Raw genomic sequence first — 57671 nt, 5'->3', positions numbered from 1 at the left:
CTTTAAATCTTTTTTTATAATCGATCTTTTCTTTATTTTTATGATTGATACAAGCAGAACAGATATTTTTGCCTTCTGCATCTTTAAAAAATTTAATACCTGGTCTTGTATTTGGCATTACACAATGATCACAATAAATCATAATATTCCTTGATTTTATTTAAAAAATATAATCATAGAATAAATGAGTTAATAGGGGAGAGAATCGTTAATAAAACGATATTTTAAAAATTTTTCACTCTTAGAATTTTGACAAAAATACTCATATTGTGGCACATTAAAAATAATTCCACCTATATAAAAATAAGAATCCACTATAGAAAATTTTTGCTTATAATTAAAAAGCGTATCATCATCTTTAACACCACCTCCTAGTATGCAAAATTTCGAACCTTTTTTATTTGCATATTCAAAGAAAAAATCCAAAAGCGCGGCATTGGCATTAGCCTTTAAAGAATTAGCACTTAAATGATAATAAGAAAAATCCTTACAAAGAAAAAAAGAAGCGAAAGCTAAAACCTCTTCATTTAAACTTGCTTTTAAAACTATATATTCTTTAAAATTATATAATTTATTAAAATATTTTTTATCAAAAAAATAAAAATTTTCTGCGTCATTTCTTTGCATTGTTTTTTCATAAAGTATTTTAAAATCTTTATTTTCATCTATTTTAATAAAATCTATTTTTAAATTTTCTCTTGCTTTTTTCACATAAGCTTTAATACGAGGATTGTAATTTTTACGTATAAGAGTGATATCTTGTTCAGTGGGAACTATAATGATTTTTTTATTTTTATTTATAAAATTTAAATTATTTTTATAAGCATTTATATACTCATCAAAAGGATGAAAACGTATAAAAAAAGCTATAATCTTTTCTTTTAAAGCTTTTTGCTTTAAATTTTCAAAGGCTTCATTTAAAAAATCCTCATCTTTAGTATTAGTATAAATTCCATTATATCCATAAGGACTTTGTAAATCAAAAAAGCCTGAATTTAAAATTTCTTGCTTAACTCCTAAAGTTTTAAAGACAAATCCGTCTTTTTTATACTCAAATTCAAAAACTTCTCCATACAATTTTGCATAATCAAAACTAAAATAAATATCATCTTTAAAACTAAGAGTGTTAAAATTGGAAGCAAGATAAGCTTCAAGACTTACCTTGCTCATTTTCCATTCCTCTTTAGAAGATCTAAATCCCCCCCCCCCGTTAGGGCATTTTTCACCTTCGATAATAAAAATTTTATCAATAACTCTTGTCTCTTTATCTTCTAAAACATCTTCTAAAGTAAGCATACTTAAATTTGTTCTTTTAAAATTTTTATGCTTATAAAGGCTTTTTATTTCATTTAAAGTGCTAAAACGAAGCTTTCCATTGCCCTTATAAATGCCATATTCAGGAGTTTGCTCTAAACCTTTTTCTTTTTCATAGCCAAAAAGTCCAATGGCCAAGGTCATAGAAAGAAATTTGCCATAAGGCTTTAGCTTTGATATAGCTTTATCAAAAATGCCTTTAGTCTTTTCAAAGTCATTACAACACAAAGAAGCTATATCAATAATTGCATCAAAACTTTCATTTTCAAATTCATCAAGTTTTTGAGCATAATCACCTATTTTGATTTCTTTGATTTGTTTGCTTAAATTTTCATCTTCTAAACGTTTTTTAAAACGCTCAACTCCTGTTTTGCTCCATTCTATACCACTAACACTAAAACCTTCTCTTGCACAAAACCAAAGATTAGCACCTGTTCCAAGTCCTAATTCTAAAATATTAATTTTACTTCTATCTTGAACGTTATAAAAATTTCTTGCAATAAAACGGATTAGATTTTCACTAGGATATTTTCCCCATTCTTTATTGGAGAAAATGTTTTCCCAAAAATTTGAATTATCCATATCTTTCACCCTCTATAACAAAAAGTTCATTTTTTATTTTCCCTTCCTCTTTTAAAGAATAAATTTGAGTATTAATCACTTTATAATTTTTTCCATTATAAAGTTTTTCTATATCCAAATCATCACAATATCTGATATTTCCAGTAAAAGCATCACTCCCAGAAGATGGAAAACAAGTATGATAAGCTAAATTTACATCCTCATAAAAACCTTCGTTATTAAAACTAGGGGTAATGGAAAAGAATTTACCTCCAATTTTTAGCTTCGAAATGGCTTTTTCAATGATATTTTTAGTTTTTTCAAAATCATTATAAGCTAAAGAATAACTATCAATCCAAGCATCAAAACTTTCATTTTCAAATTCATCAAGTTTTTGAGCATAATCACCTATTTTGATTTCTTTGATTTGTTTGCTTAAATTTTCATCTTCTAAACGTTTTTTAAAACGCTCAACTCCTGTTTTGCTCCATTCTATACCACTAACACTAAAACCTTCTCTTGCACAAAACCAAAGATTAGCACCTGTTCCAAGTCCTAATTCTAAAATATTAATTTTACTTCTATCTTGAACGTTATAAAAATTTCTTGCAATAAAACGGATTAGATTTTCACTAGGATATTTTCCCCATTCTTTATTGGAGAAAATGTTTTCCCAAATATCCATTCCCAAACTTTTATCTTGAATGATTTCAGAATTTAAAACATATTTTTTCATTTCAACCTTTCAAAAATTTTTATTGTATCTTAGATAAATTAATAAGTTCAATGACCAAATTTAAAACTCTTGCTATCCTCTAAAAATTTTTTATAATCCTCAGGTACACCAATATCTATAAAATAATCATCAAAAATACATGCTCTTGCTTTTAAGTTTTTATAATTTTCTTGTAAAAAACTTTCAAAAGAAAATTTATCCTCTAAAGAAAAATCCTTAAAAATATCCTTAGATACTAGATAAATTCCTGCATTAATAAGTCCTTGTTTGAAAAATTGTTTTTCCCTAAAAGAACTTACAAAATTATCTTTATCAAGTTCTACGGCCCCATATCTATCAAAATCCTGCATTGATTTTAAGGCAAAACAAATTTTGCTCTCTTCTAAATTTAAACAAGATAAATCTATATTAAAAAAGGTATCACCATTTAATACTAAAGAATTTTCATTTGCCAAATTTAAGGCTTGTTTGATGGCTCCACCTGTACCTAAAGGTTCCTCTTCTATACTATATTCTATTTTTAGATCTAAAAAATTATATTTAAAATGATTTTTTATTACTTCATATTTGTAAGAAACAGCTAGAATAACTTCTTTGATATTTTGGGTTTTAAGATATTCAAATATAAATTCTAAAAAAGGTTTAGTATTGATTAGGGCCATTGGTTTTGGCACATCTTTAACTATACTCTTAAGTCTTGTGCCGAAACCTCCACAAAGAATAATAGCTTTCAATGAAAACCTTTTCCAAAAAGCTCCTCTTCTACTATGGCACAAAGTATATGTCCTATTAAAATATGAGACTCTTGTATGCGTGGGGTGCAACTTGAAGGCACTTTAATACAATAATCACAAAGTTCATTCATCTTTCCCCCACTTTGCCCTGTTAAACCAATGCTAATAATTCCTTTTTCTTTACAAATTTCTAAGGCTTTTAAGATATTTGCACTATTTCCACTGGTTGAAATTCCTATAAAAATATCCCCTTTTATTCCTTGTGCTTCAAGCTGTCTTGAGAAAACTTTCTCATAACCATAGTCATTTCCAATAGCTGTAAGTATGCTAGTATCTGTAGTTAATGCTATGCTTGCAAGCCCAGATCTATCAAAATAAAATCTACTTACAAGCTCTCCTGCAATATGTTGTGCATCAGCTGCACTTCCGCCATTACCTGCTAATAAAGTTTTATTACCATTTTTATAAGCTTTTATAATTTCTAAAGCTACTTTTTTAATAAGGTCTAATATATTTTCATCTTTTAAAATTTGTTCTTTTGTATCTATGCTTTCTTTAAAATGATTTTTTATATAAGCTAACATCCATTCTCCTTTAAATTTACAAGCCTTAATTCTTTAGCACTTAAAATCACTACTTTAAGCTTTGGGGCTAAACCTTGCTTTTTAAAATTTAAAATTTCATTTTCAAAAACTACTTTTTCATGTAAAGCCATAGTCATTATTATACACTCTATATCTTTTAAGCTTTCTTTAGAAGCATTAATTATTTTTATAGAGCTATTTTGTAAAAATCTTCCTATTTTTTCAGGATTTAAATCAAAACAATACTTCAATTTTACTAAATTTTTTTCATCTATAAAACCGAGCATCGTATTTGAATGTATCCCTGCACCCATAAGAGCTACATTGTTAGAATTTTGAAAATATATTTATATTCTTATTTTTTTGATATCTTAACCAATAACCAGCCATCATCGAAGAAATTAAAACAGTTAAAATAAGTGTTGTAAAAAAACTTACATTAATAATCTGATAATAATAGGCAACACTCGCTAAAACTATTCCTGGGCCACCTCTAGCATTCATAGTAATTGCAAAATTAATTCTTGAAATATTAGAAATTTTAACAAAATTTAATCCTATATAACAACCTAAAAATTTCAATAAACACGCAAGAATTAAGAAGAATATAAACATGTTAAAAGAAAATTCATGCATAATATTTAATTGAATACCGATTAAAGCAAAATAAATAGGAATAAAAAATGAAAAAGCCATATCTGAAATACCGTTAACTTTTTCTTTTAATATTTGATGATTATTTAAAATATTCTTTATTAAAAAACCAATAAGAAATGAAGTATACATAGGGTTGATATGAATCATATTTAAAAAAGCTATAGATAAAAATAACACAACAAAGCTTAAAGTAAAAAAATCAATTGTACTCATGCGAAAAGAAATTTTTTCAAAGAAATGAGAAATTACCTTCACAGCTATAAATAAAAATAAAGTAAGAAAAGCGGTTTTAAGATTGCTCATTAAAGTTAAATCTTGATTTGTTGCGGCATTAATAGTAATATTTAGTAAAATCCATAAAAACAAATCTTGTATTGTTGAAGTGGTTAAAACTATGCTTGCAAATCTTGTTTTAATCACTCCTATATCAAAAAATATTTTTGATATTACAGGTATAGAAGTTACAGCAATGGCTATTAAAAAAACCAAATCAAAAGATAAATCATTCCCCTTTATTCCAATAAAACTTTCTTTAAAATAATCAATAAAAAAATATCCCACACCAGCAGATAAAAAAGTACCACCTAAAAATAAAGTAGAAATAATCTTAATATTTTGTTTTTCAAAACTAATTTGCGTATTAAACCCTGCAATAAACATTAAAAATATCAAGCCTAATTGATAAAAAATATTTAATATCTTGCCTTGTTCATTAAATCCATTAAAGATACCTGCAAGCAAATCAGGAGCAAAAATATATAAACCGCTTGCTCCTAAAACAAAACCGCCAAAAATTTCACCAATTACTTTTGGGGCTTTAAATAAAGTAAATAATTTTCCAAAAACAAAAGAAGAAAATAATAAAACTCCTAAAGATAAAAATATAATACTAATATTCTCAGGACTTAAAGATTCAAATTTCATATTGCTTTCTTAAAGAATGATTTTTTCATTATTGATTTCATCTTGTATTAAATTTAAAATCTTAACACATTCTTCTACATAGTGTCCTACAGCTGTTTCTTCAGAAAGTTGCACACCAAAAACTCCACTTTTTGCGATATTATATAAATCATCAATTTCTGCAATAGTAGGAATGGGTTTTTCTTCCATATTTTTTAAAATTTGTGTAGCTAAAAATACTTTAATTGCATTATGATGTGCCATTTCTACAATATAATTTTGAAAACGTGGAATTTTTTCTATACCAATTTCTGTGGATAAATCTCCTCTATCAATTAAAATATATTCTACTTCTTGCAAAATACTGTATAAATTATTCACTGCTTCTAAAGTTTCAATTTTAGAAATAATCTTAGTATTTGAATGAAGCACTTGTTTTAATTCTTGTATATCACTTGCTTTTCTTACAAAAGAAGCTCCTACATAAGCTATATCAAACTCATTGCAAAGCTTTATAAGTTCTTTATCTTTTTCAAACAAAAAAGGAATATTATTGTGTAAGTTTCTTACATGCATACCTTTATTATTTAAAAGCAAACCAGTACTTTTAGATGTAAATATAATTTCTTTATTATTAACTTCTTTTACGATAAATAAAAATACACTGTCATTTGCATAAACCTCCATACCTGGTTTAATAAGCTTATAAAATTCTTTATAGTTAAATTGATCAATTTTTAAAGAAAAATCCTTATCTTTTTCTACTTGAATAGCTTCGCTAATCCCTGAAGTTCTAATTTTATTTCCTGGCAAATCAATCAAAATATCAATATCAGCTTTTTGTTTTCTTAAATTAATAATAGTATTTTTAATACTCTCTATATCTCCATGAGCTCCATTGATTCTATAAATAAATTTATCTTGATGAATTTGATTAAGATTTATCTTTCCACCTAAACTAGGACCTGTTGTTAAAATAAGCTTCTTCATTATCAATCCTTTAATCAATAAAAATATTTTCTCTACCTAAAGCAAGTATACTAGCAGAAATTTCTGAACGCATCATAAGTTCGCTAGGAATTTTACCCTCGCTTAAATCCTTTCTAATTTGCGTACCACTAATTGCAATTCTATGTTCTTTATAATGTGCACAATTTTTTTCACTCACAATTTTTTGACATTTAGAACAATAATAAGGTTCTTTTAAAAGTAAAAAATCTATACCTAAATCATAACGCATTGATAGATCTTTAGCCAACTTTTGCGCCTCGTAAATTCCGTAATAATCTCCCACTCCCGCATGATCTCTACCAATGATAAAATGGGTACAACCCATATTTCTTCTAAGTAAAGCATGAAAAATAGCTTCTTTAGGACCCGCATAACGCATAGCAGTTTGTAAACCTTGAATATAAACTCTATCTTTAGGATAAAACTTATCAAACATAGTTTTATAAGCACTCATCACTGCTGCTTCGGTAAAATCTCCTTGCTTTTTCCAGCCTGTTAGAGGATTAATAAACAAAGCATCGCAAATTTCAAGCGCAATTCTTTGCAAATGTTCATGAGCTCTGTGGATAGGATTTCTTGTTTGAAAACCCACTATGGTCTTAATATCAGCATTAAAAACATCTTTTAAGATATTTTTATATAAAGAATCTTTATAAAATTCTTCTTTAAGTTCTATCTTTCCACCAACACGCAAAGAAGAGCGTTTTTTTCTTTAATAATACCAGGATGTTTTTCATCTTTAGTTTGAAAAATTTCATAAAGATCCTGATCTTGAACGCAAAATTTATCTTCGATTTGAATATTTCCTATAAATTTGTCTTGATAATATAAATCTTGCTTTTGTCCTACATAAATATCTTTAAAATCATCCACTTCCAAAGTAATAGGCAAGGTCCATATTTCACCATTTAAAAGTTGCATTTCATAAATTACTTTTTTATATTCTTCATAATTCATAAAACCTTCCAAAGGATAGAACACACTGCTAGCAAAATATTTTAAATCTAGGAAATTTTCATGAGTAACTTGTAACATTTATTCGTGCTTTGAATTATCTAAATTTTGAGAAAGTGCTGTTAAAATAAGGCAAACCTTATCATCAAGCGCTGTCATTTGGGTATTGTCAATCACTAAATTAGCTTTTGGTTCATCATACGGAATGTCTACACCCACGACATTTGAAATTTCACCCTTTAAAGCTTGGGTATATAAATTCTTTTTATCGCGTCTTTTCAACTCTTCAAATTCACATTTTATATAAATTTCAAAATAATTTTTTAAATATTTGCGGTTATACTCATAAATTTCATTCCACATAGAAATCGCACTTACGATAACTATCATTCCTTGATTACTTAAAAAACGAGCAAAATCGGATCGTTTAAAGGATACATCCATACGACCTTTTTTATCATAGGAAAAACATCCCAAAAGCTCTCTTAACTCATCTCCATCAAGATAGATAACATTGTCATATTTCTCTTTTAATTTTCTATACAATGCTTGTGCTATATAACTTTTACCACTTCCTGCTAAACCTGTAAGCCAAATAGTTAAATTATGTTTCATTACACATCTGCTCAAATTTTTGATAATATTTCCATTGTTTTAAATGCTTTGGATAATTTATTTTTATAAAATTTAATTCTTCATCTAAAATATCTTTTAATTTTAATCGCAAATCTTTTCTCATTTGTAAATATTGCAAAATTTCTTCTTCTGTAATAAGATTGTTTTTAATCTTTATCTCATTCTCTTCAAACGCATCCATATAACCGTTTAAATATTTTTTGCTATCTATAAAACATTTTTGATTATTCTTTAAAATATTATATTCTTTTTGTTTTATTAATAAAATAATATTATCAAACATTAACTTTCTTTCTTTAAAAATTTCAGAAGTAATGTCAATATAGTCTTCATCTGTCATCTTAGGCTCTAAAGAATTAAAATACATAAGATTTTTTGTAGTAATTACTATATTAATACAAATTTCACCTATAACAATAGAATATACAACTGGAAGCACAACCAAATCACCTTGATGGCGATTAATTCTTTTAGAAAAAAAAGAATAATCGCATTTTACATTAAAAAATTTATCAGCTATAAAATCAAATGTTTTTCGAGCATTTAAACCAGAGATTTCATTAAGTTCAAAACACAATACATCTTTTTTTAAAATTTTAATTCTTTGATATGATTTAAAGTAAAGTTCATAATTATCTAAAACTTTTATCAAGCTATTCAATTCAGGTTTGCTTGAATTGGAATACCAGTAAAGTATTTCTGGAAAAAGCTCTTTAAAATTTGAATTTAAAGTTATCTGTTTCATCATTGGTTTTATTTTGCTATTTTGGTCACCTATATGATTTATTGCATGCCTGATAATTGATATTGGATCTCTACATATATATAATAAAGGAACATTGCTAGTAAATAAATAATAAATTTTATCATTATTTTCAAACACTCTTGGAGCTATTGCTACATGTGTTTTTTTGCTTAATATATACGTATAATTATCAATATAAACTTTTTTTTCATCTTCCCAACCATTTGCATTAATAGTTGAAATCCGAGAATAATTAAAAAATGTATAAATAGCCATTGTTCCACTACATGCAGCCCATAGCCATATTAATTTATAATTTTCAGGCAATGGTAAATTCATTTTCCAAGCTAATTCGCCTGAAATATTATGATAATTTATTTTTTCTGCTTGATCATTAAGTTTTTTAGGGTCAAGTAAAGAAGGATAAGGATGATTTACATCTTGAAATCTTTGCTTAAAATCACTTGATAATAACCATTCTTGTATCATTTCCAAATGATTTAGCGTATAATTAAAATTTTGAAAAATAACTTTTAATGCTGGTATATAATTTTTATGTAAGTCTAAAATAATTTTCAAATTATCCAAATTACACATGAATAAATTTTTATTTTCAGCAAGTATAATATAAATATTTTCTTCAAACTTTTTAGAAAGATCTAAAATTTCTTTTATTATTTTATAATCTTTTTTAGTTTGTTCTATATTTTTAAAAAGAAAAAAATACCCATCTTTAAACTTATTCATATCAGCCTTGATTAAAACTTCTCCCAGCATATAAGATAAATGAAATTTATATCTTAGGGATTCACTATAATCAGGACATGTTTCCAAACTTGGATATTTAAGTTGAGGAAAGATTTGTATGGTTTGTTGATAAATTTGTTGTTCTTTTTTATGTTGTTTTTTTATTTCATAAAGTTTTTTAAATAAATGGCAATACCCCCCCCCATTTTTATTATATTCAATCATAGCTTGACCTAATTTATAGGCCAAATGATTTTTTACTCTTTCTATAGCTGAATTTGGATTTTGCATGAGACTCCTTAACAAGCTATTATTCTATATAATAATAGCTTAATCAATTATTTTAATCCAATTCACTGCACATTTTTTCAAATTCTTGATAGTATTTCCAAGAAGCTACTATATCTGGACGATGTTTTTTAATATGCGATAATTCCTCATCTAATATTTTTCTCAAAAGTAAAGCTTCAGATTTAATTGTTCTAAAATATTCAATACATTTAATTTCATTTGTTCTTTTTTCATATTCTAAATTTAATTTTTTATTTAATTTATCAATAAATTTTCTAACATAAACTATAATTTCTCTTTTATTTTGTAACAAATCTTTGCTTACTACTTTAAAATTTGATTTAAATAATTTATTTTCTATATTTATCTCACAAACAACTTGCTTGTTTGTATATGTTAATTCATGAATAATTTCCAAATTTATATTATATTTTTTTAAAATTAAACTCATAGGAAATAAACGGTTCATAACGCCTTCCATTTGCACATACAAAATAGGCGATTCTCTAAAGCTTATATTAAACTCCTTTGATATTTTAAACATGGTTGTTAATATATTTTCAGAAGCCAAATCTTTCGTATGAATATAATAAGGTTCTATATTTATATATTTCTTTATTTTATTTATTATTTTATTTGTTATAAATATACCCCTAAACTCTGGTTTATAATGATCTTTTAAAACATAATAATTATCTGGTTGACCTGCATAATATTTTAAGAAAGAAATTTTATTTAAATCAGTATCTTCTGTTAAAGCAAATTTTTCAACATAGCCATAATTTAAAATAGATCTTAAAATCTCTATTGGATCTCTAGTAAGAATCAATACCTTTGTATTTTTTTGAATTAAGCTTATATATTTTTCAAAAAATTCTCTATGGTAATCTTTTAATAATAACACAACATTTTGCTTATCTTGAAAATTTAATAAATCATTATATGCATACATATATTTTTGTATTACATTTTCTGACCATATAAAATGACCGCTAATTAAAGTATTGCAGGTTTCTTGTAAAAATACCCTTAAAGCATAAGTTCCTGTATGATGATGACTAATAATAATAAATTTATACTTTGACGGTAATGGCAAATTTATCTCCCAAGCAAGCTCAGCAGGTATATTTTTATAATTAATTTTTTCATTTTCATCATTTAGTTTCTTAGGATCAAGTAAAGAAGGGTAAGGATGATTTCCTTTTTTATATCTTTCATTAAAATCATTTGATAATAACCATTCTTCTATAAGATCAAAATTTTGTATAAAATAATCAAAATTATGAAAAATATTATCTAGGATAGGTTGATAGTTTTTGTGAATTTTTAGTATATTTTTTATTCTTGGAAATTCTTTTAGAAAAAATTGCTGATTATCTTTAATAGCCTTTAAAGCTTTACCGTTTAATTCTTTAATTTCTGTTAGAATTTCTTTAAAAATTTGAAATTCTTTTTTAGCTTTTTTAATATCATTTTTTAGTTTAAATCCACTTCCTTTATACCAGGTTTTACCAGCCTTAATTAAAACTTCACCCAACATATAAGATAAATGAAATTTATATCTTAAAGCTTGTTCATAATCACTACATGTTTCTAGGTTTGGATATTTAAGTTGGGGAAAAACTTGTATAGTTTGTTGATAAATTTTTTGTTCTTTTTTATGTTGTTTTTTTATTTCATAAAGTTTTTTAAATAAATGGCAATACCCCCCCCCATTTTTATTATATTCAATCATAGCTTGACCTAATTTATAGGCCAAATGATTTTTTACTCTTTCTATAGCTGAATTTGGATTTTGCATGAGAATTCCTTTTTTAAATCCAAAAAATTATAAAATGATTTTTTATATAAGCTAACATCCATTCTCCTTTAAATTTACAAGCCTTAATTCTTTAGCACTTAAAATCACTGCTTTAAGCTTTGGGGCTAAACCTTGCTTTTTAAAATTTAAAATTTCATTTTCAAAAACTTTTTCTTCAACAACAGGCATAGCCATTATTATACACTCTATATCTTTTAAGTTTTCTTTGGTGATTTCCATAATTTCTATATCGCTATTTTGTAAAAATCTTCCTATTTTTTCAGGATTCGCATCAAAAGCACAAATTATATTTTTTAAATTATCTTCTGTAAGGTAATTTAAAATACTATTGGCATGTATCCCCCCCCCCATGATAGCTATATTTTTAGAACAATTTAATAATGCATTTGTTTTATCGATATTATCTTGAAAAATACCATTATCATAATAATAAATTTCTAAATTTTGTCTTATTATTTTTTTTGTTTTTTTAAAAAATAAACCTACCCACTGTTCACTACTTGGATAATGTATATCAATACATTCACAACCCAATTCATTTAAAATATTAATTAAAACATTTGGTTGAAAATAGTTTACATGATCATGAAAAAATTCATAAAATCTTTTATGTTTAAAAATTTCTAAAGCATTTGGCACTTCTATATATATTTTTCCATCCTCAGGTAAAAAATCAACAACATTTTGTAATAATATTTTTGGAGTATCAATATGTTCTAACAGATGTCTAAAAATAATAAAATTAACTTTTTCATTTATTCTATTTTTAATATTTTCATCAAAAAAATCTTGAATTAACTTAGCATTTTTCAAACCTTTAATTCTGCTACTAGAAGAAGGTGAAGGGTCAACACCATAAATAAATTTAACCTCTTTAGCAAGAGCATAAAATAAATCTCCTAAACCAGGAGCGATTTCTAAAAAAATATCATCTTTTTCAGAATAGCTCATAATTTTATTTTTAATATTTAATAAAGTATTATTTAAAGAAGTTGAAAAAATCTTTTGTTGCATATATTTTTCATTTAAATAAACTTGTTGAATTTTTCTATGGTTAAATGAAGCATTATATATCAAACCACAACCAGAGCATTGTTTAATATCTAAAACACAATCACCGCGACCATAATTTAAATTTTCCTTACTCATTGTTGCTGATAATTCAAAAATTTGACTTCCTGCAAAAACATTATCTCTAAAAAATATATTTTTAAAGTCCGTTTCTTTATTACATAAAGGACAATCCCCCCCCCCGTTGTTACTGTTGTTAAATCTTATATTCTCCATGTTTTAACTCCTTCTTTTGTAAATGAAAAATCTTGAACATAACCTTGTTCTTTATTTAAAACTTCAATAAGTTTATATTTTTTAATAGGATCTACCAAGAAAAACATAAACCCACCTGCACCTGCTCCACTTGTTTTGCCACTATAAGCGCCATTTTGAGTGGCTAAATTATAAATTCTCTCAAGCTCATCATTGCTAACAATTTCTGAAATGATTTTTTTACTTTTCCAAGATTTACCTAATATAGATCCTAAAGTTTCAAAATCTGCTTTAAATAAAGCCTCTTTCATATCAATAGCATCTTGCTTTATACTGTGCATTGCTTTAAGAGACTTTTCATTGCCTAATTTTCCTTTTTTATGTTCCTCTATATCCTTTGCTTCTCTTGTAATATTTGTAAAATAAAGCACCATTCTAGCTTCAAGCTCACTAACTATCCAATTTCTAATACGTAAAGGATTAACTATGACTTTTTTTTGATCATAAAATTCCATAAAATTAAAGCCACCAAAAGTAGCCGCATATTGATCTTGAGCTCCTCCTACTATGCCCATATCTTCACGTTCTATTTCATATGCAAGTTTTGCTACTTCATAATCCCCTAAAGGCAAATTAAGCCATTCTGCAAAAGCTTTTATAACTCCAACAACTAAAGTTGAGCTTCCGCCTAAACCGCTTCCACTTGGCACATCAGAATAAGTATGAAGAGAAAAACTTAAAGGTTTTTTAATAAAATCTTTCACTAGGCGATTATAAATAGCCTTAAAAATATCTAAATTTCCATCATTGTCTAATTTCTCTTTGCTTTCATATTCTGCATAAGCATTAGTGTCAGGAGAATCAAAAATAATTTTTTTATCATCTCTTTCTATAAGAGTGCAATGTATATAAAGAGAAATCGTGGCATTTAAAACATAACCTGTATATTTATCACAATATAAATTTATATCAGTTCCACCCCCTGCAAGACCTAATCTTAGAGGGGTTTGAGATCGAATAATTTTTTTCATAATTTTCCTTTATTGCTAACGATTTAAAGGGATTCTTCCTCTTTTAATCTCATCTCTCCAATGATTTAATAAATCTTCAAACATCTGTCTAGCAGGAATTAAAGGTTTCCAGTTAATGAAACTTTTGATTTTTGTATTATCAAACATTTGATAATCTGCATCAATAGGACGCAGTCTTTCTTCATCTTGCTCCACTTTTATATCTTTTCTTGTAGAAAATCCTAAAAGAATTTCTATAACCTCAGGAAGTTTAAAGGCTTCTTCACCTGCTATATTAAAAGCTTCACCGCAAGGAATATTTCCTTTTTCGCTTTCAAGAGAGAGTAGATAATAAGCTCTTATAGCATCACGGCAATCTTGAAAAGTTCTTACACTAGATAAATTTCCCACCTTAATGACTGGTTCTTGATAGCCCGCTTCAATAAGAGCAATTTGCTTTGCCACAGTACTTTCAAAAAAAACATCACTTCTTCTTGGGCCACTATGCGTTCCCATTCTAGTAACAAAGGTGCGAATTCCATAAGCTTCGCCATAAAATCTTCCCAAATAATCAGTCCCGATTTTACTTATACTATAAGGACTTGCTCCATGAAAGGCTGTTTCTTCGTTAAGTTTTATGCCTACTTTTGCTTTGCCATAAACTTCACTTGAAGAACAAATATGAACTACTGGATCATATCCATCTTTTTGTCTTAATAATCTTATATTTTCTAAAATATTAGCTGTACCTATTATATTAGTTTGCAAGGTTTCAATAGGAATTTCAAAAGAAGTTTTAGGATAAGATTGAGCTGCTAGATGAAAGATAAAATCAGGACGCTTACTTTCAAAAAGTTTTTGAATACTAGAATAGTCATTTAAATCTGCATAAAAAATGGAAATTTTATCTTTTTTATTAATTCTATCACTCAAATGATAGATATTGTCCATAGGTTCTTGCCAACGCATCATACCTATAACATTATAATCTGTATTTGCCAGTAAAAAATCTGCCATTTGAGAACCAACTTGCCCTGTAAAACCTGTGATTAAAACTGTTTTTCTCATGATTTTTCCTATTGTCTTATATTTTGCTCTTTTAAATACCACTCATACATCATTGTTATTCCTTCTTTTAGATTAATTTTATGCTTCCAGCCCAAAGCATTAATTTTAGAACAATCTGTTAGTTTATTCATTACTCCATTTGGACGATCTTTATTAAAAACTATATCTCCATTAAATCCCACAATATCTTTAATTAAAAAAGCTAGTTCTTTAATGCTTATATTCTCATTCACTCCCACATTTAAATGAGTGTTTGTAATCTCTTTGTCTTTTATTTTTAAATCTTTAAAATCAACATTTTGCATTACAAACATTACTGCTTTAGCCAAATCCTTGCTATGTAAAAATTCACGTGTTGGAGTTCCATCGCCCCAAATTTCAACGCTTTTTTCATTAACACCATATTTTGCAAGATAAGCTTTAGCTTCTGAAAGTGAATTTAAATTTAAATCTCTTAAAAGAGCTTTTTCATTGTTATTTTCAAGCAGTTTTGCTAAATGAAATTTTCTAAGTAAAGCAGGCATTACATGAGCTTTTTCAAGATCAAATTTGTCATTATTTCCGTAAAGATTTATAGGGGTGATGGCAATAAAATTTGTATTATATTGGATATTATAAGACTCGCATAGCATAAGACCCGCAATTTTGGCTATAGCATAAGGCTTATTAGTATATTCCAAATCTCCACTAAGCATTTGTTTTTCATTAGTTGGCGTATTTGCATTTTTAGGATAAATAGTAGTAGAAGCGATAAAAAGAAGTTTTTTTACCTTGTATTTAAAACTTGCGTGGATTACATTGGCCTCAATCATTAAATTTTCATAAATAAAATCTGCACGATAAGTATTATTAGCAGCTATACCTCCTGCTTTTGCGGCTGCTAATATAACAAATTCTGGTTTTTCTTTTTCAAAAAACTCATTCACCGATTTTTGGTCACTTAAATCAAGCTCAGAATGCGTTTTGTAGATTAAATTTGTAAAATTTTCTGATTTTAGCTCATCTAAAATAGCGCTTCCAACAAGACCGTTATGCCCTGCTATATAAATTTTAGAGTCTTTTTGCATTAATTATCCTTTTTCATTGCTAAAATATCACGCTCTGAAAGGATAGGGGAATTCGTTGGCCAATCTATACCGATTCTCTCGTCATTCCATGCGTAGGTAAATTGATCATCAGCATCCATATATTCCCCTAAATAAGCACATTTATAGTAATAAACTGCACTTTCGCTGCTAACATAATGAGCATTTCCAAAACCTGCTGGCACTAAAATGATTTGCTGATTATCTTGATTTATAATAAATTTTTCATACTTTAAATAAGTTGGAGAATCTTTTCTACAATCAACCACTACTTGATGAACTTCTCCGCTAACACAAGTAGCCAACTTATAAGTTTTTACATCACCATGGATACCACGAATAACATTATATTTAGAATGTATAAATTTATCGTGTATAAATTTTAATCCATTTGGCAAAAGTTTATCTATGGTCTCACTTGTAAAAGCTGTCCAAATTTCACCGCGTAAATCTTTAAATTTATTTGGAGTAATAATATACACCCCTTTTAAAACTTTTGATTCTTGTATATCAAATTCTATTGCCATTATTGTCCTTTAAATTTGCAAATTTTATATTCAAAATGTGCCCTTATTAAATAATAAGGTAAAAATAAAAATTTATATTTAAATTTACTTTTTAAACATATATAAAAAACTCTTCCTAATTTATATGTAAGATGTTTTCTAAAACTAATTAAATTAATATAATCATTATATTTATGCATAGGCAAGACTTTTAAACTTGCATCTTTTTTTCTTTGTTTTTTATAATCATTTAAAAAATTTTTATAGTCTTTTAATATTAAATAAAGGTTAAAAGGTAAAAATATTATTTTTTTTATTTCTTTCGTATCCAATAAACATTTTCCTAACTTATAATCCAATCTATTAAAAAATCTAGCAGCCAAACTATAACGCATTAAAAAAAGTAAATTATATTTTTTTTTATCTAATATATAGCTACTACAAATATTCATACGCTTTAGATCAATCTCTGCCTGTTGCACCGTTTGCTGATCTGACAATAAACTTATTAAGTTAATTTGATCAAAATTATAAAAATTACCTAATAGTTCTATATTTTTCAGCATATCTGAAGCTAAAACATATTTCATTAAATTAATATATTGAAATTTTTTAACATTACATTTTGAATAAGCCGAAAATAGCAAAAAATTGTCATATCGTTTCAAATCATAAGATTTCTGTAAAAGTAAATTTGTGATTGTATTAAATTCAATATTTAAAACCGAATTTAAAAGTTTATTTGCTTTATCAAATTTTTTATAATTTAAATATACATCAATCTCGCATAAAATAAATATATAATTATCCCTATTCCATTCATATCCTTTTTGCAAATATTGCAGTTGTTTATCCATACTAAGCAATTTTTCTTTAGATCTAAGAAAAAGTAAAAAATATGAATATGACATCTGATATTTATTTAAAATTAATTTTTTCAAATTATTAGAAATATAATTTAACTGCTGATATGAATTTAACAGTTTATAAATATTAATCATCTTTGATTGACCTATAAAACATGCCATTCTAGAAAATCCACTATCGCCAGAAGAATATATTTCAATAGCGTTAGACATGGTAACTATCTCAAACAATGTTCTATATACAGAATTATCTTCCTCGTCTTTAAATAAATTATATGCCAAAATGCATTCATAACTCGATGATTTTATTTTATTAACATAATCTACTATTTGCCGTCCACTTTCAATATCATCGGTAAATATTATAATGTTAAAATTATCTAATTTTTTTAAAATTAATTCTAGTGCCAAATGGAAACTTAAGGCCTTATTTGCAGCAAACCATAACCATCTACCATATCCTTTTTCTTCAAAAATTAAATCTCCAGATCTAATATGTACAGCAAGATATCTACCAATTTTATTTGATAATATACAAGCTTGATTTATGATTTCCTGAAATTTATTAGAAAATTCTATCTCTTTCCAGCATTGATTTAACGTATTTTGATAATCTTTCCATTTTACATCGTAAAAAATATTAGCTAAATTAGCCTGACAAGATCTCCACCCCCAATGATATTCATAAGGTTTTAAACTTAATTCTTTTATGCTTCTATTAATGAATAAATGGAAATTATCTAAAGGACTTACATTGAAATTATCATAATGGTATTTTTTTATAAAAGAATGAGAAAAAATAACTTCTATGGGAATTCGGTCATTGCAAGTTAAAAATTTATCCTTATTATTATAAACTTTTACTAAACTATCTTCCTTACTTTTCCAAACAAATCTAAATTTTAATGAAGTTTTTTTGCTTATATACATTGCATTCAAAATACAACACATTCTCTCTCCAAAACCATCGTCACGTGCCGCCAGTATAAACTTTCTTTTTTTCATTTTTTATTTTTCCTAAAATCATTTATTATACGTTTAAAATTAAATATAAATTTAAAAGGGTGTTTTAATAAATATGCACCCAATAAGTATGAAAGATGTCCTTTTACTTTACAAGCTTCTTCGTAATCCGCATATTGCTCAAGCGATAAAAAATTTAAAAGTTTAGATTGATGTTTATGAGCAATTATAATTGAAATTAAAATTACAGGAAGTCTAACAAAATCGATAAAATTACGAGAGTTAACTAACGCATAACCCAATTTATAAGAAAGCTGAGATTTAATTTTGTTCACAGCTCCAATAGGACTATAGTTAAAGTTATAATCATATTTAGCAAATTTTAACTTCATGTATCTGGTATGATCCTCATTTACAGCTTGATAGACATTTTCTAAAAAATATTTATCATTAAATAATGTATTATTTGTAAAATAGTTAATATAGTCTATCAAAGTAGCGTTATCAAAAATAAGATCAAATCTATTACCAAATACGCTTAATAAATCATTTGAAAATTCAATTTCACCTTCAATAATCTTATCCGTTATCTGAACTCTTTGCTTTTCCAATTTATTATCTAAAAATTTAAATTTTCCATCCAACATAATATCTTCGATAGGCAACTCATTTGAGGTAATTAATAATTCAGAAATTGCATAATTATCTAAAAAAGTATCAAGCGAATTAAAAGCCTTATAATCAAATTTATTTACATAAGCATCAGATAGAACATTCCAATAATATCCTTTTATTTTGGTAGATTTTGGAAAAACTGCATGAAAAATTTTCATTGAACTAAAAGAATTAGCGCTGAGATCAAAAAAACCAATTTTACCAGCTTTAATATTAAAATTAGCGATATATTTACAATATTCTAAATATTTAATCTTGCTTATTTTTTTCAACTCATCCCAATTGCTTTTAATTAAATCAAGTTTTTCTAAATGCGTTAATTTATTAATATTTATATTTTCAAAATTTATAATATACTTTTTAAAACTTCTTATGATGCTCCCAGCTTTATCCCAAGAAAAACTACTGTCTAAATCTAAATTGATCAAAAGATTAATAATTCTTGGCGCACGTATATAGTGTGTTTTTATTTTTTTATTAGGTTGCTTACTTTGTATCAAATCAAAAATTTTTTTAATTACAAATCCATCTCGTGCAACAAAAATAAAATTACATAATTTCTCACGTATAGCTTCACTATAAGTAAATTTTGCCAAAGCATAACATATGGGACCACCATAGCAATATCCAATGTTTTTCCAATATTCATATTGATTTTTCGAATAAAGCCATTTTTTCAGCATAAAACCTAAAATTACACTGGAGGTAATATTACCTTTTCTTGCTAAAAAAGATGATGATATCTGATCATATTTTGAAAAATAATTAAAAGGAGAATATACATGAAAAGCGTTCCAATTATAATTTTTAGGTTTTAAATAATCAGAAGTGTAATTATCTCCTATATGCAAAATTGTATTATCTCCTATATTCAATTGTTTATTTATATATAAAAATAATTCCCCAGATTCTTTGCTTTTTCCAAGTTCTCCAGATATGTAAATTTCATCAAAACCACAAATACCATTTTTATGTAATAAATTAACAAAAAAAGTTTTATCATAATACATATCTGTTGTAAAGATAATTTTTTTGTTCAATGATTTTGCATATTCAAAAATATCTTTCATTAAAGGATTGATATAAATATTGTTATACTCCAATTCTTCTTCATATTTTTTCAAATAATAAAATTTCTTATCAATATATTGATAAATATCATCATATTTTGGATAACAACCCTTTTTTTTCTTAGCTAATCTCTCGGCATCTATTCGATTTTTTTTAAATCCATCTGCTTGAAAATACTCTTCTAAATATGCAAAAACATCTTCTGGTTTGTAAAAAATACGTAAAAGTAAAGTATCAAACAAATCAAAGGAAACTATAGAATTTTTTTCTATTTCTTTTTTTAATGTCCTTTTTAGAAGTTCTAATTCCAATTTTGGATCAATAGTATTTTTTACAAATCCTATTTTTGCATATTTAATTTTCTTTAACTCAGCTTCTTGTTTTAATATATAAAAAGTTGTTATATGTTCTGCTATAAAAGCTAAAGCTCTAGTCTGATTAGGGTTAGAAAAAGTTGATAATTTATCTTTATATTTATCCAGAAGCGCAAAAATGATTTTAAACAAAAATTCACAGTATGAAAAAAATAATTCTTTTTTCATTATAAACATATTGCAAAAATAATAAAAATTTTTTGTAAAAAATAATTCGGATATTTCTCTATAAGCATCACTATTTTGCATTATTTTTTCTAAATCATATAGAATATCAACACTTTCACAATATATAGAAAAATCATTTTCTATAGTCGTTGTTTTAAACTTGTTTTTTTCTAACAAGTAAGGTTCTGGCACAATCAAATCAAACAGCTCTATATTATTAAAATTATTTAAATCAATAATTTCTAAATAACTTTGATTAATATTATCAAAATAATGAAAGTAATTCTCCAATCCATCTATAGGGGGTAAAATAATATTTTCCTTAAAAATAAAATGTCTTCTATAGTGCTCATACCCTATATAATCAGGATTTCCCAATTTGTCATAATTTTTCCAAGCCCAATAAATTCCAGTTAATTCATTTAAATAGCGATTTAAATATGATATATTATCTCCTGTATCATCTCCTATCATATTTTCACACATCCATTCAAAATCCCCTTTAGACATTTCTCCGTCTTTAGAAGCTTCTGTAGCTAAAGCTCTTCCTAAATGGATGGGAGTTAAAATATCATTTTTAATTAAAGTTGCTGGCTTATGGTAACCGACAAGTATTTTAATACTTGGATTTTTATTTTTCTTTTCCATTATATATGCAATCCTTTTTTTGTAAATTTCAACACTCTCTCCACTGTTTTATCCATATCATAATATTTATAATCCCCAAGCCTACCTAAAAAATAAACATTTGTAAGTTTGGTAGCTTCTTCTAAATATTTTTCATATAATCTTTGATTTTCATTATTTGGTATAGGATAATATCTTTCATTCTTGCCCTCTTTATACTCACAAGGAAATTCATAAGAAAGTATAGTTTTGTTAGATTTTTCATCAAGATAATATTTATACTCAACACTTCTTGTAAAATCATAATTTTCAGGATAGTTTACCTGAGGACCGGATTGTATATACTCTTTATCAAAAGCTTCAAATACTATATTTAAACTTCTATAAGGCAATTTTCCAAATTTATAATCAAAAAATTCATCAATTGCTCCTGTATAAAACAATCTTTCATATTCTATATCTTTTTTTATATCTTTAAAATCAGTGTTTAACTGCACTTTTATCAAAGAATGATTTATAATATTTTCAATCATTTTCGTATAACCATCTTTTGGTATAGCTTGATAAGTATCTACAAAATACCTATCATCACGACTTATATATACAGGAACTCTTGCACTCACTGAAAAATCAAGTTCTTCAGGTTTTATACCCCATTGTTTTACTGTGTAGCCTAAAAAAACTTTTTTATAAATATACTCAGCTAAAAATTTCAAATCTTTATCATTTGTGCTTTTTAATTCTAAAATAGGAATTTTGGAATTAAAAGTAAATTTATTTACTAATTTTTGCTCAAGATCTTTAGCCAAACTTTCAGGAAAAACTTTATGTAAAGTATCAAGATTAAATGGGATATTTACCTCTTTGCCGTCTATAAAAGCTTTTACTTTATACATAAAATAATGCCATTTTGTAAAACGACTTAGATAATCCCATACTTCTTTTATGCTAGTGTGAAAAACATGGGGCCCATATTTATGAACAGTTATATTAGTCTCTTGATCTTTATAATCATAAATATTTCCACCAATATGTTCTCTTTTATCTATAATTAAAACTTCTTGTCCTTTACTGGCTAAACGCTCAGCCAAAATAGATCCACTAAGCCCACAACCTACAATTAAATTTTTAATTTTTTTCATCTTAATACTTTCTATTATTTTCCCAGTCCCAAGCACTTTTAATAATATCTTTAATATCAGTATATTTTGCTTCCCAAGATAAAATTTCTTTTGCTCTTTTATTATCTGCGTATAATCTTGCAGGATCTCCAGCTCTTCTTGGTGCGTAATTTATAGGGCATTTTTTATTGCTTACAATCTCAGCTGCATTGATAATTTCTTTTACACTTGTACCTATACCCGTTCCAAGATTGATGCAACCATTAAATTTATGCAAGTTCTCCAATGCCAAACGATGAGCAAGAGCCAAATCTTCTACATGAACATAATCTCTTATACAAGTCCCATCTTCAGTATCATAATCATTTCCAAAAATATTTATAACAGGAATTTCTCCTTTTATAGCCTTTAAAACCAAAGGAATTAAATGGGTTTCAGGCTCATGACTTTCACCGATAAAACCATCCTTGCTTGCACCTGCAGCGTTAAAATATCTTAAGGAAATATGTTTTAAACCATAAGCTTTCTCATAATCAGCAAAAATTTGCTCTATTATAAGCTTGGTTCTACCATAAGTATTGATAGGATTTTGAGGGTGTTTTTCATCAATTGGAGTATATTGCGGATCTCCATAAGTTGCACAAGTGCTTGAAAATACTATATTTTTAACATTATTTTCAAGCATTATATTTAAAAGATTTATAGTTCCTACTACATTATTTTGATAATATTTTGCAGGATTTAAAACACTTTCGCCCACATAGGCAAAAGCTGCAAAATGTAGCACCGCATCTATTTCTTCTTGTTTAAAAACATTAGTTAAAGAAAAATTATCTAGCAAATCTGCATGGATAAATTTTGCTCTTTTATCTACAGCTTGCTTGTGTCCATAGATAAGATTATCCATAACAAAACACTTATAATTATGATCTAGTAAATGCTTTAAAGTGTGCGAACCTATATAGCCTGCACCACCTACAACTAAAATATTTTTCATCTGCCTACACCTTGATACTCAAAACCTAGTTTGATGGCTTCATTTTTATCAATTAAATTTCTTAAGTCAATAATTTTTTTATGCCTTAATAAATCACAAGCTTTTTTCAAATCAAGACTTGTAAATTCTTTCCATTCTGTTAATATAGCTATCACATCAGCATCTTTTATGGCTTCATACATAGTATTAGCATAATCAATTTTATCTCTTAAAATTTGCTTAGCTAAGCCTATAGCCTTTGGATCATAAGCACAAATTTGAACTTTTTGTTCTAAAAGTTTAAAAACAATATCTACAGCAGGGCTTTCTCTACAATCATCTGTTCCATCTTTAAAAGCAAGACCAAGTATAGCTATTTTTGGACTTTTAATATCTTTAACACTATTTAAAATTCTTTCGCTCATTTGATTTTTACGCTCTTCATTGCCTTTAATAGCTGCATTTATTAAAGTCAAATCGATATTATTTTGCTTACCCATAAAAGCCATAGCTAAAGTATCTTTTGGAAAACAAGAACCTCCATATCCTGGACCCGGATTTAAAAAACGACTTCCTATTCTAGTATCAAGCCCTATACCTTTAGCCACTTCTAAAACATCAGCTCCTACTTTTTCACAAAAATTTGCCATTTCGTTAATATAATGAATTTTTATAGCCAAAAATGCATTTGAAGCATATTTAATAGTTTCTGATGAGCGACGGTTTACAAAAAATAATTTACTTTTTCCTTTAAAATGTTCATAAAGTTTTTCTATAACTACTTTTGCTCTTTGTGAATTTGTTCCTATTACAATTCTATCTGGATTGAAAAAATCATAGACCGCAAAACCCTCTCTTAAAAATTCAGGTAAAGAAATAACATCAAATTCTGCACTTGGATTTTTTTTACTGATTAAACTTTCTATATCATCGCCTGTACCAACTGGAACAGTAGATTTTGTAGCAATTACCGTGTATCCTGTTAGATAATCTGCTAGTTCAGTTGCAGCTGCATGAATATATTTCATATCCGCTTCTTTTGTGACTGGATGTGGAGGAGTCCCTACTGCTATGATCACTAAATCCGCATCTTTAATACCTTCTTGCATAGAAGTTGCAAATTTCAAACGACCTTCTTTTACATTTTTATGAAAAAGTTCTTCAAGATTATCCTCATAAATTGTTAAAATTCCATTATTTAAAGCATCAATTTTCGATTTTTCTCTATCTATACAAATAACCTCATTGCCGAGTTCCGCTAATCCAACCCCTGTTGGAAGTCCAACATAACCTGTTCCTATGATTCCTATCTTCATAATCTTAATTTATCCTTTAAATTCTGTAATTTTTTCTTTAAAATATCTTATTGTCTTTTCCAAACCTTCATCTAAATTTATTTTTGGTTCCCAATTAAATTTAGCTTTAGCTAAAGAAATATCAGGTCTTCTTTGAGTTGGATCATCTAATGGTAAATCTTTATAAATAATCTTTGATTTAGAGCCTGTTTTTTCTATAATTTTTTGTGCTAACTCTTTTATAGTAAATTCACTGGGATTTCCTGTATTTATAGGACCTTGAAAGTCTTTTGGAGAATTCATTACTTTAATTATAATATCAATTAAATCATCCACATAACAAAAAGAACGCGTTTGCGAACCATCTCCATAAATTGTGATATCTTTTCCACTTAAAGCTTGACATATAAAATTACTTACAACTCTACCATCATTTGGATCCATATTTTCTCCATAGGTATTAAAAATTCTTATTACTTTAATATCTACACCTTCATGTCTATGATAGTCAAAAAATAAGCTTTCTGCACATCTTTTTCCTTCATCATAACAAGCACGAATCCCTATAGGATTTACATTGCCTCTATATTCTTCACTTTGTGGATGAACAAGCGGATCTCCATAAATTTCTGAAGTTGATGCTTGCAAAATCGTTGCATTATGTTCTTTTGCAAGTTCAAGCATATTTATAGCACCATATACACTTGTTTTTGTTGTTTTTATAGCATGCTTTCCTTGATAAGCGGATGGAGAAGCTGGACAAGCAAAATTATAAATTTGATCAAGCTTTTGCATAATTTTTAATGGCTTACAAATATCGTGTTCCATAAAGATGAAATTTTTATTTCTTAAAAGCTCTTTGATATTTTCGATTTTTCCTGTATAATTATTATCTATACAAATAATTTTATTACCTTCATTAAGCAATCTTTTGCATAAATTTGAACCTAAAAATCCTGTTCCACCGGTAATTAAAATAATCTTCATTATAAACACTTTCTTAATTTAATATCAATTTGATATTATAGCTAAAGTTAGATTATATCCAAAATATTTTTTAAAACCTTTCCCAAACGATAAGAATAATGTTTTTTGATTTTTTTAATTTCTAAGTTTTCATCAGAAGAAAAAACAATAAAAGGGAAATTTTTTATTGTTTTCTGAAATAATTCTTCTTCTTTTTTAATATTTAATATCATTTTTTTAACATTCAAGATAATCTTCATAAAGCCTATTAAATTCTTATAGTTTGTTAAAACAAACTGTCCCAAACGATAAGGCAATTGATATTTAAGACATTCTGCTCCACTTAAATGAAATTTTTCAAAATAATCTTTTAATTCTTGTAATTTATTTTTAAGTAACAAAGGATCTTTATTTATAAAAAAAATAATCAAAGTTTTATCAAGCAAAGTAGGTAAAAAGGTTTGCTCAACAAGTATTGATATTTCAGTATTCGCATTATATTTTAAAGCTTTTATCAATTCTAAACAAGTTAAAATCCAGTTCATAGACATTTGATATCTTTTTAGCTCATAGGTGTTTTTATTAAATTCTAAATATAAAGCATACAAATAAGAGTTATTATTTATATTATACTGTTTTTGATTGCTTATACTGCTGCTCCTAACTCGATATATATATTTTTTCTTTGGATAGATATATATACTTTCAACCATAGAAAAAAGTGCTATACCAAAATGGTGATCTTCATGAATAATTTCATTTATAAATTTGATTTTAGTTTTTTGCAAAAAACTAAAATCAATCATTCCTTGCCAAGCATACCAAAATAAATAATTACCTATTTCTTGAGTTTTTCTAAGCCATTGCAAAGGAGTAATAATTTCTTCTTTAGCATAACCATAAATTTCCATTTGAGTTGTTTTATGTTTATTTAAAAATTTAAAATCAAACCAAAGAACATTAACTCCAATCATTCTTTTTACGCACTCTTCTATACAATCAAGTTCCCAATAATCATCAGAATCTAAAAAGATGATATAATCTATAGTAGAATAAACTAAATTGGCCAGATTTTCAACATTCTCAAAAGCTTTATAACTTTTATATACTGTATGAATCTCATAATGGTTATTACCTTTTATATTAAATTCTATTAAAGATTTTTTTTCTAAAATTTGGGTTGTATTCTCAAAGACATATTTTCCGCTAAAATACTCTATTCCAACATTTTTAGCAGAACTATGGCCACCATTTTTTTTATCAAAAAGTATAAATCTTTCATCCTTTAAAGTATATTCTTTGGCTATATTAAATGAATTTTTATCTGTGCTACCATCATTTACAAGCACAACTTGTAAATTTTTATAAGTTTGGTTGATAACACTATCTAAACACTCTCTTAAATATTTTTCTACATTATAAATTGGAATTACTACGCCTACTGTTTTATTCATTTCTTACCTAAAATATTTTCTTTTTATTCTAAAAATCTTTTTTTTTATACCATAAAAAACACTATTATATTTTTTATAGTACTTATTAGGATCTTGAATAATACATCGAAGTTCTGATATTTCGCTAGATTTAAATACTGTTTTATCTAATTTATCATAAATAAGTGAAAAATCTTGTGAAAATTTATATAAAAAATCTAACCTATGTCTATTATTAATACGCCTTAAATTCCATAAATACATTTTAAATTTGAAATAATAAAAAATATCTTGCAATCTACTTTTAAGTTTTAGATTTCTATCAAGAAATTTATCTAAAAACTCAAATTCATCACAAACGCAATATATTTTATCTCTATTTTTAGTCGAAGCATGTTCATTATCTTGCCTATAAAAATAAAATCCTTCTTTATAAAAGTAAATACTTGAAGCCAAACTTAAAATTTGAAACCATAATCCTATATCTTGATAAGAAGCTCCCTCTGTTTCATTTGCCTGTATATTATATTTTTTAATGAAATCCATTTTATAAAGACTAGATTGATTCATATTCCAAGAATTTATAATAATATTTGGATTTAAATGTGAATTAGTTTTTTTATTATACAAAGTTTTATCATAACATATGGGAAGATTTTGAAAAATTCTTTCTTTCTTTTTATCTATAAAACCAATAAAATCAGATTTAATTACTTGACAATCTTGCCTGCAAGCCAATGTATAAAGTTTTTCACACATATCTAATTTTACATAATCATCACTTTCGATTATTGTAAAATATTCTCCTACAGCCTCTTTTAATCCCAAATTAATTTGATATCCTAAACTCTTTTTTTTTGAAAAAATAATTTTAATTCTATTATCTTGCTGCTTATATAATTTCAAAATATCTATAGTTCCATCAATTGAATATGCATCTATGCATAAAATTTCAATCTCTTTTAAACTTTGAGAAATCACGCTATCTAAACATTCTTTTATATATTCAACTGAATTATAAGAAGGAATAATAACAGAAATTTTAGGATTAACTAGATGTTTAATCATTATATATTTCTTTTCATTCTTAAATCTTCTAAAAAACCTTTAGGATTAAAAAATAATTTTCTTATCAAGCGATAAAATTTAGTATGAGAAATCATAGTATTTATATATTTCAAACCTAAAATTTTTATTAAAAATAAAAAAGGTTTTATACTTTTAAGCTCATACAAATAAGGTTTATAAACAAAAGATTTTAAAGAATAAAAACTTTTGCTATAATTTCGTGCCATTAATATTTTTTCTTGATTGATGATAATTTGATAAAAAATTCCCTCATGTTCAAAACTATATAACTCATTAATTAAGTAATAAAGCATTTTATACAAATCACACTTATCATCATTTTTGTCATTTAGAAAATCTAAGATGATTTTTCTTTCATTATTACTTAATGTCAAAAAATATTTTTTAACTTGATAAAATTCTTGCTCACTTAAATTTAAATCTTGTTTATAATCTAACTCTAAATTTTTTGAAAAAAACCAAGAATGGGGTAAAATTCCTTTTTGAAAATAAAAAATATCACAATAATCTATGTTAATAAATTTTTGTTTTAAACTTCCATCTAAAAATATCTTAGTAATTTTTTCTTGTTGTAAAAAATTCAACAAAAGTTCGTGCTTTAATTCTTTGTCTATAAAAAAATCATTTATATTTTTATAGACAATTTCTCCTATATAAACACTAATATCTTTAAAATCATAGTTTTGTTCTTTAAAAAGCATTAAAACTTTTTCATCTTTAGCTTTAAAAACTTGTAAAGGTTTTAAAGTATGTGTTTTTATATTTTTTAAATGATTATAAAAAAGTTTATGATTTTTATCTTTATTTTGCATATAAGCATTTTGATTGGGCTCTACATGCCAAAAATGATACATATAAATTCCATAAAAACAAGTTTCATAACCAAGCAATGAAAACCAAGATCTAAAACCTTCAAAACTACAAAAATTCCAATTTCTAGAATCATAATTTAAATTAGAAGGTATCTTTTCAAATTCAATACAAGACTTTAAAATTCTAGCAAAAAGATCAAAATCTTCATAACTATGACCTATAAATCTTTCATCATTTCCACCAAGCTTTAAAAAAGTATGTTTATTTATTACTATGCTTGAAGTAGAACTTGGAGCAAAAAATTTAACATAAGTATTTTTTCCGCTTATTAAATCATTTTGTATTAAACCATCCCATAAATTTTTATCTTGTTTTTTTAAGAAGTTGCTTGCTTCTTGCGTAAGATAAACAACAGGTAAAACAAGCAAAGCATTTAAATTTAAGGAAATATTTTTTATTTTAATTAAATTAAGAATTTTTAAAAAGCTTTCTTTAGAAAGGTAGCAATCTACATCTAAAAACATTATAACAGAAGAGCTAGCAAAAGAAGCACCCAAATTTCTGCATTTTCCTTGTGAAAAAAAATTAATTTGAGTATCATCTTTTAAATAAATGTAATTATTTTGAATTATTTTTTCTCTTAAATCATTTTTTAAAGAAGAATAACCTTCTACAAAAATAAATTCTATCTCTTTTAAATCTTTAAAATCCTCTATTTTTTCAAAAATTCTATCTTGAATATAAAGACGCTCTTTGCTTAATCCAAAAGGAATAATAACAGACAAAAGGGTCACTAAACATTTCCTATAGCATAAAGCTGAATAATTCCTACAACTTTTTCTTTTTTTCCAACTATAATTTCTTTAATTTTATATTTTAACATGATCTCTTCTGCTTCGCTTGCCATAGCATCTGCATCTACTAATTTAGGATTAGTGCTCATAATTTCCTTAGCCCTAAAATCAAACCTTGGTTTATCGCTAGCTTTTAAAGCACGACGCAAATCTCCATCAGTGATAATACCAACAAGCTTTTCATCTTCTAATACTATACAAAGCCCTAATTTTCCAGATGTCATTATATTAACAAGATCATTAAATTCAGTTTCAGGATGAACTATTGGAAGATTCTCTGAAACCATAAGATCTTTAACTTTTGTTAAAAGCTTACGTCCTAAACTTCCGCCTGGATGAAAAAGTGCAAAATCATCTGGTTTAAAATTTCTAGCTTTCATTAAAGCCGCTGCTAAAGCATCTCCCATAACCAAAGTTGCAGTTGTTGAAGACATAGGAGCAAGATTTAAAGGACAAGCTTCTTTGGTGATAGAAATATTTAAACAAATATCTCCTTGTTTTGCCAAGGTTGATTTTAAATTTCCGCTCATTACTATAAGAGGAATTTTTCTTCTTTTTATCACAGGAACAATTTTTAAAAGCTCTTCAGTTTCCCCAGAATTTGAAATAGCAATTAAAACATCATCACAAGTAAGCATACCTAAATCACCATGCAAAGCTTCTCCAGGATGGATAAAAAAACTAGGTGTTCCAGTACTTGCTAAAGTTGCAGCTATTTTTGCTCCTATATGACCTGATTTACCCATTCCACTAACAACACAACGACCCTTAGTATTTAATATAAGATCAATTGCCTTAGTAAAATTATCATCTAAATTTTTAGATAAATGTCCAATGGCTTCTGCTTCTGTTTTAAAAACCTCTTTAGCAATTTCAATACTATTTAACATTTTTATTCCTATATTTTTAACACAACATTAGTTGCAATAGCAATTTGATAAAGAATTTGAGTAAGCATACTAAAGATTTGCAAATTTTCACTTTCTATTTTTGGTAATACCAAAATAGAATCTCCTGCTTCTATTTTCATGCCATTGTGATATTTTTCAGCTTTGCCATTGATTCTTATAACCAGAACTTTAGAAGTGTCTGCCCTATCTCCATAACCTCCTGCTTGATCAATATAAAATTTTAAATCCTCTTTTTTAGTATAAACAAATGCACCTGGCAAAGATACTTCTCCTTGGACTATAATAAGATTGTTTTTACTTGGGACATTTACAATGTCTCCATCTTCTAAAGTAATAGCATCATAAGCTTTCACATCATCTATAACAATTTGTCCTCTAGGTTCTACCTGTTTTGCTCTTTGTATAAATTCTAAAATAGTTCTTGATTGTTGAGCACGTATAGCTGCACCTTGTGGAGTAACAGAAGTACTAGTTAAAGCTAAGGTTTCAAGTTCTTTAAGTTGTGCCTTGATAAGCTCTTTTTGCGTTCTAGCAACACTTTTTCTAAAAATTTGCAAAGAATTTATATCTGATTGACTATTTGCTTTTATAAGCCTTGAAACATCTTTTAATGTAGCTCCTCTTCGTATCACCAAAGTACTTAAACCATCATGTTCCCCTTTTATAGATATACTAATATTTTGTGAAACATATTCTGGCTGAAATTCAACCTCATCACCCGTTCTTAAAATAACTTTTTCAAATTGCATTTTATTATAAGAATGAACATCAAGTTTATGATCATCTGCATATGTTTTTACAATAGCATTTGTTACTATAGGTTTAGCTCCAGCAATTTTAGCTAAATCACTTAAAGTTTTAATATCATCTCCAAGCTCAAAACGAAAAGGTTTTTGAACATCTCCGCTTACAAAAGCATATTTTTGAACATTTCCAACTAAAATTACATCTCCACTTCTAAAAGGAAAAAGTTCCATTTTTCCTTTTAGAAGAAAATCATATAAATCTATATTTTTAATTACTTCATTATTTCTTAAAATTTGTACATTTCTAAAACTTCCATATTCTAAATTGATACCTTGTGCTTTATCTAAATACTGAATAATTGAATCAGAGCTTAATCCTTGATAAAGACCTGGAGCATTAACGCTTCCTGTAACAAAAACAGAAACATTCTGATAAGCATTCATATCCGCATAAACAAAAACATTATTTTTATAAATACGACTTACCTTAGATTTAATCACAGAAACTAAAGCACTATTTTTTACTCCCAATAAATTAATAGCCCCTACTTTTGGAATAAAAATATTACCTTGAGAATCCACTACTAAAATTTGAGAAAATTCAACAGCTCCCCAAATTTTTAAGCTTATTTGATCTCCGACTGCAATTTTATAATCAGGATTATAAACCCTTTGAGTAAAATTTTTAAAATTTCCATTAAAAAGTTCTGCTCCAAAAACAAGAGGAATAACTGTTTGTCCCATTAAAATAGTACTTGAATTATTTTCTATATCCCTAGGATATGCCGAAGATACATTCTGTTCAAAAACTGGAGTATTATTCTCACTTGCAACAATTTGAGATATGTCTACTGCTGCAAAAGAAAAAATAAATGAAATAAGTAATATAAATATTTTTTTCATTTTAGTATTTGTGCTCCTCTATAATCATTTTAACAAATTTAAGAATCCCATATGCTAAAGATAAAACTATAAATGCTGTAACAATATCATAAATCCTTTCTGGATACTTTGCACTTTGGGGTTTACTTGGATTTTGTATCACAACTAATTGTTTTATCTTTCTTAGAGCTTCTATTCTAGCACTCTCATAAGCTTTCAAAGCTGTTTTATAAGCTTCTTCTGCAAAGCCTACTTCTATAGTTAGATCTTGAAATTTAGCTGCTAAATCATTTAACTTTTTACTTGAGGTATTAGATGAAATTTTAGCTTGCTCTTTATTAAGTTGCTTCTTAATTGCTACAATTTCAGCCTTTAAGGTAATAATTTCTGGGGCACTATCATTCATATAGCTTTGTAAAGTTAAAAGTCTAGCTTCTTTTTGTGCTAAATTAGCTTCTATTTGTGCAATTAAATTCGCCTTACTTTCAGCCTGTTTTAAAGGATCAAAAACTCCATATTTATTTTGAAAAGAAATTAAATTATTCTGTGCCTTTTGAAGTCTTTCTTTAAATTTAACCACCTCATTTTCTGCAAATATCATTTGATCTCTTGCTGCTTTATGAGAAACTTCATTTACAAATTTTTCGCTCTCTTCCATAATTGTTTTTGCAATCAAATATGAGGATTCTGGAGTAAAACCTTCTACTTCGATATTTAAAAGACCTGTTTTATCATCTGTATGGATCTTTATACGATTTTGATAATATCTTAAAAAAGCTTCATTGGAACTTGATTCCCATAATTTATAAAATAAATCTATATTTTGATCTGCATAGAGTTCTTTTATTTTAATTTTTTGTTCCAATAAATTAAGCATATCAGAAGAATAAATATAACCTTTTAAATATTTAATATCCTCATTTGACACAGAAGTACTAGAAAGCAAAGATAAAATTCCACTTGTTTGAATACTACCACTACTTGTTGATCTTACATCAAAACTCATAGTTGTTACATAACGATTAGCTGCTATTAAAATATAATAAATCACAACAAAAATCATTAAAAACCAAACGATTTTAAAAGAATCAAATATACTTAAATCTTTAATTTTTTCTAACAAACTTTTCTTTTCTTCCATTAAGCTTTTCCTTGATAAACAGCTATACCTTCTTCGATATCATCATAAACTGTAATTTTTCCATTTTCCATAAAAATAATTTTATCACACCATTGTTTAATTTCGGCAATATTATGAGAAACCATAATAACTTTAGATTGGCTTAATTTCTCTCTATAAAGTTTTATACTTTTTTCTCTAAATTTCGGATCTCCAACCGCTCCAGCTTCATCAATTAAATAATAATCAAAGTCAAACGCCATACTAAGCCCAAAAGCAATTCTAGCTTGCATACCTGAAGAATAAGTTTTCATAGGTTCATTAAAGAATTTTCCAAGTTCTGCAAATTCTTCTACAAATTTAATTTTTTCTTTAAGTTTCTCTCCTCTATAACCGTAAACCCTTGCTACGAATTTAACATTATCTCTAGCAGTTAAAGAACCCTGAAAAGCACCATTTAATCCTAAAGGCCAAGATAACTTTTTATTAGTTATAATTTTTCCACTATCTGGAAGCTCAGCACCACTTAAAAGTCTCATAAGTGTTGATTTTCCAGCTCCATTATAACCCATTAAACCAATACTACAATTTTCAGGAAATTCAAAAGTAAAATCTCTAAAAATATAATGCCTTTGACCATTAAATAAAGGATAAGATTTAGTTAAATTTATAAGCTTTATCATTGTCTTTTCGCTGCTGTTAGAGCTTGTCTATTGTAATAATAAAAAAATAATCCTATAAAAAGTACAATAGCTATACAAAAAATAGGATACTCATAATTACAATCTTCATATAAAGGATAATTATCAAAAAAATTATACCTTAAAAGCTCCATAATATGAAGCAAAGGATTATAATAAAACACATCAAGTAAAGGTTTAGGCATAAGCCAAGTAGGAAAAACAATACCCGAGGTCCAATAAAAAACAATACTAAAATAAGTAAGTAAAGTTCTTAAAGGTTCAAAAAAATGATAAATAATCGCAAAACAAATTCCTAGTGCAAAACCTGAGCACATCAATAAAAAAATACAAAAAGCAACATCTAATAAATGTCTTGGCAAAACATTTAAATGAAAAAACCAACCCGCAAAAAATAAAACAACGATAAAAATCACAAAATAAATACAAAATTCAAGCAAAGTCCTAGCAATAAATACATGAATTGGTTTTACAGGTTTATAAGCAAATAAAGCTAAATTTGCCCCTACGCCATTCATAAGTTGATTGGCTATACTTCTAAACATAAAAAAGGGCATAATACCAGAAATTAAAAACATAAAAATAGAAATTCCTTCTGGCATTACTTGATGATGATACTCTCTAATAATAGTTACAATTGTTGTAATAACCAAAATAACAGACATGGGCTCCCCTACAACCCAAATATATCCCAAATGTCTGTTTGCACCAAATCTTGTTTTTAACTCTCTAAAAAAAAGAGCATAAATAACATTTAACATCTATTTTCTCTATTTTATAAATTTTAAAAAATTATAATATATTTTTTGTTAATCAATTTCTTTGAAATTCAATTTTTTTATTTAACATTAAGGTATTATCAGTGAATTTAGTCCATAAAATATATAAAGCATAAATTCTTATACCTTTTTGAAATTTTGCAAAAGGAAATTTTTGATAATAAAGCTTTTCTTGTTCTTTGGTAGCATTTATGAATTTAGCCTTTATTTGAACTCCTTTTAATAAAGCAATTTTTTTACCTTGATAAACATTCACTGCCACACAAGGGTTAATAATAGAAAGTTTTATATGTTTGGTGCTTTGATCAGAAGCGATGATAAAAGAAAAATCAAAAGTATCAAAAACATAAAAAGCATTAGCAATATAAACTTCTTCGCTATCTTGCATTGCAAAACTTAAAATTTCATTATTTTGTAAAAAATCTATAATTCTTTGATCCATAGAAAATTATACTAAAATAAATTTAAAAAAATCCGATCTAAAACTAAAGTCCACTATAAAAGGAGTTCAAAATGGAACTTAGTGCAAGTAAAAGTCAAAATTTTTCTATGGATTATACGACAAAAAGCGGTAAGCATCTTACTTTTTCTATGTATGATAACCAAAGTATAAACTATAATAACGAAGAAGGTAAAAATTTAAATTTAAAACGTCAATATGGTTTTAGTTTTAGCTTTGAAGGTTCAAAACTTACTCAAAATGATTTAAATGAAATCAAAGATGCTATGAAAGAAGTTGAACCAATGATACAAGATTTCTTAAGTAAAAGTAAAGTAGGAGAGTTAAACCCAAAAGAACTTATTACTAGTGCAATGCAAATAGCAAATGTCTTGCCAACTCCAAATGATGAGAATCATCAAAATGCTATTATGAACAATTTTACCAACAAATTGCAAAATTTACTTAATAAAAATCAAACTCCAAGCACAGAAACAAATGCTTCAATGCTTGAAGATAGTAAAAAGCTTTTAAATGAAGTTTTAGAACAAATGAAAAAACAACTTGAAAAACAACAAGAAATAGCCAAAGAAAATAAAAATAACACAGAAAATAATCTTAATCTTTATGCTTAATACTCTTGCTTAAGGCAAGAGTTTGTGAGTTGATTATTGTTTTTAATTTAAAAATATATTATAAATTTCTCTTTAATTTTTTTCTTTCTTCTTTGTATTCTTTAGCAATTTTTTAAGCTCTTTTATAAAAATAAAATATCCATCCTTATGCCAAGTTTTTTGCGCTTTGATTAAAGCATAACCTATTTTATAATAAGGATGAACTTTTACAAATTTTAAAGCCTTTTCATGATCTTTATAAGAAGATAAAGATCTAATATGCTTAAATTTATCTTTTTTAAACTGTAAATATATTATCAATAAATCCAAAGGATTTTTAAGCAAGGTTTTTAAGGCAAAAGAGTTTTTTACCATAGCCTCGCCTAATTTATAGCTTAAATGATTTTTCATTAAAAACTCAGCACCTAAATTTTTTCCAAAATCAAAAGGTGTGTTAAATTTTCCTTTAATATCCTTAAAATAAAATTCAAAAAGTTCTTTGCAACCCAAATTTAAAGCGATCGCACTTGCGATATAATCAATATTTTCAAAACCTTTTTTAGCATACTTTAAAAAATAATCAAACATAAAATCATAATAATATCTTGTATTATCACAAAATAAAGTCTCTAAAAATGCACTTTCTCTTTGTATAAGCAAATTTGCAATATACTCATTTACTTCTTTAATTCGCTTTTCTTTAAATAGAATTTCTATCCATAAAAGATGAAAGGCATCGTTATTTGGATTATAAAAATGGGCTTTTTTAAGCCAAAATTTTATCTCCTCTAAAGACTTTTTTAAAATTTTAGCAAGTCTAAAACCATGAAAACAAACAAAAGATTTATGAAAAGAATGAACATTGATTTGATCTAAATATTTTTGAATAATTTCATATTGATCTTCATTGCTAAAATACTCATAAATTCCAATATCTTCTTTATATTTTCCAGTTAAAACAGCCAAATTTGCATAACCTGAAGTTTTAGTATAATAAATTTTATCACTCCAAGACATTAAAGCATTTTCATATAAAGCTTTATAAGCATAATCTTTTTCGTCACAAAAATCTATAGAAAAAAATAATTTCTTTTTTTGTGTTTGATTAAGATTTAATAAAGTTGGAAGTTCATTTTTAAAACATTCAAGCAAAGATAAATCATCGCTAAAAACTATAATGGCATTATTATTTTTTAATTCTTTATTGATAATCTCTATAGCAAGAGTAAAATTAAGAGCTCTTGCAAAAATATTGGGCCTTATAATTTGTCTTTGAAATTCATTTAAAAAAATAGCATCTCCTGCTCTTATATGTAAAACACAAATCTTATCACTCGTTGTTATATTTTCTTTTAAATTTATAATTTTTTCTTCAGCTTTTTTTAAAATTTCTTTTATTTTAGGAGCAAAATCAAGCTCTTGCCAGATTTTAATCAAATTTAATTTATATTCTTTAGTATCTAAATCATTAAAAATTGTATCAAGACGCTTTTGTGTAGCGTGAATTGGGAAATTTAAAACTTTTGTATCTTTTAAAGAATTTATGCTTTTTCTCTTAAATTTGCCAAATTCATCCATACGATTTTCAAAAATACCATTATAAGAATACTTTTGTATAAATTCTTTAGAAAAAATTTCGTCTACACAAGGAACAACAACAGGAGCTAATTTATTTTTAGCTACTTCAGTTTCACTAGCATTTAAAGGGTGCCATATAAAACCAAAATCAAAATTCAAACGCTTAGCAATATAAAGTGCATTCAAAATAGCTCTTAATCTTTCTCCTAACCCATCATCTCTTGAGGCTAAAATTAACTCTTTTTGCATTATTTACTTTCAAAAATTTAAAATATATTTTTTAGTATAATTATATAAAAATTTAAGAAAGAAAATTATGCAGACAATAGAAATACTAAAAAATATGTTAGAACTTCAACAAAAACTAAATGATGAAACAAATGGTATTGGATGGGAAAATGGTTATACTAAAGAAGGCAAGCTTATAAGTTGGAGGCGTTGTATTTATATGGAATGTGCAGAGCTTATAGACTCCTTTGCTTGGAAGCATTGGAAAAATATCGCCTCATCAACTGACTGGAATAATGTCCATATTGAACTAGTAGATATTTGGCATTTTATTCTTAGTCTTTTACTTGAAAAGTATAAAAACGACAAAAATTATAACAATATTGCTATGGAAATTAGCTCTATAAGTATTTTTCAAGACTTTTCTAAAGAAAAAATGAAGCCTAATGAGAGCGATACTTATAATATTTTAAATGACATTGAATTACTAATTCATGAGTGTAGTGGTTTTAATCTACGCTTATATACTCTTTTATCAAATTATTTTGCTTTAGCTATTAAGTGTGGTTTAAATTTAGAAAGTCTTTATAAAACTTATATAGGTAAAAACATTTTAAATATCTTTAGACAAGAACATGGTTATAAAGAAGGAAGTTATAAAAAAAATTGGAATGGTAAAGAAGATAACGAAATTTTAAATGAAATTTTAGAGAATAAATTTGATTATAAAGAAATCTATCAAAGTCTTGAAGAATACTATAAAAAAGTCAAATAATGCTCATTTTTAAACTTGCCTTAAAAGATTTTTTAAGTATTAAATTTTTAAAATATGCTTTTATTCCACTTCTTTTTAGTTTTTTATTTGTAAGTATTTTAGTTATTTTTGGATTTTCATTCTTATTTAATTATTTTAATACCTTATTTAGTATAGATGAAAATTCTTTTTGGGCATGGCTTTATGCTTTTCATTTTATGCAGGTTATTATAGCGATTATAAGTATTTTATTTTCTAGTCTTGTTATTATTTTTGCTTCTGTTTTTTTAGCACTTTTTATCACATCTTTTTTAACACCTTTTATTGTTAAAGAAATCAACTCAAAATATTATCATTATGAAATAAAAAATGAAATTTCTTTTATAAAAATCATTTTTGAATTTTTAAAAATATTTCTAAAATTTATAGCATTTTTTATGCTATGTACTCTTTTTTTATTTTTACCTTTTATAAATCTTTTTATTTATTATCTTGTATTTTATTATCTATTTCATAAACTTTTAATATTAGATGTTACAAGCTCTGTTTTAGACAGGGAAAATTTTAATTTTTTTCAAAATAAATTCTCTCCTTTAGAGTTTAAATTCAGCACACTTTGTTTTTATTTGCTTTCAACTTTACCGCTTTTGGGTATATTTTTACAAGTTTTTTTTATAATTTTTCTTACTCATCTAAGTTATCAAAGAATTTTAAAATTGCAAAATAAAATCTGAAGGGCTTATATGATGATTATATAAATAAGCCCTTAAAAGCCTTGGGATTTTAAAAATTCTACATTCTTCTTTAAATTTTTTAGGTAATTTTTCACAAATTTCGTGCTTAAATACAATAGCACTTTTATCTTTATAAACCACACCTATTTTTCCACCTAAAATACAATTACCCTTTAAAGCCTCTTTTCTTTGGGCTGCACTTAAAACAATTCCTTGAATTTTTACAGCCTTTGCAATATAGCCTTCATCTCTTGGGCAAATTAAAAGATCTTTAAATTCTTTTATTTTTTCTATATCAAAAAGTTTTTCTTTATCTTTTTGAATATACTTAAAACTTTTTTTTAAACCTTCTTCAAATTCCTTTACAAAATCATTTGAAAAATGCTTTCTAATATAATTCCTAAAATATTTTTCATTTTCATTGCTTTCATCATTAAAGTATTTGATATTTTCTTTATTTAAAAAGCTTAAAATTTTATTTTTAGAAGTAAAGAGCAAAGGGCGCAAGAGATTATAATTTTTACATTTTTCAAATTCACTCATTCCTAAAAGCTCTATCACCCCTGCTCCACGCGAAAGCTGCATTAAAAACCATTCTAGTTGATCGTTTAAATGATGAGCTAAAATGAGATTATTATAATGATATTTAAAACAAATCTTTTCAAAAAAATCATAACGAAAAGTTCTTGCATTTTGCTCGAAATTATTTTTAAAAAAGGGAGCTGAAATAGTAAAAATTTGTTTATTAAATTTAAAAGCAAGTTTTTTAGCTTCATCTTCTTCTAAATCGCTATTTTTTCTTGTTTTATAATTGATCATAGCAAGATCAAATTCAATTTTTTCTTGCATCAAAAAATAAAAAAGTGCGGTAGAATCACTTCCATAAGAAAAAGCTAATAAATTTTTACCTTTTCTTAAAAATTCTAAAATTTCCTCTTTAATCTGCATATTTTTTCAAAGCTTTTGCAATAAGTTTTTTATCAACGCTTTGTAAAATTTCACACTCATAAATTTGCCCCATTTCTAAATTTCCACATTCGCTTTCATTGATAAGGATTTCTCCATCAATTTCCCTATCCCATCTTAAATCTTTTCCAGCAATAAAAAATTCACCCTCGCTACTTTCTCCTGTGCAAACCACTAAGCGTCTCTTACCTACTTCTTTTTTAAAACTCTCATTTATCACTTTATCTACAATTTTTTCTATTTTTTTAAGTCTTGAATTTATAGTTTTAAAAGGAATTTGCTCCATATTAAAAGCAGCGGTATCCTCTTCTTTAGAATAAGCAAAAACACTTATTCTATCAAAACCAAAATCTTTTACAAATTCACAAAGCTCATTAAAATCTTCATCGCTTTCACCAGGATGTCCTACAATAAAACCTGTTCTTAAAAAGCTATCTTTAGCATTTCTCATTAAAGTTAATATTTCTTTAAGTTTTTCAGAATTCATTCCTCTTCTCATAACTTTAAGCATATTATCACTGATATGTTGTAAAGGCATATCAAAATAATTCACAAAAATCTTAGAGTCAATAATGCGTTGTATTAAAATTTTGCTCACACTTGTAGGATAAAGATATAAAATTCTAGCTGCTTTTATGCCTTCTATCTTTTCTATCTCTTCGATCAAATGAATAAGTCCATCTTTTTGCCCTTTATCATATAAATACGAGCTTGTATCCTGAGCAATAAAAGAAAAATCCTTGTAACCTTTTTTTACTAAATCTTCAACTTCTTTTACTATGCTTGAAATTTCACGTGATTTTAGTTTGCCCTTAAAAGTTGGGATAGCACAAAAAGAACAATTTTGATTACATCCTTCGGCGATTTTTATGAAAGCATGAGAATTTGATCCTGTGATAATGCGTTTAGAATTTTCACTTTGCAAATAAGTTGAACTTGAAAATAAATTTGTTTTTTTTAGTATCATCTCATCAATTCTTTCATAATCACCCACGCCTGTGAAAAGATCAACTTCTGGAAGTTCTTTCATAAGCTCTTGGCGGTAGCGTTGCATCAAACAACCTGTAACCACTAAAAGGGAATTTTTCTTTCTTTGTTCATGTAAATTTAAAATCGCTTCTATACTTTCTTTTTTAGCACTTTCAATAAACCCACAAGTATTAACAATAATCACATCTGCTTTATTTGGTTCATCACAAATTTCATACTCGCTTAAACGACCTAGCATAATTTCACTATCAACTAAATTTTTATTACAACCCAAAGATAAAAGATAAAGTTTTGGCATTTTCCCTACTTTTATTTTTTTTTTTTTTGATATAATCCGACGCCAAAATTATATCAAAGATTAGTGAGAAATTTAATGTTAAATAAAAATATAGTTTTACTTGGTGGCAGTGCTTTTGTAATGGTTAATGGTATTCAAGTAGGTTTAAGAAAAAAAGGATTTAAAGTAAGTAATCTTGCTCTTGGAGAAACTTCAGCTTTACAAAACCTTTATGAATTAAAAAGGAATTATGAAATTTTAAAAAACTCTGATTTAATCATAACTTCTTCCAATGTCAATGATATAGGAATATATAATAATATAAACAGTTTAAAATATTCTTTTGAAATTATTGATTGGTTTTATAAAGAGCTTTTTCATTTAAATAAAAAAATTATAGTTTTTATAACTCCCACTCCTCAAACTTGGTTGAATGAAATATGTATAAAAAGTATTAATAATTTTCATAAAAAACTAGCTAATAAATATGGTTTCAATGTTATAGATTTGCAAGAATTTTATATCAAAACCAATTTACTTTATACTTTTCAAGCCCTAAGAGATGGTGCTCATGATTTTGATTTTGTTATGAGAACTTTAGGAGAAAATATAGCAAATAATTTTCATAAGTTTTTAGAACCTAAAAAAAATAATTTTCCTTATAATAATCCTACTTTTAAAATTATTAAAGCTAAATATTTTAGTAAAAAACTTTCTAAAGAGTGCTTCATCAAAGAAAATTCAAGCTTTAAAGAAGAATGTTTATTTATAGATCACGATGATGAATTAGAAATTGATCAAAAATATAATGATTATAAAATCATAGGGATTCATTTTTGGGATTCTAAAGGCAAATTTAAATTTATAAATAAAAAAGAGATAGAATGGGGAATTAACTTTTCTCGTCTTGGTTTTACCAATTTTACCCACTTTGATGATTTAAGCATAAAACCTAATATGAAATTTAAACCACTTTTAAATTCTAGTATGAATTTTATTAGTTTTTTTCTTGTTAAAAATGATTATATTCCTTATTCTCAAACCACAAATTTTGAAATTCTAGCTTATGAAAAAATAACAATAAAAAAAGAATATGATTTTAATCATTTAATCCCACCTATAAAATTTTATAAAGAAATTATTGATGAGTATTGCGCCATAATGGATTCAAGAAAATTAGCTCCTTTGCAAAAACAAATTTCTGATCTAAGTCAGCAAAATTTAAAAATTAACCAAAAAACGAACTTAGAATTAGCAAACCTAGAGCAAGATTTAATCTTTAAAAAATTACAAAATAAAAAACTAGCCAAACAAATGGGTATAAAAATAAATGCAATAATGCCTAAACTTACCATGATAAATCCAAATTCAGCAAAAGCAAGAATTCATAATCACTTATCTTATAAATTAGGACAAGCTTTAATAGAAAATTCAAAAAGTATATTTGGCTTCATAAGAATGCCTTATGTATTATCTTATATAAAAGATAAACATAAATTTGAACAAAAAATCTATGAAGAAAAAATAAAACAAGATCCAAACTTAGCCTTGCCTAGTTTAGAAACTTATCCTGATTACAATGAAGCCTTAAAAGAAAAAGAATGTTTTACTTATAAATTAGGAGAGGCTTTAATACAGGCTAATAAAAATTGGTATGGGGGGGGGGTATATCAAATTTATATTCAAAGATGTGCCTAGGTTGAAGAGAGAATTTAAAAAGAATAAATAAGTTTATATTTTTTTAAAAATATAACTTAAAAAATCAATATTTTCTTATTTTTTTAAATCTTTCACTAAATTCTAGTCTTTCAACAATCTCTATTTTAATAGGAATTTTATAATTTGCTAACTTATCTTTACAAAATAATCTAATTTGCTTTTTAAGTTCCAAAGGGCTTAATATTTTTTCTTGCTTTAAAACTATTTTAGCGCATACTGCTTGCCCAGTGATAGGATTTTTTTGAGAATATACTAAACAGTCCTGAATAAAAGGAATTTGTAAAATCACACCTTCAACTTCTTGGGGTAAAACTTTCTCTCCACCAATATTAATCATTTCTTTGTTTCTACCTATGATTTTAATATATTCTTCACCATTTTCATGAGTAACTTCAACTAAATCTCCAGTTCTGAAATATCCTTCATTATCGAAAACAGAATTATCAGCATTTAAATAACCTAAGCTTTGAGTATTACTCTTTATAAAAAGTTCATTATCAATAATTTTATAATCAACATTTTCGAGCTTAATAAAATCTTTATAACTTTTTGTTTGAGTTATGCCTATTTCACTTGTTCCAAATGTTTGAAGAAATTTAACCTTGGGAAATGCTATTTTTAATTTTTCCAATAAAGTTTCAGGCATTTTCTCAGTTCCATAAGTAACTAGTCTTAAAGAACTTAAATCATATTGCTCGGCCATATTAGAAATTAAGAATAAGTTAAGTAAAGATGGAGAAGCCGGTAATAGCGATATTTTATACTTTTCTATACTTTTTGCCAATAAATTAACATTTTTTCTATCTTTTACTGCTATACCACAAGCATTCATGCTTAAACAATTTAATAAAGTATTTAATCCACCAATATGATCAAACATTAAAAAAAGAAGTATATTGATATATTTGTATTTTTTGTCAATATAAAAATTAAGCATTCTTTGTAAATCATGGACAATCACTTTCGGTTTTCCAGTGCTACCACTCGAAAACAAAATTAAACCTGCCTTATTTTGACTTATTAATTTTTCAATAATTCTATGTTGACCTAAATCATTTTGTTGATTATTAAAACTTATCTGTCCATACTTAAATAGGATATCGCAATTGATTTCTTTTAATTTATTATCAATTTCTTTTTCATCAATTAAAGGAATAGCAATTTTGTTTAATTCTATACAAGCTAAGAGCAGAGCTACGCTATCGCAATCATAATCTCCTATAATTACTATTAATTTACTATTAGCATTACTTTTTAAAATTTCAATTTTATCAAGAGTATTTTCGCGCAATTGTTTATAAGTATAATATTTATTTTCATAAATTAAAGCATGATGATCTTGGTATTCTAAATTAAATATCTTTTTTAAAAAATTATTATTAAATTCAGCCATTAACACCACCCAAGTAAAGAATTTGCCCTGTCAGAAAATTACTCTTTTCATCTATAAAAAAATCAATAACATTAATCACATCTTTAACTTCACCAAATCTTTTTATAGCTTGTTTATTTAACAAATCATCAATTTTATTTTTAGGGACATTTTTTATAAGATCTGTTGGAACCGGAGTAGGGCCTATGGCATTACAAGTGATACCAAAAGGACTTAATTCTTTGGCACAAATTTGAGTAAGACTACAAATAGCTGCTTTTGAAGCAGCATATATAGCTTCACCTTCTAATCTTAAAGGAGTAGCTACTGTGGAAAAATTAATAATTCTATATGGCATAGAAATATTTTCCTTTTTATAAGTTTGACTCATAATTTTAGCTACTTCTCTTATAAATAAAAAACTACCAAAAAAATTAGTATTAAAAATATTTTCTACACTTTTATGGGGAGTTGTTAATAAATGATTCATTGAGGCTATGCCTGCATTATTAATTAATATATCTATTTTTTTAAATTCTTTTTTGATATTTCTAATCATATTAACAACTGATATTTCATCACTAACATCTAATTCAAAATGTCTATAGTTTAGATGATTTATGCTAGTCTTACCTCTTGAACACCCACAAACAATATAATTTTTTTCTAAGTAATGTTCACTAAGCTCTTTACCTATACCTTTTCTAGTTCCAGTTATAACAATAATTTTTTGCATCTTATTCTTCAATTTTTTGTACAATATATTCTGCTAAAGAATTCACGTCTTTAAATGGAGAATTTTTAGAACTCATCATTTTTTCATCTGCCAAGATAATCTCTTTATTAAACTCTTCACTTAACATTTCTTCTAAATCTGAAACTAAGCTAACTAAAGCTAAAGAATCCAAACATCCACCTAGCCCATTATAAAGTTTTGTTTCAGAATTGACAGATTTTAATTCTTCAATTTCATAATCATTTCCATAATTAAGTAATGCATTTATTATTAAAGTTTGAATTTTCTGTTTCATTAAAGTAATACCTTTTAATAAAATAATCAATTTCTATATAATTATAGAATATCTTAATTAAAATATCAATAGAATAAACTTTTATCAAAATTAAACTAATTAAGGTTTTTATATGAAAAATGTAATTTTAATTGGAGCTAGCAATTCTTTAATTTTCAATGGCCTAAGAGCTGGCTTAAATCAAAAAAATATTAATTTAAAAAATTTATCTTTGGGGGGCGCCAGTATATTACATATTTGTTATGCAATACACAAGAAGTCTAATTATGAGAATATTAAAAAAGCAGATTTGATTATCATTGAATCTAATATTATTGATGTAGTGCAAAATGTCCAATTTTCTAATTTATATTATGAAAAGCAAATTCTTAAAAATATATTTCTAACTTATCAAGAGTTATCAAAATTGAATAAAAAAATATTGGTTCTTTTACTCCCTCTTCTAGAAAATGAAAATTTGTTGACTATGGTCGAAAAAATTAACAATGGTCATAGATATTGCTGTAATAAATTTAATTTTAATTTGATAGATGTTCAACAACTATATTTATCTAAAAATATTATGAAATTTTATATGGATAATATGCCAGAAACTAGACACCAAATGTTTTCTATTATGCATCAACTTGGAAAAAATATTGCTGAATTTAATTTTGATAATTTTGCATTACCTTTAAAAAATCAATTTAAATATGATTATGATATTAAAATTTTATATCCTTATGAATTTTATAACTATGATAGCAAAAACAGAAAACTAAAAATATCCGATTTGCTTCACAAAGAAATATGCTATAGAATACAAAAAGGCGATAAATTAATATTTCCTCTAAATCTTGTCGGATATAGCATAATTGCTGTACACTCTTGGACTCATGGAGATTTAAGACTAAAAGGTAAACCATGGGAGGATTATTTAAATACTACATCAAGTCTTATATTAAAAGGTAAAAATTTTAAATATATTTTTGGAACTTCTTATCACTACAATGCTTTTATGAATTTTTATGAAAATAACAAAATAGATAATTATACACATTTATATCTTCACGAAGAAGGTAAAGTTAATTATTATGATATAATTTCGGTTATGCTAATCAAGAATTATGATAGCATTACAATTGATAATAATCTAAATGATATTGTCATAAAAAAAACTTTAGATTTTACCCACCTATATCCTAATGTTGTATTTATAAAAGATATATTAGAGGAATATATATGCAGAATGGATCCAATCAAGCAAACATTCTTGCAAAATCAAATTAATACCTTAAAGATTCAACTATCTAAGCTTAATTCAGCAAAAGCAAGAATTCATAATCACTTATCTTATAAATTAGGACAAGCTTTAATAGAAAATTCAAAAAGTATATTTGGCTTCATAAGAATGCCTTATGTATTATCTTATATAAAAGATAAACATAAATTTGAACAAAAAATCTATGAAGAAAAAATAAAACAAGATCCAAACTTAGCCTTGCCTAGTTTAGAAACTTATCCTGATTACAATGAAGCCTTAAAAGAAAAAGAATGTTTTACTTATAAATTAGGAGAGGCTTTAATACAGGCTAATAAAAATTGGTATGGGGGGGGGTATATCAAATTTATATTCAAAGATGTGCCTAGGTTGAAGAGAGAATTTAAAAAGAATAAATTATAATTTTAGATAATTTTATTTATTTAAAAAAATCGATTGCCAAGTATTATTTAATAACTAAATATTTAAAACTTAAAATAAAAATTTTTAATTTTTTGATAAAATTATAAAAATTTTATAAATATCAAGAAAGAATTTTATGGATAATTATGAATTTAATGAACTTATTAAAACTCTTAAAAATAAAGTTAATAATATCGCCTCTATTATAAAACCAGATGATATAAAAAAACGTCTTGAAGAAATAGAAAAATTAGAAAACTCTCCAAGCTTTTGGAGCGATATTAAACAAGCAGGTGTTATAGGCAAAGAAAAAACAAAAATTTCTAATCTGTTAAAAAACTATGAAAATGCTTTCAATGCAGTTAATGATGCTAGCGAACTTTTTGATTTAGCTAATGACGAAAATGATGAACAAATTTTAAAATCTTTATTTGATGATGCCCCAAAGCTAGAAGATACTATCACAAGTCTTGAAATTTCTATGCTTTTAAGTGGAGAAAATGACAATAAAAACGCCATAGTCTCTATTCATCCAGGAGCTGGTGGAACAGAAAGTAATGATTGGGCAAGTATGCTTTATAGAATGTATTTAAGATTTTGCGAAAGAGAAGGTTTTAGGGTTGAAACTTTAGATTTTCAAGAAGGTGATGAGGCAGGACTTAAAGATGTTAGTTTTCTAGTTAAGGGTGAAAATGCTTATGGTTATTTAAAAGCTGAAAATGGAATTCATCGTCTGGTTAGAACCTCTCCTTTTGATAGTGCTGGACGTCGTCATACGAGTTTTTCAAGCGTTATGGTAAGTCCAGAACTTGATGATGATATTGAGATTGAAATTGAAGAAAAAGACATAAGAATTGATTATTATAGAGCAAGTGGAGCTGGGGGTCAGCATGTTAATAAAACAGAATCAGCTGTTAGAATAACTCATATGCCAAGTGGAATTGTAGTGCAATGTCAAAACGATAGAAGCCAACATAAAAATAAAGCTACTGCTTTTAAAATGCTAAAATCAAGGCTTTATGAATTAGAACTTATGAAACAACAAGATGCTAATAATTCAAACGAAAAAAGTGAAATAGGATGGGGACATCAAATTAGATCTTATGTACTTTTTCCTTATCAACAAGTTAAAGACAACCGATCCAATAAAGCTTTTTCCCAAGTTGATAATATATTAGATGGAGATATTAAAAAAATAATTGAAGGTGTTTTAATTGCTTTAAAAAATAAATCATAAATTATCTACTATATAAAAATATGCTGGGATATTTATCTTAGCATATGGATCTATCTCTGCACTTTGATACATATCCTCATCATTGATTTTTGTAATCACTCCAACTGGAATTCCTGCAAAAAATATCCCATCAAGACCACTTGTGACGATTTCATCTCCTATTTTAATTTTGGCCCATTTAGGAATAAAATTAACATATATTTTTCCATTACGACCCTGAATCAATCCAGGAGCTTTATCTTTTCCAATATAAACAGAAAAAACGCATTGATCATCTCCTTGCAATAAAGCCATAACGCGTCCATCTTTATTTATAGAAATACCTGCAGTAAATCCCTTGTAGATAAGACCTCTATTTTTATTTTCATAATTTTTTACCAAATCAAGCCATACTCTTTTATAGTCATTAATCTGCACATAAGATATAGCCCTTACCAAAGAAATTCTTGGAAAATATTGAGTTGAATTTCTATCTTCTAAAAGACGGTTTAGTTCATTGGCAAAAGTAGTAGCCAATATACTCGAATTTTCAAGCTCTTGATTTCTTTTTTTTAAGTAAGAAATCTGTTCTGCTTGATTAAAATGTTTTGAAATATTATTATAAACGTATTCTTTAAAATTGTAAAAATTTCCAATTATTACATCATTAATCCAAAGAATATTTTTTTTTATAACTCCCCCATAATAAAAAGAGATAAAAACTAAAAATGCTAAAATTAAAATATAACGTATTCTACTCTTCATTAGTTAGCTGTTGTAATAATGAAATTTCTTCCAAAGCTTTACCTGTTCCCTTTGCTACAGCTAAAAGAGGTTCATCAGCTATATAAACTGGAAGGCGAACAATCTCGCTTAGATACTTGTCAAGTCCTCGAATAAGTGCTCCACCTCCTGTTAAAACAACTCCATTTTCTACAATATCTGAAGCTAAATCAGGTGGCATCATTTCAAGCACCATTTTTAAAGCATCTGCTATTTCTTTAAGCTGTTCTTTTATGGCTTCTCTTACATCTTCGCTTGTAAGTTCTATACGACTTAACAATCCGCTTACTTGATCGCGCCCTTTAACAACCATTGATAATTCTTTCATGAGTTGAATAGCTGATCCTATAGTAATTTTAATCTCTTCTCCGGTCCTTTCACCTATAATTAAATTATATTTTTCTTTTACATAATTAACTATACTCATATCTAGTTTATCTCCAGCAGTGCGAATAGATTTTGAAATAACCAGACCACCTAAAGAAATAACCCCTATTTCAGTAGTTCCTCCGCCTATATCTACAACTAAGTTTCCTTTTGGTTCTTGTATAGGTAAATTTGCTCCAATAGCTGCTGCCATTGGTTCTTCTATCAAAAATACCTCTCTAGCACCAGCACTTAAAGCACTCTCTCTAACAGCTTTTCTTTCAACTTGAGTTAGACCATAAGGAACAGAAATAATAATTCTAGGACGCAAAAAAGATTTTCTACGATGTGTTTTTTCTATAAAATAACGAATCATTTTTTCAGTCATATCAAAATCAGCTATTACTCCATCTTTCATAGGACGAATGGCTTCTATGTTACCTGGGGTTTTCCCTACCATATCTTTAGCTTCTTTTCCTACAGCTAAAATTTTAGCCTTACTTCCATATCTTTCACGCTCAACTGCTACTACAGAAGGCTCATTGATTACTATACCTTTATCCTTAACCAATACTAAAGTATTAGCCGTGCCAAGATCTATTCCCATATCGCTAGAAAAAAATCCTATAAGTTGATCAAGTATCATTCTTTTCCTTTATTATCTGTTTTTTTAATTAGTAAAGCTTTTTCATTATCACAAACTACGCCTTTTGTGATGATAATATCATAATTTTTATATTCAGGAAGTTCAAACATTAAATCAGTCATCATTTCCTCTATAATACTTCTAAGTCCCCTTGCTCCCGTTTTTCTTTCTAAGGCTAAATGCGCTATTGCTCTTATAGCATCATCTTCAAATTTTAATCTTACTCCATCAATGGCAAAAAGTTTTTGATATTGTTTAATAATAGCATTTTTAGGCTCAGTTAAAATCCTTATCATATCTTCCTCATCTAATTCATTTAAGGAAGTAATTATATGCAAACGTCCTATAAGTTCAGGTATAAGTCCAAAATGCACAAGATCATCAGGCTCAATTTTTTCCATTAAATTTTTATTTTTCTCTTTTTTATCATCAAAAAAGCCAACAACATTATCGCCTAATTTTCTTTTTAATATTGTTTCGATACCATCAAAAGCACCACCGCAAACAAATAAGATATTAGAAGTATCTATTTGGATAAAATCTTGATTTGGATGTTTCCTACCACCCTTTGGAGGAATATTAACCAAAGAACCCTCAATAATTTTAAGCAAAGCTTGCTGCACCCCTTCTCCACTTACATCACGCGTAATTGATCTGTTTTCACTCATTCTTGCAATTTTATCAATTTCGTCAATAAAAACTATTCCTTTTTGAGCACGCTCTACATCACCATCAGCAGCTTGTAATAATCTTGTTAAAATATTTTCAACATCCTCCCCTACATATCCTGCTTCAGTTAAAGAAGTAGCATCACAAATAGCTATAGGAACATCTAAGAATTTTGCTAAAGTTTGCGCAAGAAGAGTTTTACCACTTCCTGTAGGACCTATCAATAAAATATTTGATTTAAATAACTCTGTATCATCCTCACTTAAATGTGTTTTAAAAAGTCTTTTGTAATGATTATAAACTCCAACACTAAAAACTTTTTTGGCTCTTTCTTGTCCTATAACATAACGATCAAGATAAGCTTTTAATTCTTTTGGAGTTAAATCTTTAAAATAATTATCCTCTTTTTGATTTACCTCTTTTAAATTCTTCTCTTCGCCAAAGATTAAACTATAGGCTCCCTCAACACAATACTCGCAAATAAAAGCATCATCATGCTCATTTGAGAGTATTCTTCTTTGTGAACTCTCTATTTCATCGCAAAAGCTACATTTCTTAGCCATTATTTTTCCTTTTATAAATAGGTATTCCTCGCTTTGTTTCTAAAATAAATTGACACATTTTATTTACATTTTCACTTAAATTTTTTTCTAATAATTCTTGTGCATTTTCTTTAATATTGCCTTTATTAAATAAGAATTTATAAGCCCTATTTAACCTTTCGACCTCATCTTTATCAAAACGTCTTCTAATTCCTACCAAATTAAGACTTCTAATGCTCGCACGATTTCCTTCAGCTAAACAAAAAGGAACTATATCTTGAGAAAGTGCAGACGCGCCGGCTATCATGCAACCTTCTCCTACCTTAACAAATTGATGAATAGGAGTTAAACCACCAACAATAACATAATCCCCTAATTCAACGTGTCCTGCTAAAGTTGCATTATTAGCCAAAATAATATTATTTCCTAAAACACAATCGTGTGCAACATGACAATATGCCATAATAAAAGCGTTATCTCCTATAGTTGTAAACCCATTTGCTTTTTGCGTTCCTGAATTTATTGTTACAAATTCTCTAATAACTGAATTTTTACCTATATTAACACCGCTTATAATTTCATCTTTTTTGTAAGAAATATCTTGAGGAATATCTCCTACAATAGCATAAGAAAAAATGGTAGAGTTATCTCCTATACTAGTATGAGCTAAAACTCTTGCTCCTTGTTTTATAGTAACATTATTGCCTAACTTTACATTTTTTCCTATATAAGCATAAGGTTCTATAATAACATTTTCACCTAAAATAGCCCCTTGTTCAATAACTGCGCTTGGATGAATATTTTTCATTTATCAATTATCATTGCTTTAAGTTCTGCTTCTGCAACCAATATACCATCTACAAAAGCTTTTCCTTGAAAAATCCATAAATTTCCACGATTTTTCACAACGCTCATTTCATAATCAAGCCTATCTCCAGGTCGCACTGGATTTCTAAATTTAGCTCCGTCTATACCAGTAAAATACACCACTTTACTTTTAGGATCAACTTTATCTTCCATACTTTCAAAAGCTAAAACCCCTCCAGTTTGTGCCATACCTTCTAAAATTAGCACTCCTGGATAAATAGGATGATCTGGAAAATGTCCTAAAAAAACTGGATCGCTAATGCTAATATTTTTATAACCTTTAACTACTTGCGACTTTTGAAGATCAGTAATTTTATCTACTAATAAAAAAGGGTAACGATGAGGTAAAATTTCTTGAATTTGTGATACATTTATCATTAAAAGCCTTCAATACATTTATTACAAAAAAACTGAATTTTACAAAAAAAATACTAATAAAAGCATAAAAATTTAAATGATATTAAATTAAAATAATTTTTTCTCTTGTATCAAAATAAATTTCACTTTGAGCTAAAATTTCATAACGTCCTTTGGTAATTTTATCTAAAATAACAATAGGAGAAAGATTATAAGCACCTAATAATCTTTGACGCAAAGAAATTTCTTGTTTAATTTTTAATGGCTTATTTAACAATTCATTAAAATCTTTAAATTTATTTTTCAACAGAGTATTAAAATAATTAAAATCCCAAAAATTTATCTCATCCTTAAAGCTCATATAAACTTGTTCATAGTCTTTTTCCAAGCTAAATTTAGTATAAGAATTTTTAAAATGAGAATAAAATAAAATATAACTTTTAACGAATTTTTTATCAATTTTTATCAAGGCTTTTAAAAGTCTATAGTTTAAAAATTTTTCCCTTGAAAGTTTAAAAGCAATCTCTTTTTGCTCCAATTTAGAAACTTTTTTATACAATGAAATTCTCTCTTCTATACTAGAAGGAAGAATTTGCTTAGTAATAGGACACATTAACTCATCAATAAAATTTTTATTTTCTTTTTGCTTTTTAAGTCCATAAATACAACCGCAATAATTTTGATGATAAAGCATATCTTTTTTAGCTAAAGCAAATTGTCTTTGTGTTCCACCATTTTTTCTAAAATCAGGAGCTATAAATTTAATACCATAAAACGTGCATTGTTTATTTAAAGCCTCTTCAAGTTGTTTTAGATCTTTTTTAGGGCTTGTAAGAAGAGTTGTTGTTAATTTTGTTTCGCCAAGCTTTTTAGCAAATTCTACGCTTTTTAAAATTCTCAAATCAAAACAAATAGAGCATCTTGCCCCTTTTTCTGGCTCATCTTCATAGCCACGAACTGCATTAAGCCAAGTAATATAATCATAATTACCTTTGTAAAGTTTTATTTTAAGCTTATTGCAACTCCTTTTTACATCTAAATATCTTAATTCATATTCACTATATGGATGGATATTTGGATCATAAAAAAAGGCTATCAACTTTTCATCAGGATAGCATTTTTTTAATTCTTGTAAAAAAAAATGAGAATCAACGCTACAACAAATATGAACAAGCATTATTAAAGCTCTTCAAGAACTTTTTGTGCATGATTTTTGGCTTTAACATTTTTATAAATTTTAATAATTTTACCTTTTTCATCTATAACAAAAGTTGATCGTATAATTCCCTCATATTCTTTGCCATAATTTTTTTTAATTCCCCATGCTCCATATATTCTTGAAATTTCCTTTTCACTATCACTTAATAAAATATGCTTTAAGTTGTATTTTTGTATAAAATTCGTATGAGACTTAACACTATCTGGACTTATACCGATAATCACTGCATTTTTTTCACTAAATTTTTCATAATCCTCACTAAAATCACAAGCTTCTATCGTGCAACCTGGAGTATTATCCTTTGGATAAAAATATAAAATTACCTTTTTTCCAATAAAGTCTTTTAAAGAAATTTTAATACCATCTTGATTTAATAACTCAAAAGCAGGTGCATAATTTCCTATTTTTAATTCACTCATTTTTTTCCTTTTTAATTTGTTCTACGCTTTTTCCGCCAAAAGCAATATCATAATTTTCAATATCTTCTAAAACAACAACAACTCTTTCTTTGTTCTTGTTATATTTAGTGCTTAAAAGCTCTGTTATATCAGAAATTAAATTAGATTTTTGCTCTTTACTTAGTGCAGGTTTTGCAAGTTTTATAGTAACTAAAGGCATATAAACTCCTTAAAAATTTGAAATACTCAAAATTATAATTATTTTACAATTTTTAATTTCATTAGTATATTTTTGATAAAATTATAAAATCATTAAAAAAATAAAAATTAATGATTGATAAGTTATTTTTAAGAACATTACGAAAGGAAAAAAATGCCGGCTGATTTAAATGATTATTTCAATAAAAAAAATCAGAACAATAAACAAAACTTAAATTTTAAAACTCCAGATTTTAATTTTAAAGGTTTTGGAAAATTTTCACCTATAATTTATATCATTCTTGCAATTATATTACTAATTATCATTGCAAAACCTTTTGCTATAGTAAATTCCGGTGAAATGGGGATTAAATCAACAACTGGTAAATATAATCCTAATCCTTTAGAACCAGGACTTCACTTTTTCTTACCTTTTATACAAAAAATTACCATTATCGATACTAGAGTAAGGCAAATCAACTATGCCTCCATAGAAGGAACTAATGAAAATTTAAATTTGGGATCTGGCGTCATTAACAAAAACAGTATTTCTGTTTTAGACTCAAGAGGACTTCCAGTTTCTATAGATGTAACTGTTCAATATCGCTTAAATCCTTTACAAGTTCCTCAAACTATTGCTACTTGGAGCTTAAACTGGGAAAATAAAATTATCGATCCTGTAGTACGTGATGTGGTAAGAAGCGTAGTAGGTAAATACACAGCAGAAGAACTTCCAACTAATCGTAATGCTATAGCTACTCAAATCGAAGAAGGTATTAGAAAGACTATAGAAGCACAACCTAACGAACCCGTAGAACTTCGTGCAGTTCAACTAAGAGAAATCATACTTCCTTCTAAAGTGAAAGAACAAATCGAACGCGTTCAAATTGCTAAACAAGAAGCTGAAAGAACAAAATACGAGGTAGAAAGAGCTAATCAGGAAGCTTTGAAAAAAGCAGCTTTAGCCGAGGGTGAAGCCAATGCAACTATTATCAGTGCTAAAGGTAAAGCAATGGCTGTTAAAATTGAAGCAGATGCACAAGCATATTCAAACAAAGAAATTGCCAATAGCTTAAATAATCCTTTATTAACACTTAAACAAATAGAAACTCAAAAAGAATTTAATGAGGCTTTAAAAATCAATAAAGATGCTAAAATTTTCTTGACTCCTGGAGGCGCGGTTCCAAATATTTGGGTTGATACAAAAGATGGTAAAAAGCAAAGTTCTATTAATAATTAAATATTGAAAGCAAAATGCAAAACTTAAGAGAAAATTTATTATTTTATATCAACCATTTTTATTTGGTTGATTATATGCTGATTGTATTTATATTTTTTCTTTTTATTTGCATATTGCTTTTATGCTTTTTTTTAAGACATAGGCCTATTACTGCCTTAGTCATTATTGCTTTTGATATTATTGTTTGTTTTTTCCTTTACATATATAGTTATAAATTTGTAGATTTAGAGGTAAGAAACCGCAAAACACATATCATTCAAGAATTAAAAATTCAAAGTTCTAATTCTTTAGTTGTTGATTTTGATATTAGCAATGCTGCTAAAACTAATTTTAAAATTTGCAAAATTACTGCTAAGATTTATAAAATTTCTGATAAAAGCAATCTAGTATTTTATTATAAAAACCAACTTATACCTTATAGAAAAAAGAGTATAGAAATCAAAAATCTCAAAAAAAATACAACTCAGACTCAAAGAATAACTTTTGAAAATTTTAATGATGAAAATCATACTATAAAATTAGATTCAAAGTGTTTTTAATGCATTTTACTATTTTTCATTTATTGGCTTTTATCATTTTATTTTTATGTTTTATACTTATTTGTATTATTATTTTTTTAAAGGTTAAACAAAAAGAAAGTGCTTTATTATTTTACACTATTAATACAATTTTTAGCTCTCTTTTAATTTACTCAACTTTTCTTACAATTAATCAATTTACTGTCAAAGCAAGTATTGAAAAATTAAACTATACAAGAGATTTAAGAAATGAAAATTTAATCATCAAAGGAAAGGTTAAAAATTTAACCAAATTTGACATCAAAAAATGCTATCTTTATCTTAATATGGTCGATAGAAAAAAAGCAAATAAAGACATTTTTTATGAAGAAAATCTGAAAAAAGCAAAAATGAAAAGCGATTCCGTATCACATATTATAGAAATTATTGATAAATTGCCAAGCAATACTTATAAAGAGTTTTCAGCGACTGTTCCTTTTCCTCCAAGTTTCTCTAATCCAGAAATTTACAATACTCTAAAATGTATCTAAGTTTTAAGCAAGAAATTAAAACTTAGATTTTTCATTTATTTTCTACTTTCATAAGCTTTAATAATTTCGTCTTTTAAATTATATAAATCTTCTAATTTTTCTATGCCAACATTTATTCCATCTGGAAAAGTTATTGATTTTTTAGATGTATTAAAATACAATCTACATATCCATTTTGTAACCTTACCTTGATATAAAATTCCAAAATAACTTAAAGTATCTTTATAGCTTATATCATCAAGACTCACATTAGCTTGTGCAAGTATCGACTTTACTATATAAAAACCCTGCAATTCTTCTTCAGTAGTAACTATATCTTTATTTTCATCAATTTGTTCTTCATTTTTATCATCATTAATACTTTGTAAATTATTTTTAATACTTGTAATTTTCTCATAAGCTAAATCATTAATGATTTCTTTAAAAGATTTTTTTATATAATTTCTAAATTCATCTAAAACAGCACTAGTCATTCTTTTTTCTGTCATTTGTTTAGCAAAAAAGCTTGTAAACTCATCACTTGGATTTTCTATTTCATTTTTAAATATTTCTTGTATACCTCTGTAATGCTTTTTTTCCATAGCAATACTTAAAATTTCATCCAAATTTAAATCTGTGCAAATAAAACGTTTTAAATCTTTAATATCTCTAGGCTTTAATTTTTCAAGATTTATTACCAAAAAAGGAGTTTTATCAT

Annotated in this window: 55 protein-coding genes and 2 pseudogenes (2 of these 57 only partly in view); 9 read left to right on the top strand and 48 right to left on the bottom strand. The window is 26.4% G+C overall.

Going from position 1 to position 57671, the window contains the following annotated elements:
• The 33 genes and pseudogenes from CNZW441b_RS01885 to CNZW441b_RS01720 all read right to left on the bottom strand — a co-directional run.
• Window positions 1-142, bottom strand: the start of a protein-coding gene (locus CNZW441b_RS01885; protein ID WP_216681501.1) for an N-acetyl sugar amidotransferase. It extends 983 nt beyond the left edge of the window; only the first 142 of its 1125 coding nucleotides appear in the window; its start codon is at window positions 140-142; its stop codon lies beyond the left edge, outside the window.
• 1309 nt (window positions 143-1451) lie between these two features.
• A pseudogene (locus CNZW441b_RS08265) lies at window positions 1452-1896 on the bottom strand (class I SAM-dependent methyltransferase); the annotation flags it as partial.
• The gene (locus CNZW441b_RS01870) at window positions 1889-2611 is read right to left on the bottom strand and encodes a class I SAM-dependent methyltransferase (RefSeq protein ID WP_131186594.1); all 723 of its coding nucleotides are present in this window, start codon (window positions 2609-2611) and stop codon (window positions 1889-1891) included. The pseudogene CNZW441b_RS08265 and the gene CNZW441b_RS01870, both read right to left, overlap by 8 nt.
• 47 nt (window positions 2612-2658) lie before the next feature.
• On the bottom strand, window positions 2659-3345 hold the full coding sequence (gene hddC / locus CNZW441b_RS01865; RefSeq protein WP_216681500.1) for a D-glycero-D-manno-heptose 1-phosphate guanosyltransferase: 687 nt from the start codon (window positions 3343-3345) through the stop codon (window positions 2659-2661).
• A complete protein-coding gene (gmhA2, locus tag CNZW441b_RS01860) occupies window positions 3342-3929 on the bottom strand; it encodes a D-sedoheptulose 7-phosphate isomerase (RefSeq protein ID WP_216681499.1) in 588 nt (195 codons plus the stop codon). The genes hddC and gmhA2 overlap by 4 nt, the downstream gene beginning before the upstream one ends.
• Complete coding sequence (locus CNZW441b_RS01855; protein WP_216681498.1) at window positions 3923-4243, bottom strand: hypothetical protein; 321 nt, start codon at window positions 4241-4243, stop codon at window positions 3923-3925. Before CNZW441b_RS01855 ends, gmhA2 begins: the two co-directional genes overlap by 7 nt.
• A gap of 13 nt (window positions 4244-4256) precedes the next feature.
• A complete protein-coding gene (locus tag CNZW441b_RS01850) occupies window positions 4257-5510 on the bottom strand; it encodes a cation:proton antiporter (RefSeq protein WP_216681497.1) in 1254 nt (417 codons plus the stop codon).
• Window positions 5511-5519: 9 nt separating this feature from the next.
• Complete coding sequence (locus CNZW441b_RS01845) at window positions 5520-6479, bottom strand: pyruvate kinase (protein ID WP_216681496.1); 960 nt, start codon at window positions 6477-6479, stop codon at window positions 5520-5522.
• A 10-nt stretch (window positions 6480-6489) separates the two neighbouring features.
• Window positions 6490-7194 carry a hypothetical protein gene (locus CNZW441b_RS01840; protein ID WP_216681495.1) on the bottom strand — a complete coding sequence of 235 codons (705 nt, stop codon included), beginning with the start codon at window positions 7192-7194 and terminating at the stop codon, window positions 6490-6492.
• Window positions 7173-7535: a hypothetical protein gene (locus CNZW441b_RS01835; RefSeq protein WP_216681494.1), complete on the bottom strand. Its 363-nt coding sequence runs from the start codon at window positions 7533-7535 to the stop codon at window positions 7173-7175. Before CNZW441b_RS01835 ends, CNZW441b_RS01840 begins: the two co-directional genes overlap by 22 nt.
• A complete protein-coding gene (locus CNZW441b_RS01830) occupies window positions 7536-8069 on the bottom strand; it encodes an adenylyl-sulfate kinase (RefSeq protein ID WP_063674756.1) in 534 nt (177 codons plus the stop codon).
• Window positions 8059-9873, bottom strand: a complete 1815-nt coding sequence (locus tag CNZW441b_RS01825) for a DUF2972 domain-containing protein (protein WP_216681493.1) — start codon at window positions 9871-9873, stop codon at window positions 8059-8061. Before CNZW441b_RS01825 ends, CNZW441b_RS01830 begins: the two co-directional genes overlap by 11 nt.
• A 52-nt stretch (window positions 9874-9925) precedes the next feature.
• Entirely contained in the window at window positions 9926-11674 is a 1749-nt protein-coding gene (locus CNZW441b_RS01820) for a DUF2972 domain-containing protein (protein ID WP_216681492.1), read from the bottom strand.
• Between the two features lie 51 nt (window positions 11675-11725).
• On the bottom strand, window positions 11726-12982 hold the full coding sequence (locus CNZW441b_RS01815; protein ID WP_216681491.1) for a methyltransferase domain-containing protein: 1257 nt from the start codon (window positions 12980-12982) through the stop codon (window positions 11726-11728).
• Window positions 12970-13992 carry a D-glycero-D-manno-heptose 7-phosphate kinase gene (hddA, locus tag CNZW441b_RS01810; protein WP_216681490.1) on the bottom strand — a complete coding sequence of 341 codons (1023 nt, stop codon included), beginning with the start codon at window positions 13990-13992 and terminating at the stop codon, window positions 12970-12972. Before hddA ends, CNZW441b_RS01815 begins: the two co-directional genes overlap by 13 nt.
• 15 nt (window positions 13993-14007) lie before the next feature.
• On the bottom strand, window positions 14008-15039 hold the full coding sequence (locus tag CNZW441b_RS01805) for a GDP-mannose 4,6-dehydratase (protein WP_216681489.1): 1032 nt from the start codon (window positions 15037-15039) through the stop codon (window positions 14008-14010).
• An 8-nt stretch (window positions 15040-15047) separates the two neighbouring features.
• The gene (locus tag CNZW441b_RS01800) at window positions 15048-16106 is read right to left on the bottom strand and encodes a GDP-L-fucose synthase family protein (protein WP_216681488.1); all 1059 of its coding nucleotides are present in this window, start codon (window positions 16104-16106) and stop codon (window positions 15048-15050) included.
• Window positions 16106-16651: a dTDP-4-dehydrorhamnose 3,5-epimerase family protein gene (locus CNZW441b_RS01795; protein ID WP_216681487.1), complete on the bottom strand. Its 546-nt coding sequence runs from the start codon at window positions 16649-16651 to the stop codon at window positions 16106-16108. Before CNZW441b_RS01795 ends, CNZW441b_RS01800 begins: the two co-directional genes overlap by 1 nt.
• Window positions 16651-18501: an O-fucosyltransferase family protein gene (locus tag CNZW441b_RS01790; protein ID WP_216681486.1), complete on the bottom strand. Its 1851-nt coding sequence runs from the start codon at window positions 18499-18501 to the stop codon at window positions 16651-16653. The genes CNZW441b_RS01795 and CNZW441b_RS01790 overlap by 1 nt, the downstream gene beginning before the upstream one ends.
• Complete coding sequence (locus CNZW441b_RS01785; protein ID WP_216681485.1) at window positions 18498-21395, bottom strand: DUF4422 domain-containing protein; 2898 nt, start codon at window positions 21393-21395, stop codon at window positions 18498-18500. Before CNZW441b_RS01785 ends, CNZW441b_RS01790 begins: the two co-directional genes overlap by 4 nt.
• Window positions 21395-22516 carry a UDP-galactopyranose mutase gene (glf, locus tag CNZW441b_RS01780; protein ID WP_216681484.1) on the bottom strand — a complete coding sequence of 374 codons (1122 nt, stop codon included), beginning with the start codon at window positions 22514-22516 and terminating at the stop codon, window positions 21395-21397. The genes CNZW441b_RS01785 and glf overlap by 1 nt, the downstream gene beginning before the upstream one ends.
• 1 nt (window position 22517) lies before the next feature.
• Entirely contained in the window at window positions 22518-23492 is a 975-nt protein-coding gene (gene galE / locus CNZW441b_RS01775) for a UDP-glucose 4-epimerase GalE (RefSeq protein WP_216681483.1), read from the bottom strand.
• Window positions 23489-24787, bottom strand: a complete 1299-nt coding sequence (locus tag CNZW441b_RS01770; RefSeq protein WP_216681482.1) for a UDP-glucose dehydrogenase family protein — start codon at window positions 24785-24787, stop codon at window positions 23489-23491. The genes galE and CNZW441b_RS01770 overlap by 4 nt, the downstream gene beginning before the upstream one ends.
• A 9-nt stretch (window positions 24788-24796) precedes the next feature.
• Window positions 24797-25753: a UDP-glucuronic acid decarboxylase family protein gene (locus CNZW441b_RS01765; RefSeq protein WP_216681481.1), complete on the bottom strand. Its 957-nt coding sequence runs from the start codon at window positions 25751-25753 to the stop codon at window positions 24797-24799.
• Window positions 25754-25800: 47 nt separating this feature from the next.
• On the bottom strand, window positions 25801-27186 hold the full coding sequence (locus CNZW441b_RS01760) for a glycosyltransferase family 2 protein (RefSeq protein ID WP_216681480.1): 1386 nt from the start codon (window positions 27184-27186) through the stop codon (window positions 25801-25803).
• 3 nt (window positions 27187-27189) lie between these two features.
• Window positions 27190-28233 (bottom strand): glycosyltransferase family 2 protein, encoded by a 1044-nt coding sequence (locus tag CNZW441b_RS01755; protein ID WP_216681479.1) that lies wholly within the window; start codon window positions 28231-28233, stop codon window positions 27190-27192.
• A complete protein-coding gene (locus tag CNZW441b_RS01750) occupies window positions 28233-29861 on the bottom strand; it encodes a sugar transferase (protein ID WP_216681478.1) in 1629 nt (542 codons plus the stop codon). The genes CNZW441b_RS01755 and CNZW441b_RS01750 overlap by 1 nt, the downstream gene beginning before the upstream one ends.
• Window positions 29861-30811, bottom strand: a complete 951-nt coding sequence (locus CNZW441b_RS01745) for a KpsF/GutQ family sugar-phosphate isomerase (protein WP_216681477.1) — start codon at window positions 30809-30811, stop codon at window positions 29861-29863. Before CNZW441b_RS01745 ends, CNZW441b_RS01750 begins: the two co-directional genes overlap by 1 nt.
• 8 nt (window positions 30812-30819) lie before the next feature.
• Window positions 30820-32481 carry a polysaccharide biosynthesis/export family protein gene (locus CNZW441b_RS01740; RefSeq protein WP_216681476.1) on the bottom strand — a complete coding sequence of 554 codons (1662 nt, stop codon included), beginning with the start codon at window positions 32479-32481 and terminating at the stop codon, window positions 30820-30822.
• 1 nt (window position 32482) lies between these two features.
• A complete protein-coding gene (locus tag CNZW441b_RS01735) occupies window positions 32483-33601 on the bottom strand; it encodes a KpsE/RkpR family capsule polysaccharide export protein (RefSeq protein WP_216681475.1) in 1119 nt (372 codons plus the stop codon).
• On the bottom strand, window positions 33601-34263 hold the full coding sequence (locus CNZW441b_RS01730; RefSeq protein WP_216681474.1) for an ABC transporter ATP-binding protein: 663 nt from the start codon (window positions 34261-34263) through the stop codon (window positions 33601-33603). The genes CNZW441b_RS01735 and CNZW441b_RS01730 overlap by 1 nt, the downstream gene beginning before the upstream one ends.
• Window positions 34260-35042, bottom strand: a complete 783-nt coding sequence (gene kpsM, locus CNZW441b_RS01725; protein WP_216681473.1) for a capsule polysaccharide transporter KpsM — start codon at window positions 35040-35042, stop codon at window positions 34260-34262. Before kpsM ends, CNZW441b_RS01730 begins: the two co-directional genes overlap by 4 nt.
• Before the next feature lie 52 nt (window positions 35043-35094).
• Window positions 35095-35502, bottom strand: a complete 408-nt coding sequence (locus CNZW441b_RS01720; RefSeq protein WP_200218629.1) for a hypothetical protein — start codon at window positions 35500-35502, stop codon at window positions 35095-35097.
• 71 nt (window positions 35503-35573) lie between these two features.
• Between CNZW441b_RS01720 and ciaI the strand changes: the two genes are divergently transcribed.
• Window positions 35574-36134 (top strand): intracellular survival protein CiaI, encoded by a 561-nt coding sequence (gene ciaI, locus CNZW441b_RS01715; RefSeq protein WP_216681472.1) that lies wholly within the window; start codon window positions 35574-35576, stop codon window positions 36132-36134.
• 72 nt (window positions 36135-36206) lie between these two features.
• Here the strand turns inward: ciaI and CNZW441b_RS01710 are convergent, their stop codons facing one another.
• Window positions 36207-37940 (bottom strand): hypothetical protein, encoded by a 1734-nt coding sequence (locus CNZW441b_RS01710; RefSeq protein ID WP_216681471.1) that lies wholly within the window; start codon window positions 37938-37940, stop codon window positions 36207-36209.
• Window positions 37941-38007: 67 nt separating this feature from the next.
• Between CNZW441b_RS01710 and dut the strand changes: the two genes are divergently transcribed.
• Both dut and CNZW441b_RS01700 read left to right on the top strand, forming a co-directional pair.
• Window positions 38008-38694, top strand: a complete 687-nt coding sequence (gene dut, locus CNZW441b_RS01705; protein ID WP_131163039.1) for a dUTPase — start codon at window positions 38008-38010, stop codon at window positions 38692-38694.
• Window positions 38694-39407 (top strand): EI24 domain-containing protein, encoded by a 714-nt coding sequence (locus CNZW441b_RS01700; RefSeq protein ID WP_131163038.1) that lies wholly within the window; start codon window positions 38694-38696, stop codon window positions 39405-39407. The genes dut and CNZW441b_RS01700 overlap by 1 nt, the downstream gene beginning before the upstream one ends.
• Here CNZW441b_RS01700 and tilS read toward each other — a convergent pair.
• Window positions 39384-40355, bottom strand: a complete 972-nt coding sequence (gene tilS, locus CNZW441b_RS01695) for a tRNA lysidine(34) synthetase TilS (protein WP_131163037.1) — start codon at window positions 40353-40355, stop codon at window positions 39384-39386. The genes CNZW441b_RS01700 and tilS overlap by 24 nt on opposite strands.
• Window positions 40345-41661, bottom strand: coding sequence for a 30S ribosomal protein S12 methylthiotransferase RimO (rimO, locus tag CNZW441b_RS01690; RefSeq protein WP_216681470.1), 1317 nt, complete (start codon window positions 41659-41661; stop codon window positions 40345-40347). The genes tilS and rimO overlap by 11 nt, the downstream gene beginning before the upstream one ends.
• Before the next feature lie 75 nt (window positions 41662-41736).
• Between rimO and CNZW441b_RS08090 the strand changes: the two genes are divergently transcribed.
• On the top strand, window positions 41737-43338 hold the full coding sequence (locus tag CNZW441b_RS08090) for a hypothetical protein (protein WP_244985440.1): 1602 nt from the start codon (window positions 41737-41739) through the stop codon (window positions 43336-43338).
• 64 nt (window positions 43339-43402) lie between these two features.
• Here the strand turns inward: CNZW441b_RS08090 and CNZW441b_RS01680 are convergent, their stop codons facing one another.
• Genes CNZW441b_RS01680 through CNZW441b_RS01670 form a run of 3 tightly spaced genes read right to left on the bottom strand, consistent with a single transcriptional unit; the run spans window position 43403 to window position 45762 of the window.
• A complete protein-coding gene (locus CNZW441b_RS01680; RefSeq protein ID WP_216681469.1) occupies window positions 43403-44752 on the bottom strand; it encodes an ANL family adenylate-forming protein in 1350 nt (449 codons plus the stop codon).
• Window positions 44745-45467: an SDR family oxidoreductase gene (locus tag CNZW441b_RS01675; protein WP_216681468.1), complete on the bottom strand. Its 723-nt coding sequence runs from the start codon at window positions 45465-45467 to the stop codon at window positions 44745-44747. Before CNZW441b_RS01675 ends, CNZW441b_RS01680 begins: the two co-directional genes overlap by 8 nt.
• Window position 45468: 1 nt before the next feature.
• The gene (locus CNZW441b_RS01670) at window positions 45469-45762 is read right to left on the bottom strand and encodes a hypothetical protein (RefSeq protein WP_216681467.1); all 294 of its coding nucleotides are present in this window, start codon (window positions 45760-45762) and stop codon (window positions 45469-45471) included.
• Between the two features lie 112 nt (window positions 45763-45874).
• Between CNZW441b_RS01670 and CNZW441b_RS08085 the strand changes: the two genes are divergently transcribed.
• Entirely contained in the window at window positions 45875-47425 is a 1551-nt protein-coding gene (locus tag CNZW441b_RS08085) for a hypothetical protein (RefSeq protein WP_244985439.1), read from the top strand.
• Between the two features lie 136 nt (window positions 47426-47561).
• Window positions 47562-48662, top strand: a complete 1101-nt coding sequence (gene prfB / locus CNZW441b_RS01660) for a peptide chain release factor 2 (RefSeq protein ID WP_131165933.1) — start codon at window positions 47562-47564, stop codon at window positions 48660-48662.
• On the opposite strand, the gene mreC is transcribed toward prfB, so the two are convergent.
• From mreC to CNZW441b_RS01620, 8 genes are all read right to left on the bottom strand, one after another.
• On the bottom strand, window positions 48657-49406 hold the full coding sequence (gene mreC / locus CNZW441b_RS01655; RefSeq protein WP_131165932.1) for a rod shape-determining protein MreC: 750 nt from the start codon (window positions 49404-49406) through the stop codon (window positions 48657-48659). The genes prfB and mreC overlap by 6 nt on opposite strands.
• Window positions 49396-50436 carry a rod shape-determining protein gene (locus CNZW441b_RS01650; protein WP_131163032.1) on the bottom strand — a complete coding sequence of 347 codons (1041 nt, stop codon included), beginning with the start codon at window positions 50434-50436 and terminating at the stop codon, window positions 49396-49398. Before CNZW441b_RS01650 ends, mreC begins: the two co-directional genes overlap by 11 nt.
• Window positions 50433-51668 (bottom strand): ATP-dependent Clp protease ATP-binding subunit ClpX, encoded by a 1236-nt coding sequence (gene clpX / locus CNZW441b_RS01645; protein ID WP_131165931.1) that lies wholly within the window; start codon window positions 51666-51668, stop codon window positions 50433-50435. The genes CNZW441b_RS01650 and clpX overlap by 4 nt, the downstream gene beginning before the upstream one ends.
• The gene (lpxA, locus tag CNZW441b_RS01640; protein ID WP_131163030.1) at window positions 51661-52455 is read right to left on the bottom strand and encodes an acyl-ACP--UDP-N-acetylglucosamine O-acyltransferase; all 795 of its coding nucleotides are present in this window, start codon (window positions 52453-52455) and stop codon (window positions 51661-51663) included. Before lpxA ends, clpX begins: the two co-directional genes overlap by 8 nt.
• Window positions 52452-52892, bottom strand: coding sequence for a 3-hydroxyacyl-ACP dehydratase FabZ (gene fabZ / locus CNZW441b_RS01635; protein ID WP_131163029.1), 441 nt, complete (start codon window positions 52890-52892; stop codon window positions 52452-52454). The genes lpxA and fabZ overlap by 4 nt, the downstream gene beginning before the upstream one ends.
• Before the next feature lie 82 nt (window positions 52893-52974).
• Window positions 52975-54048, bottom strand: a complete 1074-nt coding sequence (locus tag CNZW441b_RS01630) for an epoxyqueuosine reductase QueH (protein WP_131165930.1) — start codon at window positions 54046-54048, stop codon at window positions 52975-52977.
• Window positions 54049-54050: 2 nt separating this feature from the next.
• Window positions 54051-54509, bottom strand: coding sequence for a thioredoxin-dependent thiol peroxidase (gene bcp, locus CNZW441b_RS01625; protein WP_131165929.1), 459 nt, complete (start codon window positions 54507-54509; stop codon window positions 54051-54053).
• Window positions 54502-54708, bottom strand: coding sequence for a tautomerase family protein (locus CNZW441b_RS01620; protein ID WP_131165928.1), 207 nt, complete (start codon window positions 54706-54708; stop codon window positions 54502-54504). The genes bcp and CNZW441b_RS01620 overlap by 8 nt, the downstream gene beginning before the upstream one ends.
• Before the next feature lie 153 nt (window positions 54709-54861).
• Between CNZW441b_RS01620 and CNZW441b_RS01615 the strand changes: the two genes are divergently transcribed.
• Genes CNZW441b_RS01615 through CNZW441b_RS01605 form a run of 3 tightly spaced genes read left to right on the top strand, consistent with a single transcriptional unit; the run spans window position 54862 to window position 56974 of the window.
• Complete coding sequence (locus CNZW441b_RS01615; RefSeq protein ID WP_216681466.1) at window positions 54862-55926, top strand: prohibitin family protein; 1065 nt, start codon at window positions 54862-54864, stop codon at window positions 55924-55926.
• 14 nt (window positions 55927-55940) lie between these two features.
• Window positions 55941-56465, top strand: a complete 525-nt coding sequence (locus CNZW441b_RS01610) for a DUF2393 family protein (RefSeq protein ID WP_216681465.1) — start codon at window positions 55941-55943, stop codon at window positions 56463-56465.
• Window positions 56465-56974: a DUF2393 family protein gene (locus CNZW441b_RS01605; RefSeq protein ID WP_216681464.1), complete on the top strand. Its 510-nt coding sequence runs from the start codon at window positions 56465-56467 to the stop codon at window positions 56972-56974. Before CNZW441b_RS01610 ends, CNZW441b_RS01605 begins: the two co-directional genes overlap by 1 nt.
• 35 nt (window positions 56975-57009) lie before the next feature.
• Here the strand turns inward: CNZW441b_RS01605 and CNZW441b_RS01600 are convergent.
• Window positions 57010-57671 (bottom strand): annotated as a pseudogene (locus CNZW441b_RS01600) (type I restriction endonuclease); its annotated part runs 268 nt beyond the window's last position; the annotation flags it as partial.

Source organism: Campylobacter novaezeelandiae (genome assembly GCF_018968685.1).
GTDB classification, from domain to species: domain Bacteria; phylum Campylobacterota; class Campylobacteria; order Campylobacterales; family Campylobacteraceae; genus Campylobacter_D; species Campylobacter_D novaezeelandiae.
Note: the sequence above shows the minus strand (reverse complement) of the source record. Positions and strands in the feature narration are given on the sequence as shown.

Bases quoted from the DNA above. Each gene is read 5' to 3' on its own strand.
- CNZW441b_RS01870 (WP_131186594.1), bottom strand. From the start codon at position 2,611: ATGAAAAAATATGTTTTAAATTCTGAAATCATTCAAGATAAAAGTTTG.
- gmhA2 (WP_216681499.1), bottom strand. From the start codon at position 3,929: ATGTTAGCTTATATAAAAAATCATTTTAAAGAAAGCATAGATACAAAA.
- CNZW441b_RS01855 (WP_216681498.1), bottom strand. From the start codon at position 4,243: ATGGGTGCAGGGATACATTCAAATACGATGCTCGGTTTTATAGATGAA.
- CNZW441b_RS01850 (WP_216681497.1), bottom strand. From the start codon at position 5,510: ATGAAATTTGAATCTTTAAGTCCTGAGAATATTAGTATTATATTTTTA.
- CNZW441b_RS01845 (WP_216681496.1), bottom strand. From the start codon at position 6,479: ATGAAGAAGCTTATTTTAACAACAGGTCCTAGTTTAGGTGGAAAGATA.
- CNZW441b_RS01835 (WP_216681494.1), bottom strand. From the start codon at position 7,535: ATGTTACAAGTTACTCATGAAAATTTCCTAGATTTAAAATATTTTGCT.
- CNZW441b_RS01830 (WP_063674756.1), bottom strand. From the start codon at position 8,069: ATGAAACATAATTTAACTATTTGGCTTACAGGTTTAGCAGGAAGTGGT.
- CNZW441b_RS01825 (WP_216681493.1), bottom strand. From the start codon at position 9,873: ATGCAAAATCCAAATTCAGCTATAGAAAGAGTAAAAAATCATTTGGCC.
- CNZW441b_RS01820 (WP_216681492.1), bottom strand. From the start codon at position 11,674: ATGCAAAATCCAAATTCAGCTATAGAAAGAGTAAAAAATCATTTGGCC.
- CNZW441b_RS01815 (WP_216681491.1), bottom strand. From the start codon at position 12,982: ATGGAGAATATAAGATTTAACAACAGTAACAACGGGGGGGGGGATTGT.
- hddA (WP_216681490.1), bottom strand. From the start codon at position 13,992: ATGAAAAAAATTATTCGATCTCAAACCCCTCTAAGATTAGGTCTTGCA.
- CNZW441b_RS01805 (WP_216681489.1), bottom strand. From the start codon at position 15,039: ATGAGAAAAACAGTTTTAATCACAGGTTTTACAGGGCAAGTTGGTTCT.
- CNZW441b_RS01800 (WP_216681488.1), bottom strand. From the start codon at position 16,106: ATGCAAAAAGACTCTAAAATTTATATAGCAGGGCATAACGGTCTTGTT.
- CNZW441b_RS01795 (WP_216681487.1), bottom strand. From the start codon at position 16,651: ATGGCAATAGAATTTGATATACAAGAATCAAAAGTTTTAAAAGGGGTG.
- CNZW441b_RS01790 (WP_216681486.1), bottom strand. From the start codon at position 18,501: ATGAAAAAAAGAAAGTTTATACTGGCGGCACGTGACGATGGTTTTGGA.
- CNZW441b_RS01785 (WP_216681485.1), bottom strand. From the start codon at position 21,395: ATGGAAAAGAAAAATAAAAATCCAAGTATTAAAATACTTGTCGGTTAC.
- glf (WP_216681484.1), bottom strand. From the start codon at position 22,516: ATGAAAAAAATTAAAAATTTAATTGTAGGTTGTGGGCTTAGTGGATCT.
- galE (WP_216681483.1), bottom strand. From the start codon at position 23,492: ATGAAAAATATTTTAGTTGTAGGTGGTGCAGGCTATATAGGTTCGCAC.
- CNZW441b_RS01770 (WP_216681482.1), bottom strand. From the start codon at position 24,787: ATGAAGATAGGAATCATAGGAACAGGTTATGTTGGACTTCCAACAGGG.
- CNZW441b_RS01765 (WP_216681481.1), bottom strand. From the start codon at position 25,753: ATGAAGATTATTTTAATTACCGGTGGAACAGGATTTTTAGGTTCAAAT.
- CNZW441b_RS01760 (WP_216681480.1), bottom strand. From the start codon at position 27,186: ATGAATAAAACAGTAGGCGTAGTAATTCCAATTTATAATGTAGAAAAA.
- CNZW441b_RS01755 (WP_216681479.1), bottom strand. From the start codon at position 28,233: ATGATTAAACATCTAGTTAATCCTAAAATTTCTGTTATTATTCCTTCT.
- CNZW441b_RS01745 (WP_216681477.1), bottom strand. From the start codon at position 30,811: ATGTTAAATAGTATTGAAATTGCTAAAGAGGTTTTTAAAACAGAAGCA.
- CNZW441b_RS01740 (WP_216681476.1), bottom strand. From the start codon at position 32,481: ATGAAAAAAATATTTATATTACTTATTTCATTTATTTTTTCTTTTGCA.
- CNZW441b_RS01735 (WP_216681475.1), bottom strand. From the start codon at position 33,601: ATGGAAGAAAAGAAAAGTTTGTTAGAAAAAATTAAAGATTTAAGTATA.
- CNZW441b_RS01730 (WP_216681474.1), bottom strand. From the start codon at position 34,263: ATGATAAAGCTTATAAATTTAACTAAATCTTATCCTTTATTTAATGGT.
- kpsM (WP_216681473.1), bottom strand. From the start codon at position 35,042: ATGTTAAATGTTATTTATGCTCTTTTTTTTAGAGAGTTAAAAACAAGA.
- CNZW441b_RS01720 (WP_200218629.1), bottom strand. From the start codon at position 35,502: ATGGATCAAAGAATTATAGATTTTTTACAAAATAATGAAATTTTAAGT.
- ciaI (WP_216681472.1), top strand. From the start codon at position 35,574: ATGGAACTTAGTGCAAGTAAAAGTCAAAATTTTTCTATGGATTATACG.
- CNZW441b_RS01710 (WP_216681471.1), bottom strand. From the start codon at position 37,940: ATGCAAAAAGAGTTAATTTTAGCCTCAAGAGATGATGGGTTAGGAGAA.
- dut (WP_131163039.1), top strand. From the start codon at position 38,008: ATGCAGACAATAGAAATACTAAAAAATATGTTAGAACTTCAACAAAAA.
- CNZW441b_RS01700 (WP_131163038.1), top strand. From the start codon at position 38,694: ATGCTCATTTTTAAACTTGCCTTAAAAGATTTTTTAAGTATTAAATTT.
- tilS (WP_131163037.1), bottom strand. From the start codon at position 40,355: ATGCAGATTAAAGAGGAAATTTTAGAATTTTTAAGAAAAGGTAAAAAT.
- rimO (WP_216681470.1), bottom strand. From the start codon at position 41,661: ATGCCAAAACTTTATCTTTTATCTTTGGGTTGTAATAAAAATTTAGTT.
- CNZW441b_RS08090 (WP_244985440.1), top strand. From the start codon at position 41,737: ATGTTAAATAAAAATATAGTTTTACTTGGTGGCAGTGCTTTTGTAATG.
- CNZW441b_RS01680 (WP_216681469.1), bottom strand. From the start codon at position 44,752: ATGGCTGAATTTAATAATAATTTTTTAAAAAAGATATTTAATTTAGAA.
- CNZW441b_RS01675 (WP_216681468.1), bottom strand. From the start codon at position 45,467: ATGCAAAAAATTATTGTTATAACTGGAACTAGAAAAGGTATAGGTAAA.
- CNZW441b_RS01670 (WP_216681467.1), bottom strand. From the start codon at position 45,762: ATGAAACAGAAAATTCAAACTTTAATAATAAATGCATTACTTAATTAT.
- CNZW441b_RS08085 (WP_244985439.1), top strand. From the start codon at position 45,875: ATGAAAAATGTAATTTTAATTGGAGCTAGCAATTCTTTAATTTTCAAT.
- prfB (WP_131165933.1), top strand. From the start codon at position 47,562: ATGGATAATTATGAATTTAATGAACTTATTAAAACTCTTAAAAATAAA.
- mreC (WP_131165932.1), bottom strand. From the start codon at position 49,406: ATGAAGAGTAGAATACGTTATATTTTAATTTTAGCATTTTTAGTTTTT.
- CNZW441b_RS01650 (WP_131163032.1), bottom strand. From the start codon at position 50,436: ATGATACTTGATCAACTTATAGGATTTTTTTCTAGCGATATGGGAATA.
- clpX (WP_131165931.1), bottom strand. From the start codon at position 51,668: ATGGCTAAGAAATGTAGCTTTTGCGATGAAATAGAGAGTTCACAAAGA.
- lpxA (WP_131163030.1), bottom strand. From the start codon at position 52,455: ATGAAAAATATTCATCCAAGCGCAGTTATTGAACAAGGGGCTATTTTA.
- fabZ (WP_131163029.1), bottom strand. From the start codon at position 52,892: ATGATAAATGTATCACAAATTCAAGAAATTTTACCTCATCGTTACCCT.
- CNZW441b_RS01630 (WP_131165930.1), bottom strand. From the start codon at position 54,048: ATGCTTGTTCATATTTGTTGTAGCGTTGATTCTCATTTTTTTTTACAA.
- bcp (WP_131165929.1), bottom strand. From the start codon at position 54,509: ATGAGTGAATTAAAAATAGGAAATTATGCACCTGCTTTTGAGTTATTA.
- CNZW441b_RS01620 (WP_131165928.1), bottom strand. From the start codon at position 54,708: ATGCCTTTAGTTACTATAAAACTTGCAAAACCTGCACTAAGTAAAGAG.
- CNZW441b_RS01615 (WP_216681466.1), top strand. From the start codon at position 54,862: ATGCCGGCTGATTTAAATGATTATTTCAATAAAAAAAATCAGAACAAT.
- CNZW441b_RS01610 (WP_216681465.1), top strand. From the start codon at position 55,941: ATGCAAAACTTAAGAGAAAATTTATTATTTTATATCAACCATTTTTAT.
- CNZW441b_RS01605 (WP_216681464.1), top strand. From the start codon at position 56,465: ATGCATTTTACTATTTTTCATTTATTGGCTTTTATCATTTTATTTTTA.